Origin of the sequence: Marinobacter sp. 1-4A (genome assembly GCF_016597725.1) — a bacterium.
In the GTDB taxonomy this organism is placed as follows: Bacteria; Pseudomonadota; Gammaproteobacteria; order Pseudomonadales; family Oleiphilaceae; genus Marinobacter.
This window is the reverse complement of record NZ_VCGY01000007.1, coordinates 56,032-113,702: the sequence shown is the minus strand read 5'-3', so window position 1 is coordinate 113,702 and position 57,671 is coordinate 56,032. Positions and strand designations below refer to the sequence as shown.

General features: G+C 53.6%; 44 protein-coding genes and 3 tRNA genes. 28 read left to right on the top strand and 19 right to left on the bottom strand.

Features of this window, described 5'->3' with window-relative positions; translation table 11 throughout:
• Positions 1-127: 127 nt before the first annotated feature.
• From FE845_RS14925 to FE845_RS14905, 5 genes are all read right to left on the bottom strand, one after another.
• Complete coding sequence (locus tag FE845_RS14925; RefSeq protein WP_200366254.1) at positions 128-685, bottom strand: cob(I)yrinic acid a,c-diamide adenosyltransferase; 558 nt, start codon at positions 683-685, stop codon at positions 128-130.
• 22 nt (positions 686-707) lie between these two features.
• Complete coding sequence (locus FE845_RS14920; protein WP_200366244.1) at positions 708-1,745, bottom strand: ketopantoate reductase family protein; 1,038 nt, start codon at positions 1,743-1,745, stop codon at positions 708-710.
• 2 nt (positions 1,746-1,747) lie between these two features.
• A complete protein-coding gene (locus FE845_RS14915; RefSeq protein WP_200366234.1) occupies positions 1,748-4,600 on the bottom strand; it encodes a valine--tRNA ligase in 2,853 nt (950 codons plus the stop codon).
• Between the two features lie 246 nt (positions 4,601-4,846).
• Complete coding sequence (locus FE845_RS14910) at positions 4,847-5,362, bottom strand: DNA polymerase III subunit chi (protein WP_200366224.1); 516 nt, start codon at positions 5,360-5,362, stop codon at positions 4,847-4,849.
• Positions 5,362-6,855 carry a leucyl aminopeptidase gene (locus FE845_RS14905; RefSeq protein ID WP_200366222.1) on the bottom strand — a complete coding sequence of 498 codons (1,494 nt, stop codon included), beginning with the start codon at positions 6,853-6,855 and terminating at the stop codon, positions 5,362-5,364. The genes FE845_RS14910 and FE845_RS14905 overlap by 1 nt, the downstream gene beginning before the upstream one ends.
• Positions 6,856-7,103: 248 nt before the next feature.
• On the opposite strand from FE845_RS14905, the gene lptF reads away from it, so the two are divergent.
• Both lptF and lptG read left to right on the top strand, forming a co-directional pair.
• Positions 7,104-8,207 carry an LPS export ABC transporter permease LptF gene (lptF, locus tag FE845_RS14900; RefSeq protein WP_200366220.1) on the top strand — a complete coding sequence of 368 codons (1,104 nt, stop codon included), beginning with the start codon at positions 7,104-7,106 and terminating at the stop codon, positions 8,205-8,207.
• Complete coding sequence (lptG, locus tag FE845_RS14895) at positions 8,200-9,261, top strand: LPS export ABC transporter permease LptG (RefSeq protein WP_200366218.1); 1,062 nt, start codon at positions 8,200-8,202, stop codon at positions 9,259-9,261. The genes lptF and lptG overlap by 8 nt, the downstream gene beginning before the upstream one ends.
• Positions 9,262-9,278: 17 nt before the next feature.
• Here lptG and FE845_RS14890 read toward each other — a convergent pair whose 3' ends face one another.
• Complete coding sequence (locus FE845_RS14890; RefSeq protein ID WP_200366216.1) at positions 9,279-9,818, bottom strand: RDD family protein; 540 nt, start codon at positions 9,816-9,818, stop codon at positions 9,279-9,281.
• 141 nt (positions 9,819-9,959) lie between these two features.
• On the opposite strand from FE845_RS14890, the gene alaS reads away from it, so the two are divergent.
• The 6 genes from alaS (at position 9,960) to FE845_RS14860 (ending at position 14,963) form a co-directional block, all read left to right on the top strand.
• Positions 9,960-12,590, top strand: a complete 2,631-nt coding sequence (alaS, locus tag FE845_RS14885) for an alanine--tRNA ligase (RefSeq protein WP_200366214.1) — start codon at positions 9,960-9,962, stop codon at positions 12,588-12,590.
• Positions 12,591-12,699: 109 nt separating this feature from the next.
• On the top strand, positions 12,700-13,938 hold the full coding sequence (locus FE845_RS14880) for an aspartate kinase (protein ID WP_200366212.1): 1,239 nt from the start codon (positions 12,700-12,702) through the stop codon (positions 13,936-13,938).
• Positions 13,939-14,120: 182 nt separating this feature from the next.
• Positions 14,121-14,318, top strand: coding sequence for a carbon storage regulator CsrA (csrA, locus tag FE845_RS14875; protein ID WP_200366210.1), 198 nt, complete (start codon positions 14,121-14,123; stop codon positions 14,316-14,318).
• A 128-nt stretch (positions 14,319-14,446) separates the two neighbouring features.
• Positions 14,447-14,536, top strand: a tRNA-Ser gene (locus FE845_RS14870).
• A 64-nt stretch (positions 14,537-14,600) separates the two neighbouring features.
• Positions 14,601-14,677, top strand: a tRNA-Arg gene (locus FE845_RS14865).
• A gap of 209 nt (positions 14,678-14,886) precedes the next feature.
• Positions 14,887-14,963: transfer RNA gene (locus FE845_RS14860), tRNA-Arg, on the top strand.
• Between the two features lie 259 nt (positions 14,964-15,222).
• On the opposite strand, the gene FE845_RS14855 is transcribed toward FE845_RS14860, so the two are convergent.
• The 4 genes from FE845_RS14855 to FE845_RS14840 form a co-directional block, all read right to left on the bottom strand.
• Entirely contained in the window at positions 15,223-16,527 is a 1,305-nt protein-coding gene (locus FE845_RS14855) for a TRAP transporter large permease (RefSeq protein ID WP_200366200.1), read from the bottom strand.
• 4 nt (positions 16,528-16,531) lie between these two features.
• Positions 16,532-17,071 (bottom strand): TRAP transporter small permease, encoded by a 540-nt coding sequence (locus tag FE845_RS14850; RefSeq protein ID WP_200366198.1) that lies wholly within the window; start codon positions 17,069-17,071, stop codon positions 16,532-16,534.
• A 48-nt stretch (positions 17,072-17,119) separates the two neighbouring features.
• On the bottom strand, positions 17,120-18,142 hold the full coding sequence (locus tag FE845_RS14845) for a TRAP transporter substrate-binding protein (protein WP_200366196.1): 1,023 nt from the start codon (positions 18,140-18,142) through the stop codon (positions 17,120-17,122).
• A gap of 213 nt (positions 18,143-18,355) precedes the next feature.
• Positions 18,356-19,168, bottom strand: coding sequence for a TlpA disulfide reductase family protein (locus tag FE845_RS14840; RefSeq protein WP_200366194.1), 813 nt, complete (start codon positions 19,166-19,168; stop codon positions 18,356-18,358).
• Between the two features lie 115 nt (positions 19,169-19,283).
• Here FE845_RS14840 and FE845_RS14835 point away from each other — a divergent pair, with 115 nt between their 5' ends.
• Positions 19,284-20,015 carry a 5-oxoprolinase subunit PxpA gene (locus FE845_RS14835; RefSeq protein ID WP_200366192.1) on the top strand — a complete coding sequence of 244 codons (732 nt, stop codon included), beginning with the start codon at positions 19,284-19,286 and terminating at the stop codon, positions 20,013-20,015.
• Between the two features lie 44 nt (positions 20,016-20,059).
• Here FE845_RS14835 and FE845_RS14830 read toward each other — a convergent pair whose 3' ends face one another.
• A complete protein-coding gene (locus FE845_RS14830; protein WP_200366190.1) occupies positions 20,060-20,596 on the bottom strand; it encodes a DUF2058 domain-containing protein in 537 nt (178 codons plus the stop codon).
• Between the two features lie 107 nt (positions 20,597-20,703).
• Here FE845_RS14830 and dbpA point away from each other — a divergent pair, with 107 nt between their 5' ends.
• The 4 genes from dbpA (at position 20,704) to FE845_RS14810 (ending at position 25,730) form a co-directional block, all read left to right on the top strand.
• Positions 20,704-22,077: an ATP-dependent RNA helicase DbpA gene (dbpA, locus tag FE845_RS14825; protein ID WP_200366188.1), complete on the top strand. Its 1,374-nt coding sequence runs from the start codon at positions 20,704-20,706 to the stop codon at positions 22,075-22,077.
• Between the two features lie 219 nt (positions 22,078-22,296).
• Positions 22,297-22,548, top strand: a complete 252-nt coding sequence (locus FE845_RS14820; protein WP_200366186.1) for an OadG family protein — start codon at positions 22,297-22,299, stop codon at positions 22,546-22,548.
• Positions 22,549-22,593: 45 nt separating this feature from the next.
• Positions 22,594-24,381 carry a sodium-extruding oxaloacetate decarboxylase subunit alpha gene (gene oadA, locus FE845_RS14815; protein WP_200366184.1) on the top strand — a complete coding sequence of 596 codons (1,788 nt, stop codon included), beginning with the start codon at positions 22,594-22,596 and terminating at the stop codon, positions 24,379-24,381.
• Between the two features lie 14 nt (positions 24,382-24,395).
• Complete coding sequence (locus FE845_RS14810; protein WP_227714400.1) at positions 24,396-25,730, top strand: sodium ion-translocating decarboxylase subunit beta; 1,335 nt, start codon at positions 24,396-24,398, stop codon at positions 25,728-25,730.
• Positions 25,731-25,965: 235 nt separating this feature from the next.
• On the opposite strand, the gene FE845_RS14805 is transcribed toward FE845_RS14810, so the two are convergent.
• Genes FE845_RS14805 through imuA form a run of 3 tightly spaced genes read right to left on the bottom strand, consistent with a single transcriptional unit; the run spans position 25,966 to position 31,210 of the window.
• Positions 25,966-29,097: an error-prone DNA polymerase gene (locus FE845_RS14805; protein ID WP_200366179.1), complete on the bottom strand. Its 3,132-nt coding sequence runs from the start codon at positions 29,095-29,097 to the stop codon at positions 25,966-25,968.
• On the bottom strand, positions 29,097-30,515 hold the full coding sequence (locus FE845_RS14800; RefSeq protein ID WP_200366177.1) for a Y-family DNA polymerase: 1,419 nt from the start codon (positions 30,513-30,515) through the stop codon (positions 29,097-29,099). The genes FE845_RS14805 and FE845_RS14800 overlap by 1 nt, the downstream gene beginning before the upstream one ends.
• A gap of 5 nt (positions 30,516-30,520) precedes the next feature.
• A complete protein-coding gene (imuA, locus tag FE845_RS14795; RefSeq protein WP_200366175.1) occupies positions 30,521-31,210 on the bottom strand; it encodes a translesion DNA synthesis-associated protein ImuA in 690 nt (229 codons plus the stop codon).
• Positions 31,211-31,353: 143 nt separating this feature from the next.
• On the opposite strand from imuA, the gene FE845_RS14790 reads away from it, so the two are divergent.
• Positions 31,354-31,692, top strand: coding sequence for a 4a-hydroxytetrahydrobiopterin dehydratase (locus tag FE845_RS14790; protein ID WP_200366164.1), 339 nt, complete (start codon positions 31,354-31,356; stop codon positions 31,690-31,692).
• Here FE845_RS14790 and FE845_RS14785 read toward each other — a convergent pair.
• On the bottom strand, positions 31,683-31,856 hold the full coding sequence (locus tag FE845_RS14785) for a DUF2897 family protein (RefSeq protein ID WP_200366162.1): 174 nt from the start codon (positions 31,854-31,856) through the stop codon (positions 31,683-31,685). The two genes, FE845_RS14790 and FE845_RS14785, sit on opposite strands and share 10 nt — an antisense overlap.
• A 266-nt stretch (positions 31,857-32,122) precedes the next feature.
• Here FE845_RS14785 and yghU point away from each other — a divergent pair, with 266 nt between their 5' ends.
• Both yghU and FE845_RS14775 read left to right on the top strand, forming a co-directional pair.
• The gene (gene yghU, locus FE845_RS14780; RefSeq protein WP_200366160.1) at positions 32,123-33,004 is read left to right on the top strand and encodes a glutathione-dependent disulfide-bond oxidoreductase; all 882 of its coding nucleotides are present in this window, start codon (positions 32,123-32,125) and stop codon (positions 33,002-33,004) included.
• Between the two features lie 33 nt (positions 33,005-33,037).
• Positions 33,038-33,763, top strand: a complete 726-nt coding sequence (locus tag FE845_RS14775; protein WP_200366148.1) for a ZIP family metal transporter — start codon at positions 33,038-33,040, stop codon at positions 33,761-33,763.
• Between the two features lie 51 nt (positions 33,764-33,814).
• On the opposite strand, the gene FE845_RS14770 is transcribed toward FE845_RS14775, so the two are convergent.
• The 4 genes from FE845_RS14770 to ggt all read right to left on the bottom strand — a co-directional run bounded on the left by FE845_RS14770 (position 33,815) and on the right by ggt (position 42,906).
• Positions 33,815-39,679: a DUF4347 domain-containing protein gene (locus FE845_RS14770; protein ID WP_200366146.1), complete on the bottom strand. Its 5,865-nt coding sequence runs from the start codon at positions 39,677-39,679 to the stop codon at positions 33,815-33,817.
• Positions 39,680-39,925: 246 nt separating this feature from the next.
• Positions 39,926-40,618 carry a phage tail protein gene (locus FE845_RS14765; protein WP_200366144.1) on the bottom strand — a complete coding sequence of 231 codons (693 nt, stop codon included), beginning with the start codon at positions 40,616-40,618 and terminating at the stop codon, positions 39,926-39,928.
• A 244-nt stretch (positions 40,619-40,862) separates the two neighbouring features.
• Positions 40,863-41,114, bottom strand: coding sequence for a YkoF family thiamine/hydroxymethylpyrimidine-binding protein (locus FE845_RS14760; RefSeq protein ID WP_200366131.1), 252 nt, complete (start codon positions 41,112-41,114; stop codon positions 40,863-40,865).
• Positions 41,115-41,139: 25 nt separating this feature from the next.
• The gene (gene ggt / locus FE845_RS14755) at positions 41,140-42,906 is read right to left on the bottom strand and encodes a gamma-glutamyltransferase (RefSeq protein WP_200366120.1); all 1,767 of its coding nucleotides are present in this window, start codon (positions 42,904-42,906) and stop codon (positions 41,140-41,142) included.
• Between the two features lie 156 nt (positions 42,907-43,062).
• Between ggt and purU the strand changes: the two genes are divergently transcribed.
• The 12 genes from purU (at position 43,063) to pyrF (ending at position 57,575) form a co-directional block, all read left to right on the top strand.
• On the top strand, positions 43,063-43,917 hold the full coding sequence (gene purU / locus FE845_RS14750) for a formyltetrahydrofolate deformylase (RefSeq protein ID WP_200366118.1): 855 nt from the start codon (positions 43,063-43,065) through the stop codon (positions 43,915-43,917).
• Positions 43,918-44,041: 124 nt separating this feature from the next.
• Positions 44,042-46,648: a DNA gyrase subunit A gene (gyrA, locus tag FE845_RS14745; RefSeq protein WP_200366108.1), complete on the top strand. Its 2,607-nt coding sequence runs from the start codon at positions 44,042-44,044 to the stop codon at positions 46,646-46,648.
• A 50-nt stretch (positions 46,649-46,698) separates the two neighbouring features.
• On the top strand, positions 46,699-47,781 hold the full coding sequence (serC, locus tag FE845_RS14740; RefSeq protein ID WP_200366106.1) for a 3-phosphoserine/phosphohydroxythreonine transaminase: 1,083 nt from the start codon (positions 46,699-46,701) through the stop codon (positions 47,779-47,781).
• A 2-nt stretch (positions 47,782-47,783) separates the two neighbouring features.
• Entirely contained in the window at positions 47,784-48,881 is a 1,098-nt protein-coding gene (gene pheA, locus FE845_RS14735; RefSeq protein ID WP_200366103.1) for a prephenate dehydratase, read from the top strand.
• A 53-nt stretch (positions 48,882-48,934) separates the two neighbouring features.
• Positions 48,935-50,059, top strand: coding sequence for a histidinol-phosphate transaminase (hisC, locus tag FE845_RS14730; RefSeq protein WP_200366101.1), 1,125 nt, complete (start codon positions 48,935-48,937; stop codon positions 50,057-50,059).
• Position 50,060: 1 nt separating this feature from the next.
• The gene (locus FE845_RS14725) at positions 50,061-52,319 is read left to right on the top strand and encodes a bifunctional prephenate dehydrogenase/3-phosphoshikimate 1-carboxyvinyltransferase (protein ID WP_200366481.1); all 2,259 of its coding nucleotides are present in this window, start codon (positions 50,061-50,063) and stop codon (positions 52,317-52,319) included.
• The gene (gene cmk, locus FE845_RS14720; RefSeq protein ID WP_200366099.1) at positions 52,319-52,999 is read left to right on the top strand and encodes a (d)CMP kinase; all 681 of its coding nucleotides are present in this window, start codon (positions 52,319-52,321) and stop codon (positions 52,997-52,999) included. Before FE845_RS14725 ends, cmk begins: the two co-directional genes overlap by 1 nt.
• Before the next feature lie 131 nt (positions 53,000-53,130).
• Entirely contained in the window at positions 53,131-54,825 is a 1,695-nt protein-coding gene (gene rpsA, locus FE845_RS14715; RefSeq protein WP_200366096.1) for a 30S ribosomal protein S1, read from the top strand.
• Between the two features lie 132 nt (positions 54,826-54,957).
• On the top strand, positions 54,958-55,254 hold the full coding sequence (locus FE845_RS14710) for an integration host factor subunit beta (protein WP_200366093.1): 297 nt from the start codon (positions 54,958-54,960) through the stop codon (positions 55,252-55,254).
• A 67-nt stretch (positions 55,255-55,321) separates the two neighbouring features.
• Entirely contained in the window at positions 55,322-55,624 is a 303-nt protein-coding gene (locus FE845_RS14705; RefSeq protein ID WP_200366091.1) for a LapA family protein, read from the top strand.
• Complete coding sequence (gene lapB, locus FE845_RS14700) at positions 55,624-56,793, top strand: lipopolysaccharide assembly protein LapB (protein ID WP_200366089.1); 1,170 nt, start codon at positions 55,624-55,626, stop codon at positions 56,791-56,793. Before FE845_RS14705 ends, lapB begins: the two co-directional genes overlap by 1 nt.
• Positions 56,794-56,864: 71 nt before the next feature.
• The gene (gene pyrF / locus FE845_RS14695; RefSeq protein WP_200366087.1) at positions 56,865-57,575 is read left to right on the top strand and encodes an orotidine-5'-phosphate decarboxylase; all 711 of its coding nucleotides are present in this window, start codon (positions 56,865-56,867) and stop codon (positions 57,573-57,575) included.
• Positions 57,576-57,671: the final 96 nt, after the last annotated feature.

Here is a 57,671-nt window from a genome sequence, read left to right as displayed (position 1 = left end):
CAGAAACACGCTGTGAATACATCCCTGTACGCTTGGCTCCGCCATCCATGGCTACGCACAGTTTCTGAGGGGGAGGACGCTGCTTGACCTGATAACGGAGCAAGCCGACTTACAGTTACAACGTGTACTACGTGCCAGATTTCTTCTGGTCCCACAAAATCTCTTCAGCGCCTTCTCTGCGCGCTAACACTCTCGAAGCTACAAACAACAGGTCTGATAAACGATTCAGGTACTGGCGCCCCAGTGGGTTGATGGAATCCTCATGGCTGAGGGCTACCACCACACGCTCTGCTCGTCGGCAAACGGCGCGGGCTAAGTGGCACTGGGCGGCTGCAGGGCTTCCGCCGGGTAGGATGAAGTTCTTCAGAGGTGGGAGAGGCTCGTTCATTTCATCCAGCAGGTTTTCCAGCCAGCTAATATGATCTTCAGTGATCGCCTTGCTTCCCGGAATCGCAAATTCACCGCCCAGATCAAACAGGTGATGCTGAATGCGACGCATGGATTCCAGCATCTCGTCGTCGCTGTCCAAGGTTTCAATCAGCAGGCCGATATGGCAGTTCAATTCATCAGCCATGCCCATGGCCTCAACACGCTGAGCGTTTTTGGCAATGCGATTACCATCGGCCAGGCCGGTAGTGCCATCGTCACCGGTGCGGGTGTAGATCTTGGAAAGGCGGTTGCCCATAAGGGTACTCCTGATTGTTGAGTTATAGACCTTGTACTCGTTCGGTCAGCATTTGGTTCACCGGCGTAGCAATACCATGGCGCTTTCCGCACTGCACAAGATAGCCGTTGATATAGTCAATCTCGGTTTTACGGCCCGCCAGAACATCCGCGCGCATGGAAGACGTATTGCTGGCAGTGTTTCTCGTCACAGTTTCTATACGCTCCCGAAGAATCTCCGGCGCAAGGGCTTCTGAGGTCTCAGCTTCCAACAAAACGGATATCTCCGAGCAAAGCCCATCAATGTTCTGCTGATAAAGAGGTGAGTTTAGAATGTCTCCGTTAGGGCAGTTGAGCAGGGCCGTAAACGTATTGATCCCCGCATTCACCACTAACTTCTGCCAAAGCCGCTGCAGAATGTTCTCCTCTGCATGAACCCGCAAGCCGGTTTCAGCTAGTTGCTGAACAACACTCGCGGTGTGGTCAACGGCACTAGCCGTAAGCGCGCCCACCCAGGTATCACCGGCTCCGGCATGAACTAGAACATCCGGGGAAGGTCTGTTTGCGCCTTCCGCGGTGCTGGCAGCCAAAATCGACCGCTCCGGCCAGCGTTCGGCCACTGCCTGTTGGCTGCCTAATCCGTTTTGAAATAAGACGATGGGTGTGTCTATCGGAATGTGGGGCAGCCAGCCCCCCAAAGCCTCGAGCGTGTCGCCAGCTTTAGTCGTCACCAGTAGCAGTGTTAAATGCTCAACTGACTGGAGCCATGGACGACTAATATTGGTGCGGGCTTCACTAGAGTCCTGCGAAGCCGTCAGGCGGGCCTCCCCGAAACCTTGTGGAGCCAGGGATGGCGGAACAGAGCGTACAAGGATGTATTCACAGCGTGTTTCGGGGAGGCCCGCCTGACGGCTGAAGCTGCACCGATGTTCAAAATCATGCTCAGAGCAATCATTAAAAAGGCGAGGCAAGAAACCACAAAGAGCAGAAGGCAAAAGGGCGGCCCAAAGCCGCCCCAAAGAACCCGCTCCAAGAATGGCAATCACCCCGCCACCCCCGGAACGCTTACCCGCAGACACCATGCCTACATGGCCTCAATATCTGCACGCTGCTGCTGCAATCGGCCCAGATTACCCTGAACCTCAGCCAGCTTCTCCTGCTCCTTGGCAACCACTTCCGCAGGCGCCTTCGCAGTAAACTTCTCATTGTTCAGCTTACCCTCAAGGCGTCCAATCTCCTTCTGCAAACGCTCAAGCTCCTTATCCAGCCGCTTCAGCTCCGCATCCTTATCGATCAGCCCAGCCATAGGCACCAACACTTCCATATCGCCAACCAACTGAGTGGCACTCATGGGTGCTTTATCGCCTTCAAACCATTCAAGACTTTCCAGCTTGGCCAAAGAACTCAAGAACTGGCGATTCTCATTCATCCGACGTTGACCTTCGGCGCTGTTGCCACGGAACAGAACCGGAATCTTCTTCGCCGGGGAAATATTCATCTCGCCGCGAATATTGCGCACCGCCACAATTACACCCTTCAGCCATTCAATGTCTTCGACGGCTTTAGCATCGTGCTTGCTGGTATCCACCTGCGGGAAAGGCTGCAACATGATGCTGTCACCGGATTTTCCAGCCAGCGGTGCAATCCGCTGCCAGATTTCTTCCGTGATAAACGGCATGATCGGATGCGCCAGGCGCAGAACGGTTTCCAGCACGCGCACCAGAGTGCGGCGGGTGCCGCGCTTCGCCTCAACACTGCCGCTGTCGTCGCTCAGGCAAGGCTTGGACAACTCCAGATACCAGTCGCAGTATTCGTTCCAGATAAACTCATACAGAGCGTGAGAGGCCAGATCGAAACGGTACTGATCCAGATGGCGGGTCACGTCCTGCTCGCACTGCTGCAGAGCGCTGATGATCCAGCGATCAGCCAGAGACAGTTCTACCGGCTCACCATTTACGCCGCAGTCTTCGCCTTCCACGTTCATCAACACGTAACGAGCAGCGTTCCACAGCTTGTTGCAAAAGTTACGGTAACCTTCCAGTCGCTTCATATCCCAGTTGATGTCACGACCGGTAGTGGCCATGGCTGCCAGAGTGAAGCGCAGGGCATCGGTACCGTGGGCAGAAATACCTTCCGGGAATTCCTTTTCAGTCTGCTTGGCAATTTTCTTCGCCAGCTTGGGCTGCATCATGTTGCCGGTGCGCTTTTCCAGCAGTGGGGCAAGATCGATGCCGTCAATCATGTCCAGCGGGTCAATGACGTTGCCCTTGGATTTGGACATCTTGTCGCCGTGCTCGTCGCGGATCAGACCGGTCACATAAACGGTTTTGAAGGGAACCTGCGGGGTGCCGTCTTCATTTTTCATAAAGTGCATGGTCATCATGATCATCCGGGCAACCCAGAAGAAGATGATGTCAAAACCGGTCACCAGTACATCGGTAGGGTGGAAGGTCTTCAGGCGCTCGGTGATTTCCGGCCAGCCCAGAGTGCCGAAGGTCCACAGGGCAGAGCTGAACCAGGTGTCCAGAACATCGTCGTCCTGCTTTAGGGCGAAGTCGGCTGCCAGGTTGTGCTTCTGGCGCACCTCCTCTTCACTGCGACCTACATAAATATTGCCTTCGGCGTCGTACCAGGCTGGAATGCGGTGGCCCCACCAGAGCTGGCGGGAAATACACCAATCCTGAATGTCGCGCATCCAGGAGAAGTACATGTTCTCGTATTGCTTTGGCACAAACTGAATGCGACCGTCTTCGACCGCCTCAATGGCAGGCTCGGCCAGTTTTTTCGCATCGGCAAACCACTGATCGGTCAGCATTGGCTCAATAACCAGTCCGGAGCGGTCGCCACGGGGAACGCTCAGTACGTGGTCTTCAATTTGTTGAACCAGTCCCGCGGCTTCCATGTCCGCAACGATCTGCTTGCGGGCGTCCTCCCGGGTCAAACCTGCGTAGGCTGCGGGCAGGCTGGCATCCAGTTCGGTGTTTTCAGTACCGTCGCTGTTGAACACTTCCGCCTGCTCGCGGATGTCCGCATCCTGAGTCAGCACGTTCATCATCGGCAGGTTGTTGCGTTTGCCTACGGCATAGTCGTTAAAGTCGTGTGCTGGCGTAATCTTTACGCAGCCGGAACCTTTCTCGGGGTCGGCGTGGTGGTCGGCAATCACCGGTATGCGGCGGTTTACCAGTGGCAGCATCACGAATTTGCCAATCAGGTGCTGGTAACGCTCGTCGTCCGGATGAACGGCGACTGCGGTATCGCCTAGCATGGTTTCCGGACGGGTAGTGGCAACAACCAGATAGTCTTTACCGTCTTGCGTGGTGGCGCCGTCGGCCAGCGGATAACGCAGGTGCCAGAAAAAGCCTTTCTCTTCCTTGTTCTCAACTTCCAGATCGGAAATGGCTGTGTGCAGCTTCGGGTCCCAGTTCACCAGACGCTTGCCTCGGTATACCAGACCGTCTTCGTACAGGCGAATAAACACTTCCTGTACAGCTTTGTAAAAGCCGTCGTCCATGGTGAAGCGTTCGGTGTCCCAATCAACAGAGTTGCCTAACCGGCGCATCTGGCCGGTGATGGTGCCACCCGATTCTTCCTTCCATTCCCAGATACGCTTGATGAACTCGTCGCGACCCAAGTCGTGCCGGGTTTTGCCTTCTTCGGCCGCCAGCTTGCGCTCAACCACCATTTGAGTGGCGATACCTGCGTGGTCACTGCCCACTTGCCATAGAGTGTTATGGCCCTGCATACGCTTGTAGCGGGTGAGGGTGTCCATGATGGTGTGCTGGAAGGCATGGCCCATGTGCAGGCTGCCGGTCACATTGGGTGGCGGGATGGCGATGCTGTAGGACTCGCCCTCTCCGCTGGGGCGGAAGTAGCCTTTGGATTCCCAGTTTTCGTACCACTGGCGCTCAATGTTTTCTGGCTGGTAGGTTTTTTCCATGGGTTTTTCTGGCGACCGTTTGATTGATTCACAAGGGGAAATTGAAACACTGGATTATACATGTTCGGTTGTTATCGGGCGAACCTTGGGCGTTGAGGAGGCCAGCACAAAGTCGGTGCCGGTGGATGTGAAAGCCTTTCCAAAACTGTGGAGGGCCAAGGATGGCCCGACTCAAGCGCACATGGATGTGCTTGTAGCGTGTTTTGGAAAGGCTTTCACATCCGCCGGCTTGCACCTGGTACGAATCTAGCGCTTTCTCTGATCGTGAACCCGAGGCTCAATCCCAAGCGCCCTGAGCTGCCTGAAGTGCGATCGAGCCTGATTGAGAACGGCAGGATCATTATGGGCCACCAGAGCGAGGCGTTTGAATTTATCAGCATTCGCCGGAAGGGTTTGAGAGAGAATAATCACAGTATCCCAATCTTCCGCAACTGGCGGGCACAGCAGTATGCCAACAGGATCAGCACAGGGTGTGGCGGGATCGGAAATGATGCTGTGCGGGATGAACGCGTCCGGGCTGAAGTTCCAGACTAGTTCGTCCAGTTCTTCAGCTTGTTGCTGGGTGTCGCACACGATGCAAACCCGGTCACCCTGCTGCCAGGCCTTGTTTACAAGCTTTGTAGCATGCAAGTGGCGGGCGGCAGGGGTGTCATGCAGGAGAATGTGAAACCAGTAACGCTGGTTTTTATCTTCCTGCGCGGACGCGGACTGGGAATTACCGGCAGCTGGGCTGCCGGGTTTTGGTGTCTCATTGCTTTCCATTACTTACCAGCACGGGACATCAGGTAATCCACCAGCAGGGGAACCGGGCGGCCAGAAGAGCCTTTGGCTTTACCTGAGTGCCAAGCAGTGCCAGCGATGTCCAGATGCGCCCAGCGGTACTCTTTGGTGAAGCGTGCCAAGAAGCAGGCCGCGGTAATGGTACCCGCGGTGCGGCCACCGATGTTGGCCATATCTGCAAAGTTGCTGTCCAACAGGCTCTGGTACTCATCCCAAATGGGCAGGCGCCAGGCTTTGTCGCTAGCGCGCTCGCCCGCAGCCAGCAGTTCGTTGGCCAGATCGTCGTTGTTTGCCATCAGGCCTGTTGTCTCATGGCCAAGTGCAATGATGCAGGCACCGGTAAGTGTCGCCAGATCAATGACCACCTCCGGATCAAATTTCTTCACATAGGTGAGGGCATCGCACAAAACCAGACGGCCTTCAGCGTCGGTGTTGAGGATCTCTACCGTTTGTCCAGACATGGTGGTTACGATATCGCCGGGGCGGCTAGCATTACCATCTGGCATGTTTTCAGCGGCAGCGATAACCGCAACCACGTTGATTTTGGGTTGGGTTTCCGCAAGAACTTGCATGGCGCCGAATACAGCGGCAGAGCCGCCCATATCGTATTTCATTTCATCCATGCCAGCGCCCGGCTTGAGGCTGATGCCGCCCGTATCGAAGGTAATGCCTTTACCTACCAGAACATGAGGCTTGTCTTTAGCATTGCCGCCGCGGTATTCCATGATGATCAGGCGGGGTGGCTGAGCGCTACCCTGACCAACGGCCAGAAGGGAGTTCATGCCGAGTTCTTTCATCTGCTTTTCATCAAGCACTTCGGTCTTGATGCAGTCGTGTTCAGCGGCCAGTTTGTTGGCGCGCTCTGCCAGCCATGAAGGGTGGCAGATGTTCGGTGGCATATTGCCCAAGTCACGGGCTAGATTCATGCCGCGGCCCGTTGCCAACCCCAGATTAAAGGCTTCTTTTTGAGCTTTGCCCGCCTCTGACGCATTCACTAAAACCTTATTGAGTTTTCGGGCGGTCGGTTTTTCGCTTTTAAATTCGCTGAAAATGTAGAGTTGGTCCTCGAGAGTACGGCCAATCAAGCTGAGTTTTGCTTGTTCAGAACTGACACCTTCGTTACCGGTTACCTTGGTGTCGGTCAGGGTAATCAGTACGCTTTTTGAAGGGCCGTCTTTAAGGGCACCCACCATTGCAATTAAGGCCTTGCGGAAGTACGCGCTGTTACGCTCAGCATCTTTTCCTGTACCAACTACAAGCAATCTGTTCCAAGGTTGATCGACGAGTGGAACCTGGTTTGTCTCAGCATTCTTGCCATTGATGTCACCGGCTTTCTGGAGTTTGCTGATCAGCCCGCCCAATGCTCCGTCCGCTTCGGTGGTCGAGGCTGGCCAGTCGCCTTGTTCTGGAAGGGCAACAACTAAGCAATCGGCTTTGGTGCTCGCAATGGCATTGTTATTGAGGCTGAAGTTCATGGAAACTCCTATAGTTGTCCGGGAAGGCCGCACATATAAGCGGCAGAAATGATTTGGTCCTGTTCCACCAAGCATTGGGGTTTGCATGTGGATTATCAAGTTGAGTTAGCAGGATGATTCGGTTTATTGGGGCATAATCTGTAGTTACCTTAACGCTGCTACACTGTCATTCGGCCCTAAGGTTACATAGAATACGCGCAGTTTTCCTATTCCTCCATGTTCCGGTTTACACGGGCAGAGAAACCGTTTTGAGCATTATTTTTCGCTATCTCATACGTCAGGTTATGGTCAGCATGGTTGCCGTTTCAGGCATTCTTTTGCTGGTATTCATGAGCGGGCGTTTTATTAAATACCTGGCGGGTGCTGCCGAGGGCAAGATTGCCCCGGGTGTGCTGTTTGAAATTATGGCGTACCGCTTCCCGGGGTTTCTCGAACTCATCCTACCATTAGGCTTGTTCATTGGCATTTTGCTCGCCTACGGCCGCATGTATATGGAAAGCGAAATGACGGTGCTCTACGCCTGTGGCGTGAGTGATCGGCAGCTGCTTGCAAAAACTCTGATAGGCAGCCTTTTTGTGATGTTGGTCGTTGGAAGCATGAGCCTGGTGGTTTCTCCCTGGGGTATGAAACAGGTTGAGAAAATTTTTGCGGAGCAGGCGAAAGCAACCGAGTTCGATTTGCTTGCGCCGGGGCGATTTCAGAAGCTCTCATCGGGTGGTCGTGTGACCTATACCGAAGCTCTTAGCGATGATAAACGCCGTTTGAAAGGGGTGTTTATTGCTGAGTACGGTCAAGACGGCACCGGAGTAAGCGTAATTACAGCTGATTCCGGCTCGCAGTTAATTGATGAGGAAACCGGCAGCCGCTTTCTTATTCTTGAAAACGGTGCTCGTTTTGATGGCATTCCGGGCAAACTGGACTATCAGATCACCGGCTTCGAGGCCTATGGGTTGAAGATTCGCAGCGGTAGCGGCGGCGATGTGGAGTTGGATGAAGGGGTTACCACTGGCCAGCTTATGCGTTCCGACGACCCGCGGGATAGAGCCTTATTGCACTGGCGCTTCTCGTTGCCGTTGATTGTACCCATAGTGGCGCTGTTAGCGGTTCGGCTTAGCCGGGTAAACCCGCGGCAAGGGCGGTTTTTTCACCTTTTGCCTGCCATGCTCGTTTATGTTGCTTATCTTGGCTTGCTGATTGTTGCCCGCGACGCCATGGCTGAGGATAAGGTGCCTGAGTGGCTCGGCATGCTTTGGGTGCATGCCATCTTCCTAGCGCTTGGCCTTTGGCTGCACTTTGGCCCAGCCTGGCTTCACAGAAGAAAAGTGAAGCAGGAGGTTGCGGCAAGTGCGTAAAATTGATCGCTATGTGATGCGCAATGTTGGTGGCGCCATGTTTTTGGTCATGGTTGTGGTGCTATCTCTAGACCTTATTTTTGCTTTTGTTGCCGAGCTGGAGGACACCCGGAACAACTACCAGATTCTGGATGCGCTCTGGTATGTGGCTCTCACCTTGCCGCGTAGAATTTACGATTATCTGCCGCTGGGTGCCTTTATGGGGTGTCTTATTGGGTTGGGTGGCATGGCCAGTTCCTCTGAGCTCACAGTAATCCGTGCTGCCGGGGTTTCTATAAAGCGAGTTGTTTGGTCAGCCATGAAGCCGGCATTAGTGATTGTTCTGGCAGGCGTTCTGATCGGTGAGTATTTGGCGCCCCCTGCAGAACGAGCCGCTCAGAGCCACAAGGCAGTTGCCCTAGGTGCGGGCCAGAATGTTGCAGCGGCTCATGGGGTGTGGCATCGCGAAGGTAACGTTTTTATGCATCTAAACGCGGTGCAAGCGAACGGAGTTCTACATGGTGTTTCCTTGTTCCGCTTCGATGATCAAAGACAACTGGTAGCTGCCAGTTTTTCTGAGCGCGCGATTTATCAGGGCGATCATTGGATTCTGCAAAACACTACGACCACCCGGCTTGAGGGTGACTCGACCAGCCGTGTGGACGATCAGAGCCTACGCTGGGATACAGGCCTTTCCCCAAGTGTGTTGAGCGTGCTGATCGTTAAGCCGGAAAATCTGTCAATGACAGGTCTGTACACATACGCCACTTATCTCGGTGATCAAGAGCTAAATGGCGCGCCCTACTGGCTGGCCTTTTGGAAAAAGACATTAATGCCGTTGGGTACCGGCGTGATGGTGCTGGTGGCAATTTCTTTTATATTCGGGCCGCTGCGCTCGGTAACCATGGGCTTTCGTATTTTTACCGGGCTACTGGTGGGGCTGCTGTTTAAATACATGCAGGACTTGCTGGGCCCGATGAGCTTGGTTTTCGGGTTTAATCCAATACTTGCGGTTGCAGCGCCGATTGCTGTGAATGCGGTGGTGGGAGCCTTATTAATGCGCCGGGCAGGTTAGCCGCCCGGCACTCTGGTTCAACCCGCCTTAGCTTTAGCGGGCAGAGCTACGACCACACTGTCCGAAAACCTGTCTGTTACTGAAAGCCCGTTGATGGGATAGAACAATGCGATCATGGCCGGTACGGATAGAAATAGGGTTGCAGAACCGAGGTAATGACCCGCTAAAAGTGCCAAAAAAAACACTGCCGCAGCGGTAACGTACCGCCGAAGTGCTTGGCTCCAGCTCACAGAAGACCCGTCGATATTTTGAATGCGAACGCGCCAAACCTGCATGCCCAGTGTCTGCCCGATTCGCGTCCAGAAATAGGCAAAGAACAAATACATCACCAGAAACAACACGAATGTCAGGCCGGGGTCTCCGGACAACTGGCCGGCTTCTGCTTTTTGTTCAAGAAGGTCCCAGCCAGTGAACCAGCCGGTGATCAGGGTGTAAATCCATGTGGTCACCAAAAGCACAGCGATGCTGATCAAACCGTCGTAAATGATGGCCAATGATCTTTTTAGGAATGTGGCTGGCGGAAGTAGTTCGTCAGCAGCGTCGAAGCGGCGGGGCATGGGGTCTCCTGTGATGTTTCACGTTTTTCCTGTACTCGGCGTGTGCTAGAGTAGCCGATTTGCACACGCATGTAAGTATTCGTATTCAATCGCGGATCCGGCCGATTTACGGTGGGATTTCTGGAAAGGTATCAAAGGGCTATGAAAACCGCAGAGTTGCGACAGGCATTTCTCGATTATTTCAAACAGCAAGGTCACTCCATTGTTTCAAGCAGCTCGTTGGTGCCGGCAGATGATCCGACACTGCTGTTTACCAATGCGGGAATGAACCAGTTCAAAGACGTATTTTTGGGTCGTGAGGAGCGCGACTATAACCGCGCAACCAGCTCTCAAAAATGCGTTCGTGCCGGCGGCAAGCATAACGATTTGGAAAACGTGGGCTACACGGCGCGCCATCATACATTTTTCGAAATGCTGGGCAACTTCAGCTTCGGCGACTACTTCAAGCGTGAAGCCATTAACTATGCGTGGACCTTCCTGACCGGAGAGCAGTGGCTGAACTTGCCGTCTGAAAAGCTCTGGATAACCGTCTACGCAGACGATGACGAAGCCTACGATATTTGGAATAAAGAAGTAGGCGTGCCAGCAGATCGCATTGTGCGTATCGGCGATAACGGCGGTGCTCCCTATGCTTCAGACAATTTCTGGCAGATGGGCGATACCGGTCCTTGCGGCCCTTGTACTGAGATTTTCTACGACCACGGCCCCGATGTAGCCGGAGGCCCTCCCGGAAGCCCCGAGGAGGACGGAGACCGCTACATTGAGATCTGGAACGTGGTCTTTATGCAGTATAACCGCACCGCAGATGGTGAAATGCTTAACCTTCCAAAGCCCTCCGTTGATACGGGCATGGGGCTGGAGCGGGTAACGGCCGTTTTGCAGGGCGTACATAGCAATTACGAAATCGATCTTTTTGATGATCTGCTGAAAGCCGCTTCCGCGATACTAGGTGGTGCTGCCACCACCGAAGCGAGCTTGCGAGTGGTTGCAGATCATATTCGTTCCTGTGCGTTCTTGATTTCCGACGGCGTAATGCCTTCGAATGAAGGCCGTGGTTTTGTTTTACGGCGCATCATTCGCCGTGCCGCCCGTCATGGCAATAAGCTGGGCGCGAAAGGGCCGTTTTTCTACAAGCTCACGAGTGCGTTGGTCGACTTGATGGGAGAGGCTTACCCGCAGTTGGTAAGCAGCCAAAAGCAGATAGAAAGGGTTCTGTTGCAGGAAGAAGAGCAGTTTGTAAAAACTCTGGATAAAGGCTTGCGCTTGTTGGAGCAGGATATTGCCGAGCTTGAAGGCGATGTTATTCCGGGAGAAACCATCTTCACCTTGTACGATACCTACGGCTTCCCAGTAGACCTCACCAACGACATCGCCAGAGAGCGTGGTTTGACACTGGATTACGAAGGCTACGAAAGAGCCATGGAAAGCCAGCGTGAGCGGGCAAGAGCGGCCAGTAAATTTGGTATTGATTACAATGCAACCGGTCTGAGCATAGACGGTAAAACCGAATTTACTGGCTACGACCAGATTGATGGCCATGAGCGTATCCGTGCTGTGATTGTGAACGGCGAAATGAAAAACGCCGAAGCCGGTGATGAGGCGGTTGTGGTTTTGGAGAGAACGCCCTTTTACGCCGAGTCTGGCGGCCAGATAGGCGATACCGGGCTGCTGACTTGGAGCGGAGGTCGCTTCAAGGTAACCGATACACGCAAAGACGGGGATAATCACCTGCACGTAGGCACTCTCATAGAGGGTGAGCTGTTCGAAGGGTTGGAAGTGGATGCCCGCATCGATCACGCACGCCGCGAGCGCATTCGTCGCAATCACTCCGCTACGCACCTGCTACACGCGGCATTGCGTAAGGTTCTGGGTGAGCATGTAGGGCAAAAAGGCTCACTGGTTGATCCAGACAAACTGCGTTTCGATTTTTCGCACTTTGAAGCGGTAACGCCGGAGCAGTTGAAAGAAATCGAACGTCAGGTAAATGAGCAGATTCTAGGAAATACACCGGTAGAAACCGAGATTACCGATATGGAAAAGGCGCAGCAAAAGGGTGCCATGGCCTTGTTCGGTGAAAAGTATGGCGACGTTGTTCGCGTGTTGAGCATGGGATCGGATCGTTATTCGGTCGAGTTGTGCGGTGGCACCCACGTGGCCCGCACCGGCGACATAGGGTTGTTCCGTATTACCTCCGAAAGTGGAATTTCCTCTGGCGTTCGCCGTATCGAAGCGGTTACCGGTTTTGGCGCCCTTGAGTGGGTAGATGATACTGAGCATAAGCTGCGTGAAGTCGCTCGCTTGGTAAAAGGTAGCCGGGAAACGGTTATCGACAAAGTGCAGCAGACGATTGAGCGCAATCGCCAGCTGGAGAAAGACGCAGATGCACTGAAGGCAAAGCTCGCCAGTTCCGCGGGAAGCGATCTGGCCGATTCTGCTGTAGACGTTGCAGGCCTCAAGGTGGTTGCGTCTGAGTTGGCGGGTGCCGATCGAAAGGCACTGATGGAAACTGCTGACCAGCTTAAAAACAAACTCGGCGAAGGCGTTGTAGTGCTTGCCAGTGTTGATGACGGGAAGGTGACTCTGGTCGCAGGTGTAACTAAGTCTGCAACGGGTAAAATCAAAGCGGGCGATTTAATGAAGCACCTTGCTGGCTTGGTTGATGGCAAGGGTGGCGGCCGACCCGATATGGCGCAAGGCGGAGGCAATGACCCCTCAAAGCTTGCTGAGGCTCTTGCTGGTGTGCCTGAGTGGGTTGAAAAAAATCTCGCTTAAGCAACTATTTTTCCGAAGCGGTCGGGGTTTATAATTCTGGCCGCTTGTTTACTGACTGGCAGGGCGCTTCGCTCTGTCACAGATCTCTGACTCGGATACTGGAAAGACAATGGCTCTGTTGGTTCAGAAATTTGGTGGCACCTCGGTGGGTACAGCCGAGAGGATAGAGGCGGTTGCTGAGAAAGTGTGCGGCTTCCGTAACGAAGGTCATGATGTGGTGGTGGTAGTTTCTGCCATGAGTGGCGAAACCAATCGGTTGATTGCTCTGGCCAACAGTATTACGGAAGAGCCCACGCCGCGTGAAATGGATGTTCTGGTTTCCACCGGTGAGCAAGTAACCATCGCACTGCTGTGCATGGCACTGCAGAAGCAGGGTTGCGATGCGCGCTCTTATACGGGGTCTCAGGTGCGCATATTGACCGACAGCATGCACACAAAAGCCCGGATCAAGCAGATCGACGAGCAGCGCATGCGCGAAGATTTGAATGCTGGCCGCGTGGTGGTGGTTGCCGGATTTCAGGGTGTTGACGAGCACGGCAATATCACAACGCTGGGCCGGGGCGGATCAGATACCACAGCCGTTGCTTTGGCGGCGGCGTTGAAGGCTGATGAATGCCAGATTTATACCGATGTGGATGGTGTTTACACCACTGACCCCAGAGTTGTGGACAGTGCTCGCCGTCTAGAGCGGATCACATTTGAAGAAATGATGGAAATGGCGAGTCTGGGGTCAAAAGTACTCCAGATTCGTGCCGTAGAGTTTGCGGGCAAATACAACGTTCCGTTAAGGGTTCTCTCCAGCTTTGAAGAAGGCGAGGGCACTCTGATTACATTTGAGGAAGAAATCGCCATGGAACAACCGGTCGTTTCCGGCATCGCTTTTAACCGTGATGAAGCCAAAGTTACTATCTCGGGCGTGCCCGATACCCCGGGTAGTGCGCTGAGCATTCTAAAGCCAATTAGTGATGCGAATATCGATGTGGACATGATTGTCCAGAACGTGGGTGAAGATAACCGGACAGCCTTTACCTTTACGGTTCACCGCAATGACTTCAATCGTGCCAAAAGCGTTCTTCAGAAAGTGTCAGACGAACTGGGTGCACGCGGTGTGAGTGGCGACACCAAGATTGCAAAAGTCAGCATTGTTGGCGTTGGTATGCGCTCCCATGCGGGTGTAGCAACCAAAATGTTCGAAGCGCTTTCGGTTGAAGGCATCAATATTCAGATGATCTCCACATCGGAAATCAAGATTTCCGTGGTGATTGACGAGAAATATCTTGAGCTTGCGGTTCGCGCCCTGCACAGTGCGTTTGAACTAGACAAGCCTGGGGTAGAAGAAACCCTGTAACAAAGGCATTTGTCTGGTTTGCAGGGCGTTATAAAAAGAGGTTTATTTTCTGAACTCATGCTCGCACGAGACCGTATAAGGGAATGTGCGGCTTTTGGTCAGCCAGTGATCTCACTATAAACGTAGAACCAATTAAAAAATTACTTGTCGGAACAGGTAGCTCAGGATAGGGAGTAAGGAATATGTTGATTCTAACTCGCCGCGTTGGCGAAACTTTGATGGTAGGTGATGACATCACCGTAACCGTGCTCGGGGTAAAAGGTAACCAAGTACGGATCGGGGTAAACGCACCGAAAGAGGTTGCTGTACACCGTGAAGAAATTTACCAGCGTATTCAGTCTGAAAAAGGCGTGGATGAGCCGGAACCCGGCAACAGCTGAGTAGCGAAAAAAGGCCGTTCAGGGTGAATCTGAGCGGCTTTTTTGTATTTAGGGAAAACGAAGGCTAAAAAAATCGTGTCAACCCTATGAAAACAGAAAAATTATGGTAGTATACGCCCCGTTCTGAAGGAGAGGTGGGTGAGTGGCTGAAACCAGTTCCCTGCTAAGGAACCGTACGAGCAATCGTACCGAGGGTTCGAATCCCTCCCTCTCCGCCACTTTCTTTTCGAAGAAAAGCGGAACCGGTTGAGTTTGCATTCAACCAGCTTAAGTGATCAATGCGCGGCTGTAGCTCAGCTGGATAGAGTACTCGGCTACGAACCGAGCGGTCGGAGGTTCGAATCCTCCCAGCCGCGCCACTTATTAGAACACTGCTGAATGAACCCGGCTTTAGAGTCAGGCTCATTAGCAAGATGGGATTTGAACCGATAAGTGGTTCGACCGAAGCCTGCGAAGTAGGTTGAGGAACGCCAAAGCAAAGCGGCGGCGGCCCCCGAAGGGGGTGAGGGCCAAAGGCCCGAATAATCCTCCCACAAGGCAAGATGCCAAATGTGAGGATAAGTTATCGGCGGCTGTAGCTCAGCTGGATAGAGTACTCGGCTACGAACCGAGCGGTCGGAGGTTCGAATCCTCCCAGCCGCGCCATATTAAAGTCAAAACGCCTCAGTTTGTGTACCACACATTCTGGGGCGTTTTGCTATCTACAGCTGGGAGGGTTTGAACCGAAAGAGGTTCGACCGAAGCACACGCAGTGTGCTGAGGAACGCCAGAGCAAAGCGACGGCGGCCCGCAAGGGAAGGGCCGAAGGCCCGCGTAATCCTCCCAGCCGCGCCATATTAAAGTCAAAACGCCTCAGTTTGTGCACCACACATTCTGGGGCGTTTTGCTATCTACAGCTGGGACACTAGTTCCCCATTTTGCTTGGTAGGTAAGTGACGATCTCAGGAAACAAAGTGATTAGCACCACGCCGCTCAGAATCAACAGGAAATAAGGCAGCGCAGCCCAGGCAACCCGCAGAATATTTTCTCCAGTCAGCCCCTGAATTACAAAAAGATTGAACCCGACAGGTGGCGTAATTTGACTCATTTCTACAACGATCACCAGATAAATACCAAACCACAAAGGGTCGATTCCGGCGGCCTGAACCATTGGTAGTATGACCGACGTGGTTAGAACCACCACCGAGATGCCGTCTAAAAAGCAGCCCAGCAGGATAAAGAACAGGGTTAGTGCGACCAGTAACATATAAGGCGATAGGCCCAATGTGTCGATCCAGGCGGCAAGCTCGCGTGGGATGCCGGTAAACCCCATAGCACTGGTCAGGAAGTGGGCACCTATTAGGATGAAGGCAATCATCGACGAGGTTTTGACTGTACCTAGCAGCCCGTTGGAAAAAGTGTCCCAGTTCAGTGAGCCGCCTTTCCAGGAGAGGAGAAGAGCAAGAGCTGCACCGATCGCGGCTGATTCTGTGGGCGATGCGAGACCCGTATAAATCGAGCCAATAACACCGATAATTAGCAGCATCACGGGGATAAGCGGGCGGCTGCGACGTACCTTTTCCCTGAAGGAGAAGGATTCGGCTTCGCCAGCAGGCACGCCGGACGGATTCATCAGGGACCAGATCATTACGTATCCCGCAAACAGGGACATAAGCATCAACCCAGGCAGGATGCCCGCAACAAAAAGGCGGGCGATGGACTGCTCCGTTGCTACTCCGTAGACAATCAAAATGATGGACGGGGGGATCAGCAGGCCTAGAGTCGCCGAGCCCGCCAAGGTGCCAAGGATCTGGTTTTTATCGTAACCACGATTGGTCAGCTCCGGTATCGACATTTTTCCGATGGTTGCGGCTGTTGCAGCCGAGGAGCCGGAGATTGCCGCGAAAATGCCGCAGCCTAAAATGTTGGTGTGGAGCAGGCGCCCTGGTACCTTTCCGACCCAGGGTGAAATGCCTCGGAACATCTCCTCGGAAAGACGTGAGCGAAACAGAACCTCTCCCATCCAGATGAACATGGGGAGTGCTGCTAGATCCCAGGACACACTGGCGCTGTAGAAAGCCGTTGAAAGGCTGTCGCCTACGGGAATTCCGCTAAAGAAATACAGTGCAACGCAGCCAATGGCGGTTAACGAGAACGCCACCCAGAGTCCGCTGGCAAGAAATGCTAGAAGCACACACAGCAGGAGTAAACTCATCCAGATAATGTCCATGAGCTTACTCCTGAGGCGCTTCGTTTTTTAGCTGGGTGATTCTGCCGCTCACAAGCAAAAACAGAGCGTCCAGCAGTGCTATTAACAGCCAAGCCAGACCAAGAGTCATAACCGCCTGCGGAATCCAGAGTGGTACAGGCACCATGCCGATTGAGAGGTCGCCATAATCGTGGCTGTCGAGTGCCAACCGTGCGCTGTGCCACGCAGCAAAACCGGTGATCGAAGCTGCGACCAGAGTGACGGCAATATCCATAAGCCGGTGCAGAGGTTTAGGCAGGTACTGAAGCGCCAGAGTGACCCGAATATGGCCACCCTGCCAGAAAGTATAGGCAAGCCCGAAAAAGGTTGCGCCAAGCAGCATAAATGCGGCGATTTCCGCCAGCCCGGGCACGTTAAGCCCCAGAGCCTCGAAGCCTGCCCAGCCCAACAGGTTGTCGAGTACGCGACCCAGCACCTGCGCAACAATCAATATCATTATGAGGGCTAGGTGCAGGGCAGAAAGTGCGCCCCCTAGCCGATAAAAGGTATCTAATGCTCGGCGCATGGTCCGCTCTCTTGCTGTGCCCCGCGCTGCGGTGCTGGAGTAGAGTGATTACTGGTTTTTATAGGCGTCCAGCAAAGCCTGACCGCTTTCACCGGCACGATCTAGCCACTCCTGAGTCATAGCGTCGCCGATTTTTTGTAAGTGTTTGACCAACTGGGGCGAGGGTTCAGACACCTTAATGCCGTTGTCTCGCATAATTTTTATTTTCGCTTCGGTTTCTTTTTTGCTGGCATCCCAACCCCGCTTTTCAGCCACTTTTGCGGCATCTTCCAGGGCTTTCTGACTTTCTTCAGATAACGCATCAAAAGCCTTGGCATTCACTACCACCATGTTTTTGGGTAGCCACAACTGGGCGTGGTTGAAGTGTGTAAGGTAATCCCATGCACGGGTATTCGCTCCTGTGGAGGGGGAGGTGATCATGGCATCAACTCGGCCGGTGCCGAAAGCAGTAGGAATGTCGGGTACTTCAACCTGAGTTGGCAGTGCGCCAAGAAGGTCAGCAAGCTGTTCACTGGACTTGTTGTAAGCGCGCATTTTTACACCCTTCAATTCTTCGCCCGTGTTAACAGCAAACTGGGTGTAGATGCCTTGGGGTGGCCAGGGCACTGCAAAAAGAAGTTTCAGGCGCTGTCGCTCCAGACGCTTTGCGAGAACATCTTTTGATGCTTGCCAGAGTTTCCAGGCTTGATCGTAATCGCTGGCAAGGTAGGGCACCGAATCCACTTCAAATAGCGGGTCTTCGTTTGCGAGTCGAGACATGATCAGTTCGCCAATAGGAACCAGACCTCGGCGAACGGAGTTTTTGATTTCCTGATGCTTTATCAGTGAGCCACTGCTGTGAACTGTAATGTCCAGCTCACCGTCTGTCGCATCCCGTACATCGTCAGCGAACTGGAGGATATTGACGGTGTGAAAGTTTGAGTCGCCGTAGGGTGTAGGCATATCCCAGTCGGCGGCCTGAGCGCTACCTACCGAGAACGTGAAGACGGCGGCGGTAACAATGCTGCCGAGGCGTTTCACATAACGAGCAGGGCCCAAAAGTGTGGAAGAAGGTTCGGTGATTTGTTGCATGGCACTTGCCTCTTGACACCGACACCCGCGCGAGGTGCCAGTTAAGTATGTTGTTGTAGTGTTTAAGAACAATCTGGAGGGCATGGCTGTAACCGGTTATGTGCTCTATTCAAACAAAGCTAGTCGGGAGGCTAGGAGCTGTCAAACCAGCTCCAATTGGAGTCTGCTAGAAAGCAGGCTTTAGCCACTGCGTGCTGGTTCTTCGGGCCAAACTCATTCGGTGCTGAAACTTCTGAGGTTGTGAGCCAGCGATGCTTTGGAAAGTTCACCCAAATGGGCATTTACCTGTTGCCCTTGTGCATCGTAAAAAAGCGTCGTTGGTAAGGCTTGACTGCCTGTTGTCCTCCCTAGACTGGCTCGGGTGTCGGTCAGGACGTTTTGCAGCGAGAGCTTGTGCCGGCCCATGAACTGGGTGATGGTTTCTGGCTGTTCGCCTTGGTTAACAAATACAAAGGTAACGCCCGGATTATCTTGTTGGGCTTGTTCCAGTACCGGCATTTCCCTGATGCAGGGCGGGCACCAACTGGCCCATAAGTTGACAACAATTGGCTTGTCTTTGGCTACTTCAGCCAAGGTAACGGGCGTGCCGTCCAGTAGTGTGAAGCCGTCTTCGGGCAGTCCTCGTGAGCTGGTTTCGATTAACGCTGTCAGTAGCGAAATGGAACCCCAGGTTACCAAGCCCGAGGTCACCGCGAGTGAGAGTGGTTTGCGAATTTCGCGATGACGCCAAAGCTTCCATGCTGTTAGCGTTAGTGCACCAATTAGACCAGCGATAACGTGAAAGCCTCCATCCCGTATGTCAATAATGCCCCAGAGGTTTTCCTGATAGTGCTCGAAGTATTGGATAACAAAGCCGATGCGCGCCGCCACCATGGACGCCAAAAATATGTCAGACAGGGTGCCGGCGATAGGTATACCTTGTTTGCGCCCAGTGATAGCGCCAACAATCAGAGCGATGGTGAAGGCGCTGATCAGCAGAAGGTGAGCCAGAGACAGGCTCAGAGGGCCCAGATTAACCGATAACATCTTCACTCCTTGTTTATGATTGGCAGGCCTACGACCCCGGGGGCTCCCATGAGTTCCTTTTTCGGGCTATTGTTAGTCGTGACACTTGGTTTTCAAGGCCTGACTGGGTACAGATATGCTATTGAATTGTGATATTGGCGAAAGTTACGGCGCCTGGACTATGGGGTTGGATGATCAGGTAATGCCGTTTATCGATCAGGCAAACATCGCCTGTGGGTTTCATGCCAGTGATCCTCTTGTTATGCACAACACGGTACGGCTGGCACTGCAGCACAAGGTGGTTATGGGAGCACACCCGGCCTACCCGGATCTTCAGGGTTTTGGTCGACGCTCCATGGTGTGCAGCCCCGAAGAAATTCACGCCATGGTGCTTTATCAGGTGGGTGCACTGGGCCAGATTGCTGCAGCGCAGGGTGGGAGCCTGAGCTACGTTAAGCCCCATGGCGCGCTGTATAACGACATGATGCGGAACGAAAAGGTGCTGCGGGCTATTCTCGGCGCACTGAGCCAGTCCACTGGCAAGCTTGCGCTTATGGCGATGACGACCGCAAACAATGGGCCGCTAAAGGCGTTGTGTGCCGAGTATGGCGTGAAGTTGCTATTGGAAGCCTTTGCAGATCGCGCCTACGATGAAAACGGCTACATAGTGTCGCGCAACATAGCGGGAGCTGTGCATCAGGACTCCGACACTATTCTGAACCAAGCTGTGGCCATTGCCCGCGGGCGAGCTATCCAGACGATCGACGGAAAGTCGCTTTCTCTTGAGGCGGATACGTTGTGTGTTCACGGCGATAACCCAGAGTCGATTGCTGCCGTCAAAGCTATCCGTCAAGCGCTGGCGGCCTGATGGACAGCTTTTGCTGTGAAGGCTTTAGCCGTTCGCAAGGCCCTTCACCACATCAGGTCGTCAGGAATCTCATATCCTGCGTATGGATCATCGTCACCCACATCGTCTTTCTTGCGGTCGTGTAGCACTACAACCGCTTGTGCATCCCGCTCGATAATCTTGCGCGCCACACCCTCAGCAACGATCTCGTACTGATCGTTTACAAATACAATAGCAAGACGGCCACGGGATAGCTGGTCGGCCATGGTGTCGTCCACATACAGTTTTTTGATTTTATTGTCGTGTACGAACTGGTATGAGGTTTCGCCTCGGCTGCGGTCCAGCCGATTGGTTTCCACCAGTTGGCGAATCTGAGCTTGAATGGCTTTTTTCTCGGCTTCCTGCTGGCGTTTGAGGTTCAGCTGGCGGTCGCGCTCGGCTTTTTCCTCCCGGGCTTTACGCGCACGGATTTCGGTCTCATTGACCTGCACTGCACCTTTGGGCTGCTGTTTGCGTTGTTTGTGCTTTTCATTGCGAATAGCCTTGGCCTTTTTTTGATCGGCCAGACCTGCTTTTAATAGCTGATCCTGCAGGGATGCCATGGGATAACTCCATTAATTGGTCATAAATTCTGGTATTCTATGGCCATAGTATACGCCCTCGTGCCTACCTTCTTAACCAGCAACCGCTGATTCCGGGATTTTCTTGTATGCCTTCCTTCAAAGATCTTGATCTGTCTGCAGCCATGCAGGCCAATCTCGCCCAGTTGGGTTTTTCACAGCCTACTGATATTCAGGCCAGCGCTTTGCCTCATTGCTTGGCGGGTCGTGATGTGATCGCAATGGCGCAAACCGGCAGCGGTAAAACGGCTGCGTTTGGTATTGGATTGATCGAAAGCCTCAAGCCAAAGCTGTTTGCGGTTCAGGGGCTGGTGCTGTGCCCGACCCGCGAGCTGGCGGACCAAGTTACGAAAGCATTGCGGGAAATGGCAAGAGCGCAGGAAAACGTAAAGATTCTCACCCTTTGCGGCGGCGTGTCTATTGGCCCGCAAATTGGCTCGCTGGCCCATGGCGCTCATATCGTTGTAGGTACGCCGGGGCGAATTGCGGATCATCTGCGCAAAGGAACTCTGGACTTAAAGCGTCTCTCGACTTTGGTGCTGGATGAGGCAGATCGAATGCTCGATATGGGTTTTCAGCCTGCCATGGAAGAAATTCTGGGCTACACACCCAAGCAGCGTCAGACGTTAATGTTTTCTGCCACCTGGCCCGAGTCTATCCGTAAGCTAAGCGCGGGTTTTCAGCGGGATCCTGTTGATGTGAGGGCAGAAGCGCAAAGCGTGAATAGCGATATCCGCGAACTGTTTTATGAAGTCCCTGCATCCGAGCGCACCCATGCCATTGTGAGTTTGCTGTCCGAACATCAACCTGCATCCTGCTTGGTGTTCTGTGCCATGAAACAACAGTGTGATGAGTTGGCCGCAGACTTAGGTGCCCAAGGCTTTTCGGCACTGGCATTGCACGGTGACCTTGAACAGCGTGAGCGAGACAGTGTGCTGGTGCGTTTTGCCAACCAGAGTTGTCAGGTTTTGGTGGCAACAGATGTTGCAGCCCGTGGGCTGGATATTAAAGCATTGCCGTTGGTGATTAATGCCGAGCCAGCACGGGATCCGGAAGTGCATACCCACAGAGTAGGGCGCACCGGACGCGCAGGTGAGGCCGGGTTGGCGGTAACCTTGTGCAGCCCGGCTCAGGGGCACAAGATCAACCGCCTTGAGAGCGAGCGAGGTAGTTCAGTCGTTTGGGGGGATTCCGACATTCTACTTTCAGTGCCTGCCGAGCCTGTTCCTCCGGCCATGAGAACTCTTTGTATCGCCGCAGGGCGTAAGGACAAGCTCCGGCGAGGGGATGTGCTGGGGGCGCTCACCGGCGAAGCGGGACTGGATGGCAAATCCGTTGGCAAGATTGATCTGTTTGAATTCCAGTGTTTTGTCGCGGTGGAAGTCGGGCAGGCCAGACGTGCGCTTAAGCGCCTTGAAGATGGAAAGATCAAAGGCCGAAAACTGAGGGTCAGGCTAGTCTAGTAGTCGGTGGTACAGGGTTTCTCAACCTGTGAAACCTGCCTTGGAATTCTCGGAAAGTCCGTATAGTCATTTGCATTTCGGTTGCTCACGGCTTACGAAACCGGTAAATTACGCAGGATTTTGCCTCCCGGTTTGCTCCGGCGCGGTATAAGACATAGGTCTTATAGCGTTCGGTTGCTCTGGGGAAAATCCATAAACCAATACAGGTAGCTGTTCAATATGGATGACCTGATGTCACAAGCCGTCGATCTGATGGTTGCGGGTATGGGCTTTGTGTTCGTGTTCCTGATTATTCTGGTGTTCGCGACCCTGCTTATGTCCAAACTGCTTACCCGGTTTGCGCCGCCAGAGCCGGCAACCCCGGCCAAAACGCCCCGTGCCAAAGCCAAGGCACCTGCAGCAGTCGATCCTGATACAGCAGAGGCGATTAAAAAGGCGATAGCTCAATTCCGGTCGCGCCACAAGAAGTGACCCGGTAACCGATTAGATACAACCTTTAAACAGAAGGCTGACACGATGACTGACACAAAGAAACCGCTAGGGATTACGGACGTTATCCTGCGTGACGCCCACCAGTCCCTGCTTGCCACCCGTATGCGGCTTGACGATATGCTGCCCATTGCCGAGAAACTCGACAAAGTCGGTTTCTGGTCTTTGGAATCTTGGGGTGGCGCTACCTTCGACTCCTGCATTCGTTATTTGGGTGAAGATCCCTGGGAGCGTATCCGCGAACTGAAAAAAGTAATGCCTAACACGCCCCAGCAAATGTTGCTGCGTGGCCAGAATCTTCTGGGTTACCGGCATTATGCGGACGACGTGGTAGAAAGGTTCGTTGATCGTGCCGCCGAAAATGGCGTTGATGTATTCCGTATTTTTGACGCCATGAACGATCCGCGTAACCTTGCGACTGCCATCAAGGCTGTTAAGAAAACCGGCAAGCACGCTCAGGGTACTATTTCTTACACCACCAGCCCGGTACACACCATTGAGATGTGGGTAGAGCTGGCGAAAGAAGTTGCCGACATGGGTGCTGACTCCATCGCGATCAAGGACATGGCAGGCATTCTCAAGCCGTACGTGGCGTTTGATCTAGTTAGCCGCTTGAAGAAAGAACTCGACATCCCGATTCACATGCAGTGCCACGCGACTACCGGCATGTCTACCGCTACAGCCATCAAGGCCGCGGAAGCCGGTATTGATAACGTGGATACAGCCATTTCTTCCATGAGTATGACGTATGGTCACTCGCCCACCGAAGCGGTTGTTGCCATTCTGGAAGGCACCGAGCGTGACACCGGGCTGGATTTGGTGCTGCTGGAAGAAATTGCCAGTTACTTCCGCGAAGTTCGCAAGAAGTACGCGAAGTTTGAAGGCAGCTTGCGTGGCACCGACTCCCGAATCCTGATTGCTCAGGTGCCGGGCGGCATGCTTACCAACATGGAAAACCAGCTTAAAGAGCAGAACGCAGCGGACAAGTTCGATGAGGTTCTGGCTGAAATTCCCAAGGTTCGTGAAGATCTGGGCTTCATCCCGCTGGTAACACCAACCTCCCAGATTGTGGGCACTCAGGCGGTATTGAATGTTCTGACCGGTGAGCGTTACAAGTCCATCTCCAAAGAAACCTCTGCAATCCTGAAAGGCGAATACGGCGCAGCGCCGGCTCCGTTCAATAAGGAGTTGCAGGAGCGTGTTCTGGACGGTAAAGAAGCGATTACCTGCCGCCCGGCGGACAACATTGAGCCGGAAATGGACAAGTTGACCGACGAGTTGAAGAAACTGGCAGACGAAAAGGGTATCAAGCTGGCAGATAACGTTGTTGATGACGTTCTGACCTACGCTCTGTTCCCCCAGATCGGTCTGAAGTATTTGGAAAACCGCAACAACCCGGATGCCTTTGAGCCGGTTCCCTCCGCAGAAGATGCGGCACCTGCCAAGAAGGCTAGCGGCCCCGAAACCTACACCGTTGATGTCAACGGCAAAAAGTTCGTGGTTGCTGTGTCTGAAGGCGGTGAAATCACCCAGATTCAGGGCGAGGGCGGTGCTGCATCTGCTCCAGCGGCAGCTTCTGCGCCTGCTCCGGCGGCCGGTGAAGGTGAGCCTGTTATCGCACCTCTGGGTGGCAACATCTTCAAGGTACTGGTTTCACCGGGTGATGCCGTTGAAGAAGGCGATGTGCTGATTATTCTCGAGGCCATGAAAATGGAAACCGAGATTCGTGCACCGAAGGCCGGCACTGTCGGCGAAGTCTTCATCAAGGTCGGTGATGCCGTCTCCCCTGATGATGAAATGCTGACAATCGCATAAAGGGCCAGCATTCCATGGATAAGTTAATGACGTTATGGACAGGTAGTGGCCTGTTCAATATAGAACTCGGTCAGGTGATTATGATCGCCGTTGGCCTGCTTCTTCTGTTCCTTGCGATCCGCAAGGGTTTTGAGCCATTGCTGCTGGTTCCCATCGGGTTTGGTGGCATTCTGGCGAACATTCCGGAGGCTGGGCTTGCCCTGACTGCGGCAGAAAATGCCATCCACTTTGCGCTGAATGGCGGAAAAGGTGAACTATTGGCTGCGCTGGCAGTGCCTTTGGATGTTGCCTATCAGGCCGGGCAGGCGATTACGCCTGAGCTGAAAGAGGCCTTCAAGGTGGCATTTAAAGAGGCAAGCTACTCTGAAATGGCGATGGCTAATGCCATTGCTCAGGATGCCGGTTACGGTAATGGCATGCTGTATAACTTCTATTCGGTAGTTATCGGCAGCACCATCGGGCCTCTGGTTATTTTCATGGGCGTTGGTGCCATGACAGACTTCGGCCCACTACTGGCGAACCCGAAAACCATGCTGTTAGGTGCTGCGGCACAGTTCGGTATCTTCGGAACGGTGTTGGGTGCCGCACTGCTGGACTGGCTGGGTATTCTGGATTTCACCATTCTGGAAGCGGCTGCTATCGGTATCATTGGTGGCGCTGATGGCCCGACGTCTATCTATGTGTCCAGTGTTCTGGCTCCGCACCTGCTGGGTGCCATTGCGGTATCTGCATACGCCTATATGGCCATGGTGCCGATGATTCAGCCGCCCATTATGAAGGCGCTGACTACGCAGAAAGAGCGTGCCATCAAGATGTCCCAGCTGCGTCCTGTCAGCAAGCGTGAAAAGATTGTTTTCCCGCTGGTTGTTCTGATTGCTGTGGTTCTGTTCCTGCCGGATGCAGCGCCTCTGCTGGGTATGTTCTGCTTTGGTAATCTGATGCGTGAGTGCGGTGTGGTGGAGCGTTTGAGTGACACTGCACAGAATGCCTTGATCAACATCACTACGATTTTTCTGGGCTTGTCGGTTGGCTCCAAGCTGATGGCAGACAAGTTCCTGGACGCTCAAACTCTGGGTATTCTGGGGCTGGGTATCGTAGCGTTTGGTGTGGGTACGGCCTGTGGTGTTCTGATGGCCAAGCTGATGAACAAGTTCAGTAAGGATCCGATCAACCCGTTGATTGGCTCTGCCGGTGTATCTGCGGTGCCGATGGCAGCGCGGGTTTCCAACAAGGTTGGTCTTGAGGCGAATCCGCAGAACTTCCTGTTGATGCACGCTATGGGGCCGAACGTTGCTGGTGTTATCGGTTCGGCTGTTGCTGCGGGTGTGATGATCAAGCTGCTTAGCTGATTGTTGCTTTTGCAGTACAGAAAACCCCGCCTTTGTGCGGGGTTTTTTGCTTTTTGGCCTGTTGACTTGGGTGCTTGAGCTGGAGAAGCGTTGTCTTTCAGGAACCGCTACGAGCACATCCATGTGCGCTTGTCTCCGGCCGTCCATGGCCTACGACATTCCTGAAAGACAACGCCTCTCCAGCTCTATGAGCTCAGGTGATATCTCCCTGTAAATCAGCCTCGGCACAGCAAGCCTAATGAAAATCTCGCGAACTGACCGGGAGTGTTTTTATGAGATGGCTCAAGTCTGAAAGCTTCCCCGCCATAACGTGAACAATTTCTCCCTCTCTTTCCAGAATGCCTTTTACGTGTAACAACCGTGCGGTGAGTAACGGTTTGCGCTGGCGGCGGGCGGTTTCGAGCCAGACGACGACGTTTATGTTGCCGGTGTCGTCTTCCAGGGTTACGAAGGTGACGCCGGAGGCGGAGCCGGGGCGTTGGCGGCCGGTTACCAACCCGGCTACCTGTACGGGGATGCCAGCTTTGGTGGTTTTGAGTTGTTCAGCACTGAGGCAGAGCTGTAGGTGGCCTTGTTCCCGAAGCAGGGCCAGTGGGTGGCGTTGGAGGGTTAGGCCTTGGCTGGCGTAGTCGGCGAGGATGTTTTGGCCTTCTGTAGGTTCTGGTAGCAGGTTGCAGGTCTCCGGTTCGTAGTTTTCTTTGTCTTCTGCCGCTTCTATCCCGGCAAAAAGTTCACTGGGTTTTTCATGGGCCAGTAGTTGCCAGTAAGCTTGGTGGCGGTTGCTGGAGAAAGCAGGCATGGCGTTGGCGCCGGCGAGGAGTTCCATTTCCCTTTGGTTGAGGTCTGCCAAACGGCGTAGTTCGGAGGAAGTGCGGTAGCCGGTTGCTGGGCGGTGCTGATACAGGCGCTGTGCGGCGTTTTCGGAGAAGCCCCGGATAATTCTTAAGCCCAAGCGCAGTTGCAGGTCAGTGCCTTCTAAGGTGTGGTCCCACTGGCTCTTGTTAATGTCTGGGGGTAGTGCCACTACGTTATGGCGCTTGGCATCCTGTAGCAGTTGCGATGGGGAGTAGAATCCCATGGGTTGGCTGTTGAGTAGGGCGCAGTAGAAGGCGGCCGGGTAGTGGCGTTTGATCCAGGCGGAGACGTAAACGAGCAGAGCGAAGCTGGCGGCGTGGGATTCGGGGAAACCATAGCCGCCGAAGCCGCAGATTTGCAGGTAGAGTCGCTCGGCAAAGTCGGCATTGTGGCCACGTGCCAGCATGCCGTTGATGAGTTTTTCCCGGAAGAGGGTCATGTCGCCGTGGGATTTCCAGGCGGCCATGGCGCGGCGGAGTTGGTCGGCTTCGCCAGCGGTAAAACCCGCGGCAACCATGGCCAGTTTGATGACTTGCTCTTGAAAGATGGGTACGCCCAGTGTGCGTTCCAATACGCCCCGGATGGCATCGTTGGGGTAATCCACGGGTTCCAAACCGTGCTTGCGGCGCAGGTATGGGTGCACCATGTCCCCCTGTATGGGGCCGGGGCGGACGATGGCCACTTCAATAACCAGGTCATAGAAGGTTTCGGGTTTCAGTCTTGGCAGCATGTTGATCTGGGCGCGGGATTCCACTTGAAATACGCCAACGCTGTCGCCTTTCTGGAGCATATTGTAGGTGGCTCTGTCTTCTTGAGGTATGTCTTGCATCCGAAAGAGTTGGCCTTTTTGATGGCTGATCAAATCCAGTGCTTTGCGAATAGCTGTGAGCATGCCTAGTGCGAGTACATCCACTTTCATCAGGCCCAGGCTTTCCAGATCGTCTTTGTCCCACTGGATAACGGTTCGGTCGGCCATGGCGGCATTTTCCACGGGCACCAATTCGCTTAGGGGGCCGGAGCTGATCACAAAGCCGCCCACGTGTTGGGAGAGGTGGCGGGGGAAGCCAAGCAGGGTGTTCACCAGAGCAAAGAATTGGTCTGCAACTTTTGGGTTGCGGGTCAGGCGTTTGTCTAGAATCTGTTGGCGCCAGTTGGTGGCTTTGTCGCGCCAGTCGATGCCTTCCAGCAGTTGTTCCACCAGTGCTGGATCAAACCCCAGAGCCTTGCCAACGTCTCGGATGGCGCTGCGGGGGCGGTAGCGAATAACGGTTGCTGCCAATGCCGCACGTTCCCGGCTGTAGCGCTGGTAAATATACTGAATTACTTCTTCTCGGCGTTCATGCTCAAAATCCACGTCGATATCTGGCGGCTCATTTCTATCTTTGGAAATGAACCGTTCAAACAGTAGGTCTACCTGTGCCGGGTTTACTTCAGTAATACCCAAGCAGTAACACACAGCTGAGTTGGCCGCAGAGCCACGGCCCTGACAGAGAATGTCGCGACTTCGGGCAAAGGCAACAATGTCGTGGATGGTGAGGAAGTAGTGTTCGTACTTCATCTCTGAAATCAGCCCCAGTTCTTTGCGGATCAAGGCCTGAACAGACAGTGGTGTGCCCGCCGGGTAGCGTCGCCGCTCACCTTCTCTGGTCAGGCGCTTCAGGTAAGCCGCCGGGGTTTCTCCTTCAGGGACAAGGTCTGGGGGGTATTCGTAACGTAAACTACCGGGCTCAAAGGTACATTGTTGAGCAATTCGCACAGATTCTTTCAGCCAGGTTTCGGGGAATAACCGTTGCAATACCGGTACTGGGCGCAGGTAGCGTTCACCGTTCTGAAACAGGCAGTGGCCAGCGTTTTCCACGCTGGTGTGGTTGCGTAGGGCGGTGAGTACGTCTTGTAAGGGCTGGCGCTGCCGGTTGTGCATGTGAACTTCACCGGTGGCGGTAATCGGGCAGCGCAGCTGGTCGCTTAGCCAGCGGGCTCTGGCCAGTTGCTGTTCTTCGCCGGACTCCAGAGTGCGGGCTGCGGCAATCCAGAGGCGGTGTTCAAACAGGCGGAGTAACCATTCGCCGCAGGCTAGAGCCTGACCTGCACTGGCTTCATCTGATGAAGGCGGTAACCACAGGCACAGGCAATCATCCAGAGCATGGGTTTCCACGTCGCTATGGAAAAGCTGGTATTGCCCTTTTTCTGTTCTGCGTCTACCGGTGGTTATAAACTGGCAGAGCTGCCCGTAGCCTTTGCGAGTGCGGGCTAGAAGAATAAATCTGGGTGTGCAGGCGTCGGGAGGGGCGTTGTCTAGCTCAAACCAGCTACCGGTAATCAGCTTTACAGGGCTTTCTTTAAGTGCAGCCCAAGCCCGGGGTATGCCCGCAACCGAACAGGCATCGGTGATGGCCAGTGCTGTATAGCCAAGCTCTGCAGCGCGATCCGCAAGCTCGTGGGGGTGGGATGCCCCAGTCAGGAAGGTGAAGTTGCTGAAACAGAACAACTCGGCATAGGATGAAACACCCATTAGCCAAACCATCCATGTATAAACCAGCCTTCCCGGATATCACGGAAGACCCAGGCCAGTTGCCCGTTATTCAGTTGGGCGACGTAATAATCCCGGTGCACTCGCTGGCCATCCCACCAGCCCCCGCTGATCCTCTCCGGGCCAGTAAACCAGACTTTTGGGGTTTCCGTAAGCGGCTGCGGGCCGTGCAGTAGCCACAAGGGACGGCAAGGCAATTGGTTCGTTGCTGTTGTTGTTACCTGGTTCGTTCGGCGTACTTTTGAGGCGCTCCATGCCCATTCTGGTCGGTGATCTGCTCTGGGCGAGAGCTGTTTCATGGCGTTATCCCCAAGCCTTGCCTGCAATCGGCTCGCCAAGGTGTGCCAGGCTTCGTTCAGGTCTTGGTTTTCACCCAGAAGATCCTGCTTAAAAGGTGCCTCCCTCCCAAGGAATCGTTTAACAATAAGGCGCAGCGACATAACTGGAGCCTTGAGGGGCTGCTGTTCAAGTCGCAGGCTAACGAGGCTGAGAAAAGCTTCGGTTCGATGTTCGGGGCCTGATGTGCGGATGCGCAGGCGGGTTGGCTCTGTGTGCCGATGCTGAAGTTCTAACAGTAAACAGTCAGTATCCTGCTGGCGCCAACATAGGTCACTCTCCAACTCAGATAGCATGCGGCGCAATGGGAAAAGCAGCCCTTGTGACTGCTCAATATCCTGTACAAAATCTGCTTGTTGCCGAAAGTGATGTGGCGGTTGCCAGGGTGTTTGGGGATCAGGTCTGGAACCTCGAATTTTCTGGACATACGCCAGAGTTTCTGGGGAAAGCCGGCGCGCCATTTCTTTGGGCGGCAAGCTGAATACCTCGCCCAGAGTATTCAGGCCAAGCCGTTGCAGGCGCATGCAGGTGCGCCCGTCAAATTCCGCAGTTAATAAAGGCATCTTGCTAAGAGTTTGAAGGATGCTGGCTGTGTCGGAAGTGCATTCTCCCACACCGTTACGTGCAGTCAGACCTGCTGCTAAAGGAGTGTGGCCTGTGCCCATCCAAGCAGTAAGCTGGCGCTCGTGTAGTACTTCTTCCAGCGTTCGCCAGACTGCCGAAAGGCCACCGTATAACCGCTGTAGGCTGCCGATTTCAGCCAGTAAACCGTTTGGCGGAACCAGAATAATATGCGCTGCGTATCGGTAGAGCCAGCGTGCCTGGTCTTCCAGAATACGGGCTTCCTGCTGTTGGTCTGCCCTTATTATGCTTAGCTCTGGCACCAGACTGATGGCTGTTTTCAGGCGCATATCATCACGAACACCCAGATCTTTGGCAGTTGGGCAGGCTTGCACTACTTTTTGCCCTGAGCCTTCTACAATCACTAGAGCAGACACGTGTTCACCGGATCGGCGAATATGGTCCAGTAGCAGGTGAGGGAAGTGCAGGTACAACCAGAGCATAGTGATTACCGGGCCATTGTGGGCCAGGGGCCTTGAACTATGCGGGGCGTTTCATGGTGAAGCAGGCTTGCCCGGTGTGCCATGGCAAGAGAGCAGCGTTGCCCGGGCCAGCTACCACGGCGCTTTAGCACGTTTACCTTCAGGCTTTGTTGGTCATCGGGTTCCAGCTCAAGGCGCAAAGCAGCCGGGGAGTTCTGTTCGGCATAGTGGCGCTCGCGAAAAAGCACACAAACATTACTGCCAGCTTCGGCTGCTAGCTGTAAACGCCGGATTTCGCGGGCTGCCAGTTTTTTCGGCCAAGCCATCACTAACCCTGTAACCGGCGAGCGTAAACAGTTTTCCAGTGTCCATAGAAAATCGCCTTTGTCTTCGGTATGAATCATGATTATTTGATTCAGATCGATGCCTTCCCGTGTCAGCGCTGGTGCATAGGGCGTGTGTGGCGGGTTTAGCCAGAATACAGCTTTACCGGCCTGCGACAGCCTTTGCATTAATGGTATTAACAGGGTCAGCTCACCAATGCCGGGGGCATCCAGTAGGCATTCGCTCAAAGCACCGCGGGGCCAACCAAGGCCTCCGAGCTGGTTGTCTAGGGCCTGAAAGCCAGTTGGTTCGGCCGGTTGTGTGGTTTTATTGTGCTTGTGCCCCTGCCAGACGCGGGCGTCCTGCATTAGCGTGTTAAGAAGCTCGCTCATGATGCAATCTCGGAATACTGTTTAAATATACAGTATTCCGAAGAGCGTCCAATTTCAAGAAGCTGGTTGATAAAATGCTTAACTGGCTCCATGTTAGATCAGTAACGATAGCAAAAAACCGGATATTAGCTTGGAGGTTAAGCATGAGCGGACTGGCTGAGCAGCAATGTGAAGCGTGTAACGCGAGCGCCCCTAAAGTAACTGATGAAGAGATGGCCTCCCTGCACAAGAGCGTGCAAGATTGGGAAATTCTCAGTGTGGAAGGTGAAGATCAGTTACGAAAAACGTTTAAATTCCGGAATTTTGCGCAAGCTCTGGCATTTACCAATAGGGTCGGTGAGCTGGCTGAGGCAGAGAATCACCACCCGGCTATCTTGCTAGAGTACGGGAAGGCGACCATAAGCTGGTGGACCCATACAATCGGTGGGCTGCACAAAAATGATTTTATCATGGCCGCGAGAACAGACTCTGCTTACCACTGATCGTCTTTTTTCTCTTGGGCTTCAAGTTCTGCCTTGCGCTTGCGGACCTTCTCCAGTTTATCTTCAGGAATATTCATCTTACTGGCTGAGTCCCGAAGCATGAATAAGCTGCCCAAGACCAGACCCAAGGCAGCGAGTATAAAAATCCAGCCTATCATTGGCATACGTTAGGCTCTCTTTTAGTTGGAGTGTTTTTCTTTACAGTGGAGTGTCTCCGTAAGATTGACGGAACATCCCATCTCTTATCAAGCATTATGGCAGTGTCTGCCCGGGCGTTAAAAGAGCTTGGCGCTGAAAGGGTTTATGCCAAGATTTTTGATGTGAACGTGGATTTTTCGAAGATCACTAACGGGCTGGTTTAAGTCTCAAGTACCGGCGCGGATAAATTCGTCAGCAAACAAACCAAACAGCAACCAGAGAACATGTAACTATGGCCGATTCAAGCTACACCCCGCCGAAAGTCTGGAAGTGGGAATCTGCAAGCGGTGGTGCTTTTTCAAATATTAACCGCCCCATCGCTGGCCCGACCCACGATAAAGACCTTCCTGTTGGTAAGCACCCTTTCCAGCTCTATTCATTGGCTACGCCAAACGGCGTGAAGGTCACGATAATGCTGGAAGAGCTATTGGAGCTGGGTATTAGTGAGGCCGAGTATGATGCGTGGTTAATCCGCATTAACGAAGGCGAACAGTTTGGTAGCGGGTTTGTAGGCGTTAACCCTAACTCTAAGATCCCGGCGTTGTGGGATCGCTCTCAGGACCCCGCTGTTCGAGTGTTTGAGTCTGGCTCCATTTTGCTTTATCTGGCGGAGAAGTTTGGTAAGTTTTTGCCATCGGATACCGCTGGCCGTACTGAAGCGCTCAACTGGCTATTCTGGCAGATGGGCAGCGCAGCGTTTGTGGGTGGAGGTTTTGGGCATTTCTTTGCTTATGCGCCTGAGAAGTACGAGTACCCGATTAATCGCTACACCATGGAGGTGAAACGGCAGCTGGATGTACTGGATCGTCAGTTGGCCGACAACCAATATATTGCTGGTAGTGAGTACACTATTGCTGATATGGCGGCATGGCCCTGGTATGGCGCACTGGTAACCAACGCTGTATACGATGCCGCAGAGTTCCTCGAAGCGCACACCTACACTAATGTAATGCGGTGGGCCTTGGAGCTTAAAAAGCGACCGGCTGTGCAGCGTGGACGAATGGTGAATCGCGCCTGGGGTGAGCCAGAAACCCAGCTCCATGAGCGTCACGATGCGAGCGATTTTGAGCACAAAACTCAGGACAAGCTTGGTGGATCTGCTGACAACTCTTGATTCCCGGGTGGTTAATTAACTCAGGCACTTATAATGACCTCTGATATTGCCTACATCGTTGGTTTGACAGCACTTGCTGGTATCTGCATTCCCCTTGGCGGATTACTGGCAAGGGTTGAACGCATCGGCCCCAACTGGCTGGAACAGGAGTTCCGGCACTTCCTGATTGCCTTGGGTGGTGGCATTTTGCTGGGCGCCGTGACCATAGTGCTGATACCGGAAGGGCAGTCGAGTATCGGCAATTCGTTCTGGGCTATCCCAGCGATCATAGCTGGTGGCGTGCTGTTTTTCTGGGTAGAGCGAATGCTTGGCGTTCATCACCGGGAATCACCACAGCTAATGGGCGTAATGCTGGATTTTGTACCTGAAGCCGCCGCTTTGGGTGGGTTGATCATAGTAAACCCAAGCCTCGCGCCCTTGATGGCGGTGCTGATTGCTATGCAAAATCTGCCTGAGGGCTTTAACGCCTATCGAGAGTTTCTGGAAAAACCGGGTTATACACCAAGAAAAACACTGTCAGTAATGGCCGGTTTAGCAATGGCTGGCCCAGCCGCAGGGCTTCTTGGGTACTTTTTCTTGTCTGAGCAGCCCGTGGTTCTGGGAACTATCATGCTGGTGGCATCCGGCGGGATTCTCTATCTGATTTTTCAGGACATTGCGCCCCAGTCCCGATTGGACAAGCACTGGGGGCCTCCGCTTGGTGCGGTACTCGGATTTTGTTTGGCCTTGTTTAGCGATATGTTGGTTACGCAGGCCTGAGGCCTGAGGCCTGAGGCCTGCGGGCAAATTAGACGTTAACTCGTTTCAGTTTTAGATGAAGAAATCCCAATCCTCCGTCTGTTGATACTGACCTGTCAGCTCTTCCGACAATATAAAGCCCGCCAACACATCGTCATGGGAGGCTCCGTCAATCAACTGCTGTTGCCAATAGTGATAGCCGGCGTCATCAGCGTCTCGACCGAGAAGAGCGGTGTAGTACAAAGTGAGAGTCTGATCGCTATCAAGGTTTCCGGTGTTGGCTCCTAAGTGCTCGACGAACTCAGTTGAGTGCAGAAAACCATTAACAATGTCTCCAATACTGGCACCTTGATCGAGCAGCCGCGCCCAGTACTGGAAGCCATCAAGGTCCGCCTGACGTCCTAGGAGCTGTGTATATAAAGTGGCTAGCCAGTCGTGGTCTTGATCGTATTCAATGATCAGCTCTTTATCGCTGAAGCGTAGCGTTTCGACATTTATTAGAACATCTGTTTCGTCGGGGGTGTTGACATGGGTAATGCGGGTAATGGCGTTGTCGCGTTCCACAATGTAGTTTGAATGTGAACCGCTGAGGGTTACCGTGTCGTTGTTCTGACCGCCATGCAGGAGATCGTTTCCAGCTCCACCAAACAATAGATCGCTGCCACCCTCACCAAACAACAAATCATCGCCGCCGGCAGAGCCAATAGTGTCATCGCCGTCACCACCGTGAAGCTCATCATCAGCCGCACCGAGCAAGATGTCCTGACGACCACTGCCTGCGAATACCACGTTGGAGCCTGAGCCACCGCGCACGGTGACGTCGCCCGCGATGATGGCAAACTCAATATTGTTTAGATTTAACACGGTTCCCGCAGGTAATTGTCGGGCGTCCAGAATCATGATCTCGGTTGCATCTCCCCCAACACCACTGACTTCAATGGCTTGTGATGGTGGCTGAACGCCGTCAGAAGTAAAGGTAATCTGGTTTAACCAACCGGCGCTATTGCCATTGCTCAGCCATTGCTCTAAACCATTCGTCAGGGATGACCAATCTTTAACGGGCGCAGCGTCGCGTAGCAGGTACAGGGCATCGCGGAAAGACGTTTGACTCACTGCCGTTTCGTTAGCCCGGGCGGTAGCGCCGATGCCTTCGGGGAGTCGGAGTGTGGTCACCGTTCCGCTGTCACCAAAGTGCAGCGGTATGTCGGCCAGACTAGAACTGCTGTCGGTATCCTGACGTCCGAGAGAGACAGGGTTGATGTTGATTTTGACCACCTGCAGGCCATTCTCTGCCACTGTTTGCTGTTCAACCGGGGTGCCGTCTACGATCGTGGTTGTTGGCGGTGGCGTGGTGTCCGTAGGCGGTGGAGGTGGCGGCGGAGCCGCAGCCACATCAAAGGTCAGTGTGTTACTGGCAGTTGAAAAAACGGTGCCATCGTTAACGCTGAACGCCAAGGTTGCATAGGCAGAGCCACTGTCTCCGCTTGTAGGGGTAAACGTGAGTAAGCCGCTGTTAATATCGGCAATCGCAATGATGTCGGTGTTCACGACTGGGGTGCCATTCAGTGCGAGCGTACCGTTGGCGGGGATCGTATCGATGCGAACAGACTGCAAGGTGTCGCCATCAATATCCGTAAAGCCAAAATCCGAAGCCGTGACGGTGTGGGTGCCGTTGTAGCCGACATTAACGGTGTCATCGGCAGCGGTGGGAGCATCATTGACGGCTGTAATATCAATATTCACGCTGCCCAATGCGGTGATGGTGCCACCGTCGTTAATGCTCAGGCTAATTGTCGCGGCATCATTCCCTGTCGCATTTTCGGCGGGCGTATGGCTGATGTTGGCGCCATTAAGATAAGTATCGATCGCCGCCACGGTACCGTTGAGTGTGAGAGAGGTGGAGTTACTTCCGCCGACGGTGACCCCCCCTCCAGTCGATGCCGAGAGAACGCCAGCAGAAGCGGTGAGTGTTAACGTCACGCTACCAGTGGTATCCACGTCTGATAGGGTTGCTGCCGATAGATCCAGAGTGGCCTGAGTGTCTTCCGTAAACGTGGCATCACTGATCAACCCCGTCAATTGTGGGGCGTCATTCTCCGCGGTCACTGCGACACTGACCTCTGCACTGTCCGTTGCGGCGCCATCGGAAACTGTCACGTTCACGGTTCGGGTGGATTCCGCTGGGGTGTCTCCCGAGGCTTCAAAGGTCAATGCTTGCACCAGAGCCTGCACTCTGGCCGGTGTCGCATTGATGTTGAGATTTACAACAAAATCATTACCGGCGGCTATAGTGGTGCCTAAGGTGCCAATCACCGTACCGGAGGCGGACACATTTGAGCCCGCGGTGGTGCCGGCCAAGGAAATGGCGCCACTGGTGTCGACGGACAGCACATCGCTGGCGACATCGGCGTTGCCGGTCACACTGGCGGTCACTGAGCCCCCATTGAAATTCACCGAGTCGGCGTCAGTAACGGTCGCATTGCTGCCAAGGTCCAGAGCAATCGCGCCTCCTTGTTCAGTGGCCGCAATGCTGTCGCCATCCAGATTGCTGATGACGGGTGGGTTAGGGGTAACGTTTAAAGTGAAACTGCCGGTGGTATCGGAATCACCGCCGTTAGCGGTGCCATCGGCATCATTCAGGGTTAGATCAAAGCTGCGATTGCCAAGGCCTGAGGGGGCGCTGTAACTCAGATTTTGTAACAGAACCTGTAAGTTGGGGTTGGTCGCGTTAGCGGTGTTGAAACTAATGGTGAGGTCATTACCGCTTTGGCCATCATCAGTGGCATCAACGATCCCCACTGTCACACCGCCCACTTGGATTATTTCACCCGCACTGACCGTGGCGTCGCCTCCAGACGTTACCGTTGTGCCGTCTACTGACCAGTTGCCATTGGTAGTGCCCGCTGTCTGCGCCAGAGTCAAAAAACCACTGTTGTAATCGACACTGTCGGCATTCGTTACGGTGACATCGTTAAACAGGCTAACGCTCTGTGCACCGGCACCGGCAATGATCTGGCTGGTTTCTCCAAAGGCATCACCGACCACCGGCGCATCATTGACGGCTGTCAGCGATACGGTCGAAGCCAGATTTGGCGCGGCCACATCACTGCCACCGTTAGCGGTGCCACCACTGTCTGTTATGCCGGTGATGGTGATCACGCGGTTTGAGCCGGTCGTGGGGGTATCTGAGGTATTGCGATAGGCCAAACCATCGACCAGCGTTTGCATCTGGGTTTCGCTTAAGGTGGCGCCAGTAAGCGATATCGTGGCTGTCGAACCGGAGACCGATGAACTCACCGTCAGGCCATTCGTCGCCGTGTTGACCGAGTTGCCATTGGTCAGTGCGAGATCCGAGCCGTCAATGCGTAGGACTTCGTCGGCGCCATCACTGACATTTGTAACGGTCAGGGTCATCGCTGAGAAAGTTTGACCACTATCGACGGTGTCTGCGGTAACGCCGGAGAATAGATCCGCACCCGGTGCCGCGCCACCTTCCGTATAGGTGGGATTCTGTCCTGTTGCCGTGAGGGTTGGTGCGTCGTTGACGCCCGCCATCGTCACCGTGGAGGCGATCGCCAGACTTCCGGTGTTGTCGCCGCCGTTGGCGGTGCCGCCGCTGTCCTGCACGCTGGTTAGGGTTACCACCCGATCGCTGGTCGACAGCGAGTTGCTGTTGTTCTGGTAACTCATGCTGTCGATCAGCGTCTCGGCGGCGGCGACCGAGACGTTGCCGCCGGTCATGGTTACTGTGGCGGTGGTGCCGATCACCGTCACGCTGTAGTTGAGGCTGTTGCCGGCGGTAGAGCCGTTGGTGCCATGGGTCAATACGATGGTGGTGCCATCGGCGTTGATCCGCTCGTTGCTGCCGTTGGTGACGTTGGTGATGGTGAAGCTCAGACCGGTGACGGTTTGGCCAGCCTCGACGGTGTTGAGGCTGGTGGCGCTGAACAGGCTGGCCGCCGCGCCCCCTTCGGTGAAGGTGGGGTCGCTGCCGGTGGCGGTCAGGGTCGGCTCGTCATTCACCGCCAAAACGCTGACACTGGCCGTATCTGTAGCACTGGAAAACGCCGTTGAGCCGCCGTTGGTGCTGGTGTCTGCGGTGTTGCCAGCGACACCCGTGGAGGTATCCCAGGCCCGGAAAGCGAAGGTCGCAGTGCCGTTGTAGTTGGCATCGGGGACAAAGCGAACCAAGTCGGTACTGTCCAGCAGTCGCGCCGCATTACTGATATCCACGCTGCTGCCGGTGGTACCAGAGAAACTGTTCCAAGTCGTGCCGCTGTCGGTACTGTATTGCCATACGCCGTTGCTATTTTCGATCTGGGTAACGGCTATGGCTTCAACGGCACCCCCATCCGGGTCGCTGATGGCGGCGGTGAGCAGGTCGGCCACAGTATCACCACCGTTATCGGTATTCTGACTGGCGTCATTGTCGCCGTCGGCGCTGGAGCCGTCGTCGTCACCGGCATCTTCAACAATGGTGGCCAGGGTAACATTGGTGTCGGCCAGTACAGGAGCATCGTTGATCGCCGTGATGTTGATAGCGACAGTGTCGGCGCTACCATCCGCTGTGCCATCATTAGGGGTGACGGTCAACGTGGCTGTGGCGGTATCGTTGGCTGCGGTGGTGAACTGAATTTTGCTGGCGTCGTTCAGGTAGGTGTTTAAATTGGCGGCCGTGCCCTGAAGGGTCATGCTAGCCGTGCCAGAGTTGGCTATCGTCACGCCTGCGGTGGTGCCATTACCGTCTGTACTGGCAAGTGTGCCACGATTCACGGCGAGCGTTAGTGTGAGGCTGTCGCCATCGGCATCACTGATGTTGTAGGCCGATAGGTCGATAGCCGTGGCTATATCTTCGGTCGCGCCGTCATCGGCAGGTGTGCCGCCCAGAACGGGAGCACTATTGGGCGCAATAGCGGTATCGATAACAATATTATTGATGGAGGCATAGCCGGCGCCGTCGACAAAGAGTATTCGCACTTCATCGACGTAGCCATACAAACTGTTGCCTGACAAGTCCTGACTGACTCTTTGGGGAGTATCGTTGGCACTGAAGTTCACCGTGCTACCGGCTACCATGGCCCCATCGCGATAAGCCACAATGCTCATGGCCTCGCCACCAAGGGGCTGGTTGCCCCAATCATAAAAATCAAAGCCATCGAACTTGAACTCGGAGCCGTCACTGCTTTTGACGGCCATTCCTCCCCACTCAATAAAGAAGGAATTAAAGTCGACGGTGACCCCGGAAAAGCCATCGCCGCTGGCCAAGTCGGCATTGTTGAACCAGTTAATGCTATTGACTTTGCTGCCGCTGGGGTTGCTGATATTGAGTATCTGAATGGTGATACCGGCGATATCGGCGCTGCCGCCCTCGCCATCTTCAGCAATGTGGTCGGTATCCCAGTTGCCATCGTCTGATGTGAAGGTGAGTGTTGTTGCTGCCAGAGTATGTTTGTAGTTCGGGATCTCGAGCGCGTAACGGCTTAGTGACACAGGGCCTGCGTTCAATTGCCAATGTGCTCCCTGAGTCGTCCCTCCTATTTTTTTGGTTGAAGCACAGATGCTTGTGCCTATCGCTGCCGATAACTCGCTGATAAAGCCTTGCCCGGCATCACCAAGAGCGGTTTCGCAGCTATAAAGCCAGCAGCCGTCACCGATCCATTGTCCTAATTGACGCAACTGGTTTGCATGATGGGGAAGAGATTGAGCGTCTATTATTGAGTTCCCAAGCAGTATTCGTCCGGGTTGGCCGTGACAAAATAGATGCAATTGCTGCGTGCCACCCAATGCCTTCAACTGTTGAACTAGCTGAGTCAGACTATCGCAATCTTGGGTTAGAAATATGGGGGTCAGTCCCGCTTGTTTGGCTGAGGAAACAAGCACATCTAAATCTGGCAGGGCTGGGTTGAGTGCAGCAACGCCGGTTTGTTTGAATTCCATCGTTACGTTCTCCGTGGTTAACGCGATGTTGTCAGTGCTTGTTTCACATCAAATGATTGGACCTAAAACAGTTCTGGTTAGATGGTCTGCGGCATTGACTGAATCTTAAGTGAGAGTATTTCTAAACCTAAACAACCGAAGGCTCCTCGACAATGTGATTAACGTGGCGTTTACGTTCCGTTATGTGAACGATAAACACCTTTTGATTACACTCTGTCGCGAAGGATTCGGCATGAGCTGCTAGTGTTATTCTCTGGGCGGAAAAATGCCGGTCATTGCGATGCAATAGCGCATCCCAATCTGTGGCGGGCGGCTATCAAAGGGCTGGCTACCACCGGCATTTCCTACCGTCACTGTACCGGTGCCACTAACGCTGGTGGTGACTCCTCCTATCGATGCCAATTTATCGGAGGTTGCCGGTGCCCATATCGCTGCACCGCTTGGCCCTCCAGGGGATGCGGCAAGATAGTTTTCCGCTGAAGAAGGCGTCATGGTATTGCTACCAGAATTTGGGGCTACGGGAATGGATACGCCAACATTGCCGATGCTGGATACTGCCGCGGCATGATTGTGAATCGGTAAGTTGTTGATGTTCAAAGTAATGAAGTCTCGCCCTGATTGAGAACCTTGCTGTACCGGTTGCAAGCCTGGCCCCGCTCCGCGTCCGACACCGCTACGCCCGCGATAATCGGGTAATGCAAAGGTTGATCGGCCATCCCCGCCGTATTGCGTTCCTATTAGCGCAAACAGTGCCGTGTTACTCGAAATGGCAAGGACTTGCCCGGCAGCCTCGCTGTAGCCTCTGGGGCAGAAGTTGGCGGCTGTCGTGCAAACTGAGGCGAGATAGGCGTCTGGTCCGCAGCTTGCTGAAGCATTCCCTCCTGAAATCGTGAATAATACAAGTGCTGAAGATAGGGACAACGTACGAATGTTTTTCATTGAAGGTCCTTCTATGTAATACGAGTCCATTCTGGGGTCCACGCTATCGTTTGCTTGCAGGAGTCTCGCTGGCATCTCGTATTAGTTGACGTATGAATGAATCAAAATAGTTTTCCTGCCTACGGTCGATCTAAATCCGAGTGACGGGTTTAGATCGACGTTTGCACGCAATAAAAGGTAGTTCAGGGGTTGCCAGAGCGCTAGCAATTATCTTTTTGTCAACTTTATAACCTTTGTGCCAGCTTCATTGTTTTGGCCTCCGGTCACCCTCCATAATCTTCGCCACAAAAACCGACTTCCCGTAGGTCTCGAACGACCACTTCATGGTGTCGGAGAGTACCTTCATAACTTCGTCGTACTCGCCGAAAATTTCAGTACTCATGCGGCCCGCGATAACTTGCAGGCCGGTTTCTTCTAGCCGGGCAATGAGATCCCAGATGGGTTGCTTGTAATCATCCTTGAGGGGATAACAGCTCAGTTGTACAGACAGGAACATAAATGCCTCCGGTTTAACGATGGTGTCAGTAGCCCATGGCAGAAGATGTGCTGCGCCTTGGGTCGGCGCCGCCGTATAGCGTGCCGTCTTCTCCAATCATAATGCTTTGAATGGCGCCCATAGCCGAGTTAGTCACCACTTTGTGGCCGCGGCTTTCCAGCAGGTTCACTGTGTCTGCACTGATGCCTTGTTCGATTCGGATTTCATCTGGCAGCCATTGATGGTGAATGCGGGGCGCATTGACGGCGGTTTGTATATTCATGCCGTGGTCAATCACATTCATGATGACTTGGAGAGTCGTGGTGATAATCCGCGAGCCACCCGGGCTGCCGGTGACCAGAAAGTTGCGGTCATCTTTGCGAACAATGGTCGGCGACATGGAACTGAGCATGCGCTTGCCAGGCTCCACTTTGTTCGCTGCACCGCCGATCAGACCGTAGGCATTGGGTACGCCCGGCTTGGCGCTAAAATCGTCCATTTCGTTGTTGAGCAAAAAGCCCGCGCCTTCAACGGTAATGCCCGAGCCGTAACTGAAGTTGATGGTGTAGGTGTTTGATACGGCATTGCCCCATTTATCGACAACCGAAAAATGCGTGGTTTCAGGGCTTTCATAGCTTGCAGGCTGGCCCGGGCGCACGTCGCTTGCGGGACGGGCCTTGTCCGGCTTGATGCCTTGCCGCAACTCTGTTGCATAAGATTTGCTGGTCAGGCCCATAAGAGGCACGTCTACATAATCTGTATCGCCCAAATATTCCGAACGGTCGGCATAGGCGAGTTTCATGGCTTCTGCCATGTAGTGAATGGTGTCAGCCGAGTTGTGGCCAAGCTTAGTGATCGGAAACCCTTCAAGAATATTCAGTATTTGTACAATGTGCGTGCCGCCGGAAGAGGGCGGTGACATAGAGTAGATGTCGTAACCCCGGTAGTTTCCATGCACCGGCGTGCGAATAACCGGCTGATAGTCTTCAAGATCCTTCGAGGTGATGAGGCCGCCATGCCTCTCCATTTCTTCCACAATCAATCTTGCGGTTTCACCTTCATAAAAGCCTTTTACACCCTCATCGGCAATACGTTGCAGGGTGGCGGCCAATTCTGGCTGGCGGAAGCGCTCACCGGCTTGCCAGGCAGATCCGTCTTCTTTGTAAAAGGTTGCCTGAGTTGCAGGCCAACGCTGAAGACGTTCCCGTGCCTGCTCAAGCCCCTCACTAAAACGCTGAGGAACCACAAAGCCATCTTTGGCTAGTTTGATGGCAGGTTCCAGTGCCTCTTTTAAGGGAAGAGTGCCGTGACGTTCCAATGCCAGAGCGAGCCCCGCAACAGTGCCGGGAACGCCTGCGGCTAGATGGGTAAACCGGCTGCGGTCCTTTACTACCTCTCCTGAAGCGTCTTGGTACATGGTTTCGGTAGCGCCTGAGGGTGCTTTTTCGCGGTAATCTATAGCTTCCGGCTCGGAGCCGTCGCCTTTGGATATCAGCATGAAGCCACCGCCGCCGATGTTTCCGGACCTTGGCTGGGTGACGGCCAAGGCAAACCCGGCCGTTACCGCCGCATCTACGGCGTTGCCACCGTTTTTCAGCACGTTTAACGCTACCTCGGTGGCTAAGGTGTGGCTAGTCGCCACCATGCCGTTACGTGCGCTGGCAGGATGAAAGCGCTCGCCTTCGAGAATGGCTTGGCTAAGAACCGGCGTTGCCAGAGTTGTAAGGCAGAGGCTTAGGGTTAGTACGCGTAAGGCGCTTGAGCGCCCGGTAAGGCGGGTTTTTCCTGATTGCTGGTGTAGGTCTCTGTCCATGTCTCCACTCCTCGTTTCTGATGATCATATAGGCTATGATAGCCCGTCATTTTATAGGGTGCGTACCGCTAACCTTGGTTCCTTTTCGAGCTGCCGTTTCTGGTAATGGTTTCCGTCGCATCTGCTTTCCCGTTTTTCAGTTAAGGAAAGGCTTTCATGGAGCATACCTATCGTCTTGTGATTTCTTGCCCGGATGGGGTGGGAATTGTCGCCAAGGTGAGTAATTTTCTGTCCACTTACAATGGCTGGATAACCGAAGCAAGCCACCACTCCGACACTCACAGTGGTTGGTTTTTCATGCGTCACGAAATTAAAGCCGAGTCTATTCCGTTTGGTCTTGAGCAGTTCCGTGCTGCATTTGCGCCGATTGCCCGGGAATTCGATATGAATTGGCATATCGCCGATTCGGCCCAGCCCAAAAAAGTGATTCTCATGTGCAGTAAGGAGTCCCACTGTGTGGCCGACCTCCTGTACCGTTGGCACAGCAACGAAATCAACGCGGAAATTGTTGCGGTTATCTCCAATCATGACGATTTACGCCCTATGGTGGAGTGGCACGGTATTCCATACCATCACATTCCGGTGGGTAAGGCTAACCGTGACGAAGCATTCGCCCAAATTGACGAACTTTTCCAGAATTATGAAGCCGATGTAGTGGTGCTTGCGCGCTATATGCAGATTTTACCTGCGGAGCTTTGTGCAAAGTATTCTGGCAAGGTGATCAACATACACCATAGCTTTCTACCATCCTTTGCCGGAGCGCGGCCCTATCATCAGGCGTACAGTCGCGGAGTGAAGTTGATTGGTGCTACCTGTCATTACGTGACTCAGGATCTTGACGAGGGCCCGATTATTGAGCAGGACGTTATACGCATTAATCACAGCGATACCATCGAAGACATGGTGCGTCTGGGTAAGGATGTAGAGAAAAATGTTCTTGCCCGGGGATTGCGCTCTCATATCGAAGATCGTGTGATTACCCACGAAAACAAGACAGTAGTATTTGATTAAGGCTGCCTCACAGATGCCCTTGAAGGGCGTGACTGTGCTAGAATCGGCGGCTTGATGAAGAATAACTACGGGGCCCAGAAGCTGCCCTAAACGACTTCCAGATAACGCAAAGGAACCTTTCTCGATGGGTGAATTAGCCAAAGAGATCCTGCCGGTCAATATTGAAGACGAACTGAAGCAGTCTTACCTGGATTACGCCATGAGCGTCATCGTCGGGCGAGCGCTTCCTGACGTGCGGGATGGCCTCAAGCCGGTTCACCGTCGTGTTCTGTTCGCTATGTCCGAACTGAACAACGACTGGAACAAGGCCTACAAGAAGTCTGCCCGTGTGGTGGGTGATGTTATTGGTAAATACCACCCGCACGGTGACTCTGCTGTTTACGACACCATCGTTCGTATGGCTCAGCCTTTCTCTCTGCGGTATCCGCTGGTAGATGGTCAGGGCAACTTTGGTTCTATCGACGGTGATAACGCGGCAGCCATGCGTTACACCGAAATCCGTATGAAGAAAATTGCCCACTCGTTGCTGGCGGATCTCGATAAAGAAACCGTAGATTTTGTCGACAACTACGACGGCACAGAGCGTATTCCAGAGGTTATGCCTACCCGGGTTCCTAACCTGCTGGTGAATGGCTCCTCCGGTATCGCTGTAGGTATGGCGACCAATATTCCGCCCCATAACCTGACAGAAGTGGTTAACGGTTGTTTGGCGCTGATTGATAATCCGGATCTCACCTGTGATGAACTAATGGAGTTCATTCCGGGCCCGGATTTCCCGACCGAAGGCATTATCAATGGCCGTGCCGGCATTGTTGAAGCCTATCGCACCGGTCGTGGCCGCATTTACATTCGCGCCCGCCACGAGATTGAAACCGACAAGAAGACCAACCGCGACGCCATCATCATTACCGAGCTGCCGTATCAGCTGAACAAGGCCCGTCTGATCGAAAAGATCGCCGAGCTGGTGAAGGAAAAGCGTCTGGAAGGTATTACCGAGCTGCGGGACGAGTCCAACAAGGAAGGTATCCGCATCTTTATCGAGTTGCGCCGTGGTGAAAATCCGGAGGTTGTGGTCAACAACCTGTTCAAGCACACCCAGTTGCAGACGGTATTCGGCATCAACATGGTTGCGCTGATCAACGGCGAGCCACGAATCCTGAATCTCAAGGAAATGCTGGATGCGTTCGTGCGCCACCGCCGTGAAGTGGTGACCCGCCGTACCATCTTTGAGCTGCGTAAAGCCCGCGAGCGTGGCCACATTCTTGAAGGTCTGACTGTAGCACTGGCCAACATCGATGAGATGATCGAACTGATCAAGGCCTCCCCAAGCTCAGTAGAAGCCAAAGAGAAGCTGATGGCCCGCGGCTGGGCGCCGGGTGACGTAATGGCGATGCTTGAGCGAGCCGGCGAAGACGCTTGCCGCCCGGACGATCTGCCGGAAATCTACGGCCTGCGTGACGGCCTGTACTTTATGTCTCCGGAGCAGACTCAGGCGATCCTGGACATGCGTCTGCACCGTCTGACCGGTCTGGAAACCGAAAAGCTCCAGAACGAGTACAAGGAAATCCTTGAGAAAATTGCCGGACTGCTGGAAATCTTAGGTGATCCTGATCGCTTGATGCAGGTTATCCGTGAGGAGCTGGAAGCCGTAGTAGAAGAGTTTGGTGATGAGCGTCGTACAGAAATAACCAGCTCCCAGCGTGATCTTACGATCGCCGATCTGATTGATGAAGAAGAACTGGTTGTCACTATTTCCCACAGTGGTTACGCCAAGACTCAAGCTGTTGAGGATTATCAGGCCCAGCGCCGTGGTGGCCGTGGTAAAGCTGCGACCTCCATGAAAGACGAAGATTTTGTTGAAAAGCTGCTGGTCGCTAACTCCCACGACACCATTCTGTGCTTCTCCAACCGTGGCAAGGTGTACTGGTTGCGCGTGTTCGAGATTCCCCGCGCCAGTCGCGCATCTCGTGGTAGGCCGATGGTAAATATTCTGCCGTTGGATGAAGGTGAGCGTATTACCACCTTCCTGCCGGTGCGCGATTATCCGGAAAACCAGTTTGTTCTGATGGCAACGTCTGCGGGCGTCGTTAAGAAAACACCTTTGCCGAACTTCTCACGCCCGCGGAGCAGTGGTTTGATTGCCTTGTCTCTTGATGAAGGCGATACGCTGATTGGCGCTGCGATTACCGAAGGCGATGCCGAAATCATGCTGTTCTCTACAGCAGGTAAAGCGGTTCGTTTCAACGAAGAAGCCGTTCGCCCGCTAAGTCGAACTGCCCGTGGTGTGCGTGGTATCAGAATGCCTGAAGGGCATCATGTTGTGTCTTTGATCATTCCTCAGGAAGGCGGAGTTATTCTGACAGCCAGCGAGAATGGTTACGGCAAGCGGACTGCGCTTGAAGAGTTCCCAACGTACGGTCGTGGCAGCCAAGGCGTTATTGCTATGCAATGCTCCGAGCGTAACGGCAATCTTGTCACCGCGTTGCAGTTATTCGAAGGCGACGAGATGATGCTGATTTCCGACAAGGGCACGCTGGTTCGTACCCGTACGGATGAAGTATCGGTTCTTAGCCGGAACACGCAAGGTGTGCGCCTGATCAGGTTGAGTCAGGAAGACGAGCGTTTGGTAGGTGTTGAGCGAATTGCCGAAACCGACGATGACGACATGGAAGATGCCTCAACAGATGAAAGCGCAAACAACAGTCCGGAACAGGATGCTGGCGAGGAATAAGCCGGCACTGCCGAACACCGAATCCGCAAGACGTGAGAGACCACAGGAACATGAGCAGGGCGTATAACTTTTGTGCAGGTCCGGCAACCTTGCCGGAAAGTGTGCTGGCACAGGCACGGGATGAAATGCTGGACTGGCGTGGCACGGGCATGTCGGTAATGGAAATGAGCCATCGCAGTGATGAGTTTGTGGAAATTGCCGAAATGGCCGAGCAAGATCTGCGTGAATTGGCCGGAGTATCAGATGATTACGCTGTACTCTTCATGCAGGGCGGAGCTTCCAGCCAGTTCTCCACCATTCCTTTAAACCTGTTGGGCGACAAAACGTCTGCGGATTACGTTAATACTGGCATCTGGTCGAAGAAGGCCATTGCCGAGGCTAAGCGCTATGCCGATGTAAATGTGGTTGCCAGTTCGGAAGAGGGCGGCTTTGTCAATATTCCCGATCAAGCGTCGTGGCAGACCAGCACCGATGCGGCTTACTTGCACTACACACCGAACGAAACCATCGGTGGTCTGGAGTATGGCTTTATTCCCGACAGCGGCATGGTGCCCTTGGTAGCAGATATGTCATCCACCATGCTTTCGCGCCCGGTTGATGTGTCCAAGTTTGGTCTGATTTACGCTGGCGCCCAAAAGAATATCGGCCCTTCCGGGCTGGTTGTGGTCATTATTCGGAAAGACCTTCTGGGCAAAGCCCGAAAGGAAACGCCGACCATGATGAACTATCAGGTGATTGCGGATAACGGCTCCATGTACAACACGCCAGCGACTTACTCTTGGTATCTCGCGGGTCTGGTATTCAAGTGGTTGAAAGCTCAGGGCGGTGTAAAAGCCATGGGTGAGATAAACCGAAGGAAAGCAGAAAAACTGTACGGTTTCATCGATGCTAATGAATTTTACGCCAACCCTATCGACCCACGCTTCCGTTCTTGGATGAATATACCGTTCACGCTGCAGGACGATGGCTTGAATGCTGCCTTCCTTAAGGGTGCCGACGCTCGGGGCTTACTCAATCTGGCGGGGCACCGTTCCGTGGGAGGTATGCGTGCCAGCATCTATAACGCCATGCCAGAAGCTGGTGTGGATGCGCTGATTCAGTATATGACAGAGTTTGCGAAGGAGCGGGGCTGACCATGAGCGATGAGCAGATCCGCCTCGGAGAACTACGGGAAGAAATAGACAGCCTTGATCAGAAGATCATGGAACTGATCAGTGCCCGTGCGAAATGCGCGCAGGAAGTGGCCCATGTAAAAATGGAAGCCAACCCCGGTGAAGATGTGTTTTTTTACCGTCCTGAGCGTGAGGCTCAGGTGCTGCGCCGCATAAAAGAAGCTAACCCGGGGCCATTGCCAGGCGAAGAGATGGCCCGGTTGTTTCGCGAAATTATGTCGGCTTGTCTGGCGCTAGAAAAGCCCATGCATATTGCCTTCTTGGGACCTGTCGGCACTTTTACCCAGGCGGCAGCGCTCAAACATTTCGGGCATTCTGTTGTTAGTGTGCCTTTGCCTGCCATTGATGCCGTTTTCCGCGAAGTCGCGTCCGGCGCTGCCCATTATGGAGTGGTGCCGGTTGAAAACTCCACGGAGGGTATGATCAATCACACGCTTGATATGTTCATGTCCTCACCGCTGAAGATTTGCGGCGAGGTTCAGCTGAGAATTCACCATCATCTTTTGGTGTCACCTGAATTCCGCGATCAAGAAATAACACGCATTTATTCGCACCAGCAGTCATTTGCCCAATGCCGCCAGTGGTTGGATACCCACCGTTACGGTGTTGAGCGGGTAACGGTTTCCAGTAACGCCGAAGCTGCGCGCCGCGCTGCGCAGGAGCCGGGTACCGCTGCGATAGCAGGTGATATGGCGGCCGAGCTATACGGCTTAGAGAAGCTTGCGAATAGCATTGAAGACCGCCCGGATAACACCACGCGGTTCCTCATTATCGGCCGGGAAGAAGTACCGGCCAGCGGGCATGATAAGTCATCGATACTTGTTTCAATGAGAAATAAACCCGGCGCACTGTATCAGCTATTGGAGCCGTTTCACCGTCACGGCATCAGTCTTACGCGGATCGAAACCCGGCCATCACCCAGTGGTACCTGGGCCTATGTTTTTTATATTGATTTTGAAGGGCACATGGATGACGAGCAGGCCAGAAAAGTGCTTGCGGAAGTAGATGAAGAAGCTGTCGAACTCAAACGTTTGGGCTCCTATCCCATCGGTGTACTTTAAAATTGATCTGGCACGTGAATAGCATCGGAATTCAGGCGGTTTAAGGAAGGTATATGGCCATCGATTATCAGAGTCTTGCGGTAAAAGGCGTTCAGGCTTTGTCTCCCTATCAGCCGGGCAAACCTATTAGCGAGCTGGCTCGTCAATTGGGTCTAGACCCGGCTGCGATCATCAAGCTTGCGAGCAACGAGAATCCATTGGGCCCCAGTAAAATAGCTATTGCGGCGGCTGAAACAGCCTTGTCCGAGCTTTGCCTATACCCCGATGGCAACGGGTTTGAACTCAAACAGAAGCTGTCCAAGCGCCTTGGGGTTGGTGCTGGTCAGATCACACTAGGCAATGGCTCCAACGATGTGCTTGAAGTCATTGCGCGTTGCTTTGCGGACGCCAGTTCCGAGGTTGTCTTTTCCCAGTATGCGTTTGCCGTTTATCCGATTGTTACTCAAGCTATTGGTGCCACAGCGGTCTCTGTAACGGCTAAAGACTGGGGCCACGACCTTGATGCCATGGCGGCGGCAGTAACCGAGCGCACGCGGCTGGTATTTGTGGCGAACCCGAACAATCCTACGGGAACCGTGCACGACTCACACGCCATTGAAGCGTTTCTCGACAAAATTCCGCAAAATGTTCTCGTGGTTTTAGACGAAGCCTACTGCGAATACATGACCGGAGAAAAAGATCCGGATGGTGTTGCGCTTCTAAGCCGTTTCCCCAACCTAATTGTGTGTCGTACTTTTTCCAAAGCTTGGGGGCTCGCGGCTTTGCGTGTCGGCTATAGCATTAGTTCACCGGCTATCGCTGATATTCTTAACCGTGTGCGCCAGCCTTTTAATGTGAACTCCCTCGCTCTTGCAGCCGCCACGGCAGTGCTGGATGACGAAGACTATCTACAACGTTCCCGCGAGGCGAATACAGCTGGGTTGAAGCAGCTACAAGAGGCCTTTGATGAAATGGGCCTTCGGTATATTCCGTCTTCGGGGAATTTTGTGGCCGTTGAAGTGGGGCCGCATGCCATGGGCGTGTATCAGGCGTTGCTGGCTCAGGGCGTAATAGTACGCCCTGTTGCGGGTTACGGCATGCCTAACCACCTCAGGGTGTCGGTAGGTTTGCCGTTGGAGAATGAGCAATTTATCGACGCGCTCGCAAAAGCGTTGGTTGCGGCTGGGCAGGGCGCCTGATATGCCGCTGCGCGAACCGCTTTTCCAGCGAGTTGCGGTCATCGGGCTGGGCCTGATAGGTGGCTCGTTGGCCAGTGCCATTCGCAAAAATAGTCTGGCTCTAGATGTTGTTGGCGCAGACCTGCGTAAAGAAGATCTTGTGCTGGGCCAATCTTTGGGCGTGATTGATACGATCGCGGGTAGCACAGCGGAGGCGGTGCGTGGGGCAGATCTAGTTGTACTGGCGGTGCCGGTGCAGGCAACACGCAAGGTGTTGGAGGAAATTCGCCCGCATTTAGCGGCCGATGCCCTTCTTACCGATGTAGGTAGTACTAAATCCGGTTTTGTTAAGGATGTTGAGGCGGTGTTCGGAGAGTTTTCGCCCCGTATAATTCCAGGGCATCCGATTGCAGGGTCAGAACGCAGTGGTATTCGAGCCGCCAACCCGGATATGTTCACCCATCACAAGGTGATACTCACGCCACCCGATAACGTCAGCGCCCCCCATCTGAAAAAGCTCCGTGCATTGTGGGAAGCCTGCGGTGCCACTGTGCTTACCATGTCGGTGGCGTATCACGATGAAGTCTTGGCGGCGACCAGCCACTTACCCCATCTAATTGCTTTCTCGTTGGTAGATACGTTGGCCGGCGAAGACGAGAATATGGATATTTTCCGGTATGCTGCTGGTGGGTTCCGCGACTTCACCCGGATTGCAGCCAGTGATCCGGTGATGTGGCACGATATCTTCCTATCCAACCGCGACGCAGTACTTCGAGTCATTGACCATTTTACCCGGGATCTCGATCAGTTGCGCACGGCGATTGCCGATCAGGATGGCGCCACGCTGCTGCGAGTATTCAGCCGCGCCAAAGCGGCACGCGAACACTTTTCAAAAATGCTTTCAGGACAGGCTTACGTGACAAATAATAGTGAAAATCAAGTGACGTTTCGTCTTCAGCCCGGTGGTTCCGTAACCGGCGATATTCGAGTGCCCGGCGACAAGTCTATGTCCCACCGCTCGATTATGCTCGGGGCTCTCGCTGAGGGGATAACGGAAGTAAAGGGCTTCCTTGAAGGCGAGGACAGTCTCGCAACATTGCAGGCATTCCGCGATATGGGGGTTGCCATTGAAGGGCCGGATAATGGCTTTGTACGTATTCACGGCGTTGGAATGCATGGGTTGCAGCCGCCCCGCGGCCCGATATATTTGGGGAACTCCGGCACTGGCATGCGCCTATTTACTGGCCTGTTGGCGGCACAGCCTTTTGAGTCCGAGCTAACCGGCGATGCCAGCCTTTCAGTTCGCCCTATGAATCGCGTTGCAGACCCGCTGCGGTCTATGGGTGCTGTTATCGATACAGCGGAGGGCGGTCGGCCGCCTTTAAAAATTAGAGGTAGTAAGGATAAGAAGCTGGTCGGTATCCACTATGACATGCCGGTTGCTAGTGCTCAGGTGAAATCTTGCCTGTTGCTTGCCGGCCTATATGCCGACGGCACTACCTCAGTCACCGAACCCGCACCAACACGGGATCACACTGAGCGTATGCTGGCTGGCTTTGGTTATAAAGTAGAACGCGACGGCCCAACTGCAAGCGTTACCGGTGGTGGCAAGCTAACAGCCAATGCGATTGATGTGCCTGCAGATATTTCATCGGCGGCATTTTTTCTCGTTGCAGCCAGCATTGCACCTGATTCGGACCTGATACTACGCCATGTTGGAATGAACCCAACGCGAGTAGGTGTTATCAATATACTGCAGCAAATGGGCGCAAATATTGACATTATGGACGAGCGTGAGATTGGCGGTGAGCCGGTTGCTGACCTACGTGTGCGCTCTGCTGAATTAAAGGGCATTGAGATCCCTGAAGATCAGGTGCCTCTGGCAATTGACGAATTTCCTGCCCTGTTTATTGCGGCCGCTTGCGCGTCCGGTCGTACGGTTTTGACCGGAGCAGAGGAACTACGGGTAAAAGAAAGTGACCGTATTCAAGTGATGGCGGATGGTTTGGCAGCGCTAGGCGTGAAAACTGAGGTTACAGAAGACGGTATTATTATTGAAGGCGGGCAAACCATTAAGGGCGGCTCCGTGCATAGCCACAGTGACCACCGTATAGCCATGTCGTTTGCTGTGGCTTCCCTGCGTGCCACTGGGGACATCGAAATTAATGACTGCGCAAATGTTGCGACATCCTTTCCCGGATTTGTAGAGCTGGCGCAACAAACAGGTATCAAAATCTCCGCCGAGGAGGCCAAAGCTGGCGTTGAACAGGGAGCAGATTAATGTCGCAAGACAATGCACCAGTCATCACAGTTGACGGCCCAGGCGGGTCTGGAAAGGGCACTGTTACGCAAATGTTGGCGAAAAAGCTTGGCTGGCATTTGCTCGACAGTGGCGCACTTTATCGGTTGACCGCGCTTGCAGCAATTCGCCAAAACGTGTCGCTGGATAACGAGACGGAACTTGTGCGCGTAGCCGCTTCACTCGATGTGGCTTTTGAACCCACACCGGAGGGGGAGCCTGCAAAAGTGATTCTTGCAGGCGAGGACGTTACCGCCGAGATCCGTACGGAATCCTGTGGCGACAACGCATCCCGTATTGCTGTAATGCAGCCGGTTCGCGATGCACTGTTACAGCGCCAGCGCGATTTCCAGCAAGAGCCGGGACTCGTTGCCGATGGGCGCGATATGGGAACCGTTGTGTTTCCGAATGCCTCGGTCAAGATTTTCCTGACAGCCAGCGCGGAAGAACGAGCGCACCGTCGTTTTAGCCAGTTGAAGGCTGCGGGTGTCGATGTTAGTATTGACGCCCTTTTAGAAGAGATACGGGTGCGTGATGAACGGGATATGAACCGTTCCGCAGCCCCTCTCAAGCCCGCAGATGATGCGCAAGTCATTGATTCTACAGGTTTGAGTATAAAGGAGGTGTTAGACAGGTGTTTGACCGCTGTAGGTCAGGCCTGACGGCACCTTTTTGGCGTTGAAATGCCGGGAACAGCGCAACCTGCCAGCCGCTGGCTGATTTCCGGAACTTATTAACAGACCGTGTTGCTGGCGACACGGAGCATACTTGCATTGAACCTATAGGACTCATAATGAGCGAGAGCTTTGCGGATCTTTTTGAAGAAAGTCTAAAAGAAATTGACATGAAACCAGGTTCCATCGTCCAGGGAACCGTAGTTGATGTCGATAGCGACTGGGTCACAGTTAACGCCGGGCTGAAGTCCGAAGGTGTTATCCCCGCCTCCCAGTTCCTGAATGAAAAAGGCGAGTTGGAAGTAGCTATTGGCGACCTTGTCGACGTAGCACTGGATGCAGTGGAAGATGGTTTCGGTGAAACCCGTCTTTCCCGTGAAAAGGCCAAGCGTGCTGAATCTTGGAAGGTGCTTGAGAAGTCCTTCGAAGCTGAAGAAGTGGTTAAAGGTATTATTAACGGTAAGGTCAAAGGCGGTTTCACCGTTGATCTGGCCGGTATTCGCGCGTTCCTGCCGGGTTCTCTGGTAGACGTTCGCCCGGTTCGCGACACTGCGCACCTGGAAAACAAAGAGCTCGAATTCAAAGTTATCAAGCTAGACCAGAAGCGTAACAACGTGGTTGTTTCCCGCCGCGCCGTTCTGGAAGCTGAAAACAGCGCTGAGCGTGAAGCTCTGCTTGAAACCCTGACCGAAGGTCTGGAAATCAAGGGTATCGTCAAGAACCTGACTGACTACGGCGCGTTCGTTGATCTGGGCGGTGTTGACGGCCTGCTGCACATTACCGATATGGCTTGGAAGCGCATCAAGCACCCGAGCGAAATCGTAAACGTTGGTGACGAAATCAACGTTAAGGTCCTGAAGTTCGATCGTGAGCGTAATCGTGTATCTCTGGGTCTTAAGCAGCTGGGTGAAGATCCCTGGGTTGATATCAAAGGCCGTTACCCTGAAGGTACCAAGGTTACTGCACGCGTAACCAACCTAACCGACTACGGCTGCTTCGCTGAGCTGGAAGAAGGTGTTGAAGGTCTGGTTCACGTATCCGAAATGGACTGGACCAACAAGAACATCCACCCATCTAAAGTTGTTAATGTTGGCGACGAAGTGGGCGTGATGATTCTGGACATCGACGAAGAGCGTCGTCGTATTTCTCTGGGTATCAAGCAGTGTGTATCTAACCCATGGGAAGATTTCTCCGGCAACTTCAACAAGGGCGACCGTATCTCCGGTAAGATCAAGTCAATCACTGACTTCGGCATCTTCATCGGTCTAGACGGTGGCATTGATGGTCTGGTTCATTTGTCAGACATCAGCTGGAACGAAACCGGCGAAGAAGCCGTTCGTGAATACAAGAAGGGTGACGATGTTGACACCGTTATCCTGTCTGTAGATCCCGAGCGTGAGCGTATTTCTCTTGGTATCAAGCAGCTTGAAAGCGATCCGTTCGCTGAGTTTGTTCAGCTGAACGATAAAGGCTCCATTGTTAAGGGTACTGTTTCCGCCGTTGACGCTAAGGCAGCCACTATCGCTTTGAATGACGAAGTTGAGGCGGTATTGAAGGCGTCTGAGATTAGCCGTGATCGCGTTGAAGATGCGCGTAACGCTCTGAAAGAAGGCGAAGAAGTCGAAGCTAAGATTATCAGCATCGATCGCAAAAACCGCATCATCAACCTGTCTGTTAAGTCTAAGGACGTAGAAGACGACAAGCAGGCTATTGATACTGTGCGCAGTAAAGCTGCAGAATCTGCTTCCGGTGCGACCACCATTGGTGATCTCATTAAGGAACAAATGCAGCAGCAGAACGCCAATAAGGACTAATCTCCGATTGGTATGAAAAAAACGGGCTCTAAGAGCCCGTTTTTTTTGTGTTTTTTTTCGATTTAGCTAAACTGAAGGGGTGGGAATTCGGCAATAAACGGTCGAATAAAAAAGAAAAGAGGGAAGTACCTCATGACGAAGTCTGAACTGGTCGAATTGATTGCCTCAAAACAAACACAGCTTTCTGTAAAAGATGTGGAGCTGGCGGTAAAAACAATTATTGAGCATATGTCCCAGTCGCTTGCCAGTGGGCAGCGGATTGAAATTCGGGGATTTGGCAGTTTTTCGCTTCATCATCGGGCGGCCCGTACTGGGCGGAATCCGAAAACCGGTGAAGCTGTGCAGTTGCCGGCAAAGTATGTTCCACACTTCAAGCCCGGAAAGGAGCTCCGCGAACAGGTGAATGACAGTTTAAAACAAGGGTTTTAGGCTTTTCATCTTTGCGGCGAACCACTTATAATTCGGGCACTTAAAAGCATTTGGGAGAGCGAGATCTATGGCAGGATTGCAGAAGATCCTTTTGATTCTGTTGGTGCTGATCCTAGTGTTACTGGCGCTTGTTTTCTCTCTCAATAATCAGATGGCAGTGGCTCTCAATTTTTTGGTGTTCGAGACTAAGCCCCATGGTGTTGCCATTTGGATTATCATGTCTTTTATTGTTGGCGCTCTAGTAGGCATATTAATGACCCTTCTCGCCACATTCCGCACATCGGTTTCCCGTCGCACCCTTCAGAAACGGCTTGATCGCGCCGAGCAGGCATTGGAGAAGTCCAGAGCCCAAAACGACCAGGTCGTTTAATGGACATAGTGCTTCATTGGCTGCTGTTAACGATTGCAGTTGCCGTTGGCTGGTTTGTTGGGCGTCTGGGTAACGGCCGTAATCAAGCCCAGGCAAGGGTTGCAGACGAAGAATCCGTTAAAGATCGGCTGCAGTTTTTGTTTACGAACTACTCCGATCAGGCTGTCGACAATTTCGTTCAATCCCTTGCTGTTAATAAAGATACGGTAAGTCTCCATCTTTCTATTGGTCGTCACTTTCGCAATAAAGGTGAGACCGATCGAGCCATCTTGGTTCATCAGAACTTACTTGCCAGGCCAGAGCTTCCTCCGCGATTCTCCCCTCAGGTAACGCTTGAGCTGGCCATGGACTTTCTCAATGCTGGGTTGTTGGACCGCGCTGAAGCATTGCTGCAGCAACTGATGGGTGATCGCGAGTATGGGCGCAAAGCTGCACAACAATTAATCGAACTGTATCAGCAAGAAAGAGAGTGGGGTAAGGCTGCAGACGTCGCGCGTACTCTAACCAGAAACGATGCAGATCCGAGCATGTTCAAGGATCTTGCCTACCTTACCTGTGAGTTGGCGGAAAAAGCTCTCGCGCAGGACGACCGCTGGGCTGCTCAAAAACTTGCCAAAGAAGCGTTGGATTACGATCACTCCTGCGTTCGTGCAACCCTTATACTGATGAAAATTCTGGTCCGGCAGGGCAGCTATCGGGAAGCAGGTAATCAAGGGCTAAAAGTTTTTGATCAGAACCCGGATTTTGGTCCAGAATCTATTGATCGATTAATGAAGCTAGAGCATGAGCATGGCGATATAGGCCGGCTCGTAAAAAAACTTCGCAAACTATACGAAGCCTATCCAAGTACCAGTTTGTTGCTGGCTTTGGCTGAGTCTGTTGAGCGGGACTCCGGTCGCCCTGCAGCTATCGACCTGTTACGTAGGGAGCTGGAAATTCGCCCCAGTATGCGAGGGCTTTTGCGGCTCGTGGAGATGGCAGGCTATGAGAAGGGCATGACCACCGATGAAGGTCGATTGGTGAGTCGTATCGGGCTCTTGATTCTCGCCAACAGACCGGTTTACCGCTGTGTAAGCTGTGGTTTCTCAGGCCAGCAACTTCACTGGCTGTGCCCGAGCTGTAAACAATGGGAAACTGTTCGCCCGATTCAGGGCGTTGAAGCTGAATAATTAGTTATCGATGCTCTTTGCTGTGCTTTTATCGATTCCCTCTACTATAAAACCCCGCAGGACATTTCAACGTGCAAACTTCTAACGACCCCAAAATTATCGTGGCTCTGGACTTCCCCTCTGCAAACCCGGCGCTGGAACTGGCAGATAAGCTGGACCCTGCCAAATGCCGGTTGAAGGTTGGCAAAGAACTCTTCACCCGCTCCGGCCCGCAGTTAGTTGAAAGTTTGCAGAAGCGCGGTTTTGATGTGTTTCTGGATCTGAAATTTCACGACATTCCCAATACCGCCTCAGCGGCCGTGGCTGCGGCGGCTGATCTGGGTGTGTGGATGGTGAATGTCCACGCCTCGGGCGGCGCGAAGATGATGCTGGCCTGTCGCGAGCGGCTGAATCCCTTTGGCAAAGATAAGCCTTTGTTGATCGCCGTTACGGTGCTGACCAGCATGGGTGCTGAAGATCTTGCAGGAATTGGTATCACAGGCTCGCCGGAAGCTCAGGTGTCCCGCTTGGCAACACTAACCCGGAATTGTGGTCTGGACGGCGTAGTCTGCTCCGCGCAGGAAGCGAAGAAGCTGAAAACAGAGCAGGGCATCGATTTCAAGCTGGTTACTCCTGGAATCCGGCCCCTGACTGCCGACAAAGGCGATCAGCAACGCATCATGACCCCCAGCGATGCCCTCCAAGCCGGTTCCGACTACCTTGTTATAGGTCGCCCGATTACCCAGACGGCTGATCCACTGGCAGCGCTTGAGGCCATTCATGCTGAGGTGATCGGGCTTTAGCTTGGTGTTTTGATTGGGCTTCGGCCCTAGCCTTTTAGTTTTGGTGCAAGGAATGGTGGGAGCGCCCTCCCAAAAACCGCTACGAGCACCTCCATG

Coding starts and splice junctions, on each gene's coding strand:
- oadA (WP_200366184.1), top strand. CDS start 22,594: ATGACTGACACAAAGAAACCGCTAGGGATTACGGACGTTATCCTGCGT.
- FE845_RS14855 (WP_200366200.1), bottom strand. CDS start 16,527: ATGGACATTATCTGGATGAGTTTACTCCTGCTGTGTGTGCTTCTAGCA.
- FE845_RS14890 (WP_200366216.1), bottom strand. CDS start 9,818: ATGCCCCGCCGCTTCGACGCTGCTGACGAACTACTTCCGCCAGCCACA.
- ggt (WP_200366120.1), bottom strand. CDS start 42,906: ATGGACAGAGACCTACACCAGCAATCAGGAAAAACCCGCCTTACCGGG.
- FE845_RS14805 (WP_200366179.1), bottom strand. CDS start 29,097: ATGGGTGTTTCATCCTATGCCGAGTTGTTCTGTTTCAGCAACTTCACC.
- FE845_RS14840 (WP_200366194.1), bottom strand. CDS start 19,168: ATGTTATCGGTTAATCTGGGCCCTCTGAGCCTGTCTCTGGCTCACCTT.
- rpsA (WP_200366096.1), top strand. CDS start 53,131: ATGAGCGAGAGCTTTGCGGATCTTTTTGAAGAAAGTCTAAAAGAAATT.
- serC (WP_200366106.1), top strand. CDS start 46,699: ATGAGCAGGGCGTATAACTTTTGTGCAGGTCCGGCAACCTTGCCGGAA.
- FE845_RS14830 (WP_200366190.1), bottom strand. CDS start 20,596: ATGGCATCCCTGCAGGATCAGCTATTAAAAGCAGGTCTGGCCGATCAA.
- FE845_RS14725 (WP_200366481.1), top strand. CDS start 50,061: ATGCCGCTGCGCGAACCGCTTTTCCAGCGAGTTGCGGTCATCGGGCTG.
- hisC (WP_200366101.1), top strand. CDS start 48,935: ATGGCCATCGATTATCAGAGTCTTGCGGTAAAAGGCGTTCAGGCTTTG.
- FE845_RS14800 (WP_200366177.1), bottom strand. CDS start 30,515: ATGCTCTGGTTGTACCTGCACTTCCCTCACCTGCTACTGGACCATATT.
- purU (WP_200366118.1), top strand. CDS start 43,063: ATGGAGCATACCTATCGTCTTGTGATTTCTTGCCCGGATGGGGTGGGA.
- FE845_RS14810 (WP_227714400.1), top strand. CDS start 24,396: ATGGATAAGTTAATGACGTTATGGACAGGTAGTGGCCTGTTCAATATA.
- FE845_RS14910 (WP_200366224.1), bottom strand. CDS start 5,362: ATGGAAAGCAATGAGACACCAAAACCCGGCAGCCCAGCTGCCGGTAAT.
- FE845_RS14905 (WP_200366222.1), bottom strand. CDS start 6,855: ATGAACTTCAGCCTCAATAACAATGCCATTGCGAGCACCAAAGCCGAT.
- imuA (WP_200366175.1), bottom strand. CDS start 31,210: ATGAGCGAGCTTCTTAACACGCTAATGCAGGACGCCCGCGTCTGGCAG.
- FE845_RS14850 (WP_200366198.1), bottom strand. CDS start 17,071: ATGCGCCGAGCATTAGATACCTTTTATCGGCTAGGGGGCGCACTTTCT.
- FE845_RS14915 (WP_200366234.1), bottom strand. CDS start 4,600: ATGGAAAAAACCTACCAGCCAGAAAACATTGAGCGCCAGTGGTACGAA.
- FE845_RS14925 (WP_200366254.1), bottom strand. CDS start 685: ATGGGCAACCGCCTTTCCAAGATCTACACCCGCACCGGTGACGATGGC.
- FE845_RS14765 (WP_200366144.1), bottom strand. CDS start 40,618: ATGAAAAACATTCGTACGTTGTCCCTATCTTCAGCACTTGTATTATTC.
- FE845_RS14710 (WP_200366093.1), top strand. CDS start 54,958: ATGACGAAGTCTGAACTGGTCGAATTGATTGCCTCAAAACAAACACAG.
- FE845_RS14920 (WP_200366244.1), bottom strand. CDS start 1,745: ATGGTGTCTGCGGGTAAGCGTTCCGGGGGTGGCGGGGTGATTGCCATT.
- alaS (WP_200366214.1), top strand. CDS start 9,960: ATGAAAACCGCAGAGTTGCGACAGGCATTTCTCGATTATTTCAAACAG.
- gyrA (WP_200366108.1), top strand. CDS start 44,042: ATGGGTGAATTAGCCAAAGAGATCCTGCCGGTCAATATTGAAGACGAA.
- lapB (WP_200366089.1), top strand. CDS start 55,624: ATGGACATAGTGCTTCATTGGCTGCTGTTAACGATTGCAGTTGCCGTT.
- cmk (WP_200366099.1), top strand. CDS start 52,319: ATGTCGCAAGACAATGCACCAGTCATCACAGTTGACGGCCCAGGCGGG.
- FE845_RS14790 (WP_200366164.1), top strand. CDS start 31,354: ATGAGCGGACTGGCTGAGCAGCAATGTGAAGCGTGTAACGCGAGCGCC.
- FE845_RS14835 (WP_200366192.1), top strand. CDS start 19,284: ATGCTATTGAATTGTGATATTGGCGAAAGTTACGGCGCCTGGACTATG.
- FE845_RS14760 (WP_200366131.1), bottom strand. CDS start 41,114: ATGTTCCTGTCTGTACAACTGAGCTGTTATCCCCTCAAGGATGATTAC.
- yghU (WP_200366160.1), top strand. CDS start 32,123: ATGGCCGATTCAAGCTACACCCCGCCGAAAGTCTGGAAGTGGGAATCT.
- FE845_RS14705 (WP_200366091.1), top strand. CDS start 55,322: ATGGCAGGATTGCAGAAGATCCTTTTGATTCTGTTGGTGCTGATCCTA.
- FE845_RS14775 (WP_200366148.1), top strand. CDS start 33,038: ATGACCTCTGATATTGCCTACATCGTTGGTTTGACAGCACTTGCTGGT.
- FE845_RS14845 (WP_200366196.1), bottom strand. CDS start 18,142: ATGCAACAAATCACCGAACCTTCTTCCACACTTTTGGGCCCTGCTCGT.
- FE845_RS14770 (WP_200366146.1), bottom strand. CDS start 39,679: ATGGAATTCAAACAAACCGGCGTTGCTGCACTCAACCCAGCCCTGCCA.
- FE845_RS14880 (WP_200366212.1), top strand. CDS start 12,700: ATGGCTCTGTTGGTTCAGAAATTTGGTGGCACCTCGGTGGGTACAGCC.
- pheA (WP_200366103.1), top strand. CDS start 47,784: ATGAGCGATGAGCAGATCCGCCTCGGAGAACTACGGGAAGAAATAGAC.
- FE845_RS14785 (WP_200366162.1), bottom strand. CDS start 31,856: ATGCCAATGATAGGCTGGATTTTTATACTCGCTGCCTTGGGTCTGGTC.
- dbpA (WP_200366188.1), top strand. CDS start 20,704: ATGCCTTCCTTCAAAGATCTTGATCTGTCTGCAGCCATGCAGGCCAAT.
- FE845_RS14820 (WP_200366186.1), top strand. CDS start 22,297: ATGGATGACCTGATGTCACAAGCCGTCGATCTGATGGTTGCGGGTATG.
- csrA (WP_200366210.1), top strand. CDS start 14,121: ATGTTGATTCTAACTCGCCGCGTTGGCGAAACTTTGATGGTAGGTGAT.